The sequence below is a fragment of the Saccharopolyspora mangrovi genome, from assembly GCF_035320975.1.
Lineage (GTDB): Bacteria > Actinomycetota > Actinomycetes > Mycobacteriales > Pseudonocardiaceae > Saccharopolyspora > Saccharopolyspora mangrovi.
This window is the reverse complement of the sequence record NZ_JAWLNX010000021.1, coordinates 1-57671: the sequence shown is the minus strand read 5'-3', so window position 1 is coordinate 57671 and position 57671 is coordinate 1. Positions and strand designations below refer to the sequence as shown.

The 57671-nt window shown below is 69.2% G+C and carries 52 protein-coding genes, 3 tRNA genes and 1 pseudogene (1 of these 56 running past the window's edge); 34 read left to right on the top strand and 22 right to left on the bottom strand.

Translation table 11 applies throughout. The annotated features are described in order from the left end of the window. On the top strand, positions 1–343 hold the 3' portion of the coding sequence (locus tag R4I43_RS25360; protein WP_324268205.1) for an SdpI family protein. 59 nt of this gene lie to the left of the window's left edge; only the last 343 of its 402 coding nucleotides appear in the window; its start codon lies beyond the left edge, outside the window; the stop codon is at positions 341–343. Between the two features lie 62 nt (positions 344–405). On the opposite strand, the gene R4I43_RS25355 is transcribed toward R4I43_RS25360, so the two are convergent. Both R4I43_RS25355 and R4I43_RS25350 read right to left on the bottom strand, forming a co-directional pair. Continuing rightward, positions 406–978: a YqgE/AlgH family protein gene (locus R4I43_RS25355; RefSeq protein ID WP_324268204.1), complete on the bottom strand. Its 573-nt coding sequence runs from the start codon at positions 976–978 to the stop codon at positions 406–408. 151 nt (positions 979–1129) lie between these two features. Next, positions 1130–2614 carry a CCA tRNA nucleotidyltransferase gene (locus R4I43_RS25350; protein WP_324268203.1) on the bottom strand — a complete coding sequence of 495 codons (1485 nt, stop codon included), beginning with the start codon at positions 2612–2614 and terminating at the stop codon, positions 1130–1132. Between the two features lie 122 nt (positions 2615–2736). On the opposite strand from R4I43_RS25350, the gene R4I43_RS25345 reads away from it, so the two are divergent. The 9 genes from R4I43_RS25345 to R4I43_RS25305 all read left to right on the top strand — a co-directional run bounded on the left by R4I43_RS25345 (position 2737) and on the right by R4I43_RS25305 (position 13635). Then, the gene (locus tag R4I43_RS25345) at positions 2737–3309 is read left to right on the top strand and encodes an NUDIX hydrolase (protein ID WP_324268202.1); all 573 of its coding nucleotides are present in this window, start codon (positions 2737–2739) and stop codon (positions 3307–3309) included. After that, positions 3306–5531 carry a DUF6049 family protein gene (locus R4I43_RS25340; protein WP_324268201.1) on the top strand — a complete coding sequence of 742 codons (2226 nt, stop codon included), beginning with the start codon at positions 3306–3308 and terminating at the stop codon, positions 5529–5531. The genes R4I43_RS25345 and R4I43_RS25340 overlap by 4 nt, the downstream gene beginning before the upstream one ends. 61 nt (positions 5532–5592) lie before the next feature. Then, positions 5593–7401 (top strand): murein biosynthesis integral membrane protein MurJ, encoded by a 1809-nt coding sequence (gene murJ, locus R4I43_RS25335; protein WP_324268200.1) that lies wholly within the window; start codon positions 5593–5595, stop codon positions 7399–7401. An 84-nt stretch (positions 7402–7485) separates the two neighbouring features. Next, entirely contained in the window at positions 7486–9048 is a 1563-nt protein-coding gene (locus tag R4I43_RS25330) for a protein kinase family protein (protein ID WP_324268199.1), read from the top strand. Positions 9049–9178: 130 nt separating this feature from the next. Beyond that, a complete protein-coding gene (sigM, locus tag R4I43_RS25325; protein ID WP_324268198.1) occupies positions 9179–9784 on the top strand; it encodes an RNA polymerase sigma factor SigM in 606 nt (201 codons plus the stop codon). Next, positions 9781–10602 carry an anti-sigma factor gene (locus R4I43_RS25320; RefSeq protein ID WP_324268197.1) on the top strand — a complete coding sequence of 274 codons (822 nt, stop codon included), beginning with the start codon at positions 9781–9783 and terminating at the stop codon, positions 10600–10602. Before sigM ends, R4I43_RS25320 begins: the two co-directional genes overlap by 4 nt. Before the next feature lie 169 nt (positions 10603–10771). After that, a complete protein-coding gene (gene trxB, locus R4I43_RS25315) occupies positions 10772–11752 on the top strand; it encodes a thioredoxin-disulfide reductase (RefSeq protein ID WP_324268196.1) in 981 nt (326 codons plus the stop codon). Positions 11753–11811: 59 nt separating this feature from the next. Beyond that, the gene (gene trxA / locus R4I43_RS25310) at positions 11812–12138 is read left to right on the top strand and encodes a thioredoxin (protein WP_324268195.1); all 327 of its coding nucleotides are present in this window, start codon (positions 11812–11814) and stop codon (positions 12136–12138) included. A 348-nt stretch (positions 12139–12486) separates the two neighbouring features. Continuing rightward, complete coding sequence (locus tag R4I43_RS25305) at positions 12487–13635, top strand: N-acetylmuramoyl-L-alanine amidase (protein ID WP_324268194.1); 1149 nt, start codon at positions 12487–12489, stop codon at positions 13633–13635. A gap of 7 nt (positions 13636–13642) precedes the next feature. Here the strand turns inward: R4I43_RS25305 and R4I43_RS25300 are convergent, their stop codons facing one another. Then, positions 13643–14269, bottom strand: coding sequence for a GNAT family N-acetyltransferase (locus R4I43_RS25300; protein WP_324268193.1), 627 nt, complete (start codon positions 14267–14269; stop codon positions 13643–13645). A 347-nt stretch (positions 14270–14616) separates the two neighbouring features. Here R4I43_RS25300 and R4I43_RS25295 point away from each other — a divergent pair, with 347 nt between their 5' ends. Both R4I43_RS25295 and R4I43_RS25290 read left to right on the top strand, forming a co-directional pair. Further along, entirely contained in the window at positions 14617–15954 is a 1338-nt protein-coding gene (locus R4I43_RS25295; protein WP_324268192.1) for an aminotransferase-like domain-containing protein, read from the top strand. Between the two features lie 78 nt (positions 15955–16032). Further along, the gene (locus R4I43_RS25290) at positions 16033–16983 is read left to right on the top strand and encodes a D-alanine--D-alanine ligase family protein (protein ID WP_324268191.1); all 951 of its coding nucleotides are present in this window, start codon (positions 16033–16035) and stop codon (positions 16981–16983) included. Between the two features lie 136 nt (positions 16984–17119). Here the strand turns inward: R4I43_RS25290 and R4I43_RS25285 are convergent, their stop codons facing one another. From R4I43_RS25285 to rpmH, 8 genes are all read right to left on the bottom strand, one after another. After that, positions 17120–18130, bottom strand: coding sequence for a ParB/RepB/Spo0J family partition protein (locus R4I43_RS25285; RefSeq protein WP_324268190.1), 1011 nt, complete (start codon positions 18128–18130; stop codon positions 17120–17122). Continuing rightward, complete coding sequence (locus R4I43_RS25280) at positions 18127–19056, bottom strand: ParA family protein (RefSeq protein WP_407691315.1); 930 nt, start codon at positions 19054–19056, stop codon at positions 18127–18129. Before R4I43_RS25280 ends, R4I43_RS25285 begins: the two co-directional genes overlap by 4 nt. Before the next feature lie 65 nt (positions 19057–19121). Continuing rightward, positions 19122–19796: a 16S rRNA (guanine(527)-N(7))-methyltransferase RsmG gene (gene rsmG, locus R4I43_RS25275; protein ID WP_324268189.1), complete on the bottom strand. Its 675-nt coding sequence runs from the start codon at positions 19794–19796 to the stop codon at positions 19122–19124. Between the two features lie 318 nt (positions 19797–20114). Then, complete coding sequence (locus R4I43_RS25270; RefSeq protein WP_324268188.1) at positions 20115–20681, bottom strand: Jag family protein; 567 nt, start codon at positions 20679–20681, stop codon at positions 20115–20117. 33 nt (positions 20682–20714) lie between these two features. Beyond that, positions 20715–21641: a membrane protein insertase YidC gene (gene yidC / locus R4I43_RS25265; protein WP_324268187.1), complete on the bottom strand. Its 927-nt coding sequence runs from the start codon at positions 21639–21641 to the stop codon at positions 20715–20717. A gap of 5 nt (positions 21642–21646) precedes the next feature. Then, positions 21647–21976 carry a membrane protein insertion efficiency factor YidD gene (gene yidD, locus R4I43_RS25260; RefSeq protein WP_324268186.1) on the bottom strand — a complete coding sequence of 110 codons (330 nt, stop codon included), beginning with the start codon at positions 21974–21976 and terminating at the stop codon, positions 21647–21649. 17 nt (positions 21977–21993) lie between these two features. After that, positions 21994–22425, bottom strand: a complete 432-nt coding sequence (rnpA, locus tag R4I43_RS25255) for a ribonuclease P protein component (RefSeq protein ID WP_324268185.1) — start codon at positions 22423–22425, stop codon at positions 21994–21996. Positions 22426–22437: 12 nt separating this feature from the next. Continuing rightward, positions 22438–22581: a 50S ribosomal protein L34 gene (rpmH, locus tag R4I43_RS25250; protein WP_125092573.1), complete on the bottom strand. Its 144-nt coding sequence runs from the start codon at positions 22579–22581 to the stop codon at positions 22438–22440. 665 nt (positions 22582–23246) lie between these two features. Between rpmH and dnaA the strand changes: the two genes are divergently transcribed. From dnaA to R4I43_RS25195, 11 genes and pseudogenes are all read left to right on the top strand, one after another. Next, positions 23247–25121: a chromosomal replication initiator protein DnaA gene (gene dnaA / locus R4I43_RS25245; RefSeq protein ID WP_324268184.1), complete on the top strand. Its 1875-nt coding sequence runs from the start codon at positions 23247–23249 to the stop codon at positions 25119–25121. 1263 nt (positions 25122–26384) lie between these two features. Continuing rightward, entirely contained in the window at positions 26385–27509 is a 1125-nt protein-coding gene (gene dnaN, locus R4I43_RS25240; protein ID WP_324268183.1) for a DNA polymerase III subunit beta, read from the top strand. 179 nt (positions 27510–27688) lie between these two features. Next, entirely contained in the window at positions 27689–28576 is an 888-nt protein-coding gene (gnd, locus tag R4I43_RS25235; protein ID WP_324268182.1) for a phosphogluconate dehydrogenase (NAD(+)-dependent, decarboxylating), read from the top strand. Between the two features lie 234 nt (positions 28577–28810). Continuing rightward, positions 28811–29998, top strand: coding sequence for a DNA replication/repair protein RecF (gene recF, locus R4I43_RS25230; RefSeq protein WP_324268181.1), 1188 nt, complete (start codon positions 28811–28813; stop codon positions 29996–29998). A gap of 91 nt (positions 29999–30089) precedes the next feature. After that, positions 30090–30680 carry a DciA family protein gene (locus tag R4I43_RS25225; RefSeq protein WP_407691314.1) on the top strand — a complete coding sequence of 197 codons (591 nt, stop codon included), beginning with the start codon at positions 30090–30092 and terminating at the stop codon, positions 30678–30680. A gap of 391 nt (positions 30681–31071) precedes the next feature. Further along, entirely contained in the window at positions 31072–33045 is a 1974-nt protein-coding gene (gene gyrB / locus R4I43_RS25220) for a DNA topoisomerase (ATP-hydrolyzing) subunit B (protein WP_324268180.1), read from the top strand. A 50-nt stretch (positions 33046–33095) separates the two neighbouring features. Continuing rightward, positions 33096–35591 (top strand): DNA gyrase subunit A, encoded by a 2496-nt coding sequence (gene gyrA / locus R4I43_RS25215; RefSeq protein ID WP_324268179.1) that lies wholly within the window; start codon positions 33096–33098, stop codon positions 35589–35591. A gap of 71 nt (positions 35592–35662) precedes the next feature. Beyond that, positions 35663–36517, top strand: a complete 855-nt coding sequence (locus R4I43_RS25210) for a DUF3566 domain-containing protein (protein ID WP_324268178.1) — start codon at positions 35663–35665, stop codon at positions 36515–36517. Positions 36518–36644: 127 nt separating this feature from the next. Next, positions 36645–36718, top strand: a tRNA-Ile gene (locus R4I43_RS25205). Between the two features lie 74 nt (positions 36719–36792). Then, positions 36793–36900: pseudogene (locus R4I43_RS25200) on the top strand (DLW-39 family protein); the annotation flags it as partial. 45 nt (positions 36901–36945) lie between these two features. Further along, positions 36946–37018 (top strand) — tRNA-Ala (locus tag R4I43_RS25195). A gap of 261 nt (positions 37019–37279) precedes the next feature. On the opposite strand, the gene R4I43_RS25190 is transcribed toward R4I43_RS25195, so the two are convergent. Continuing rightward, a complete protein-coding gene (locus R4I43_RS25190) occupies positions 37280–37843 on the bottom strand; it encodes a hypothetical protein (RefSeq protein WP_324268177.1) in 564 nt (187 codons plus the stop codon). 158 nt (positions 37844–38001) lie between these two features. On the opposite strand from R4I43_RS25190, the gene R4I43_RS25185 reads away from it, so the two are divergent. Continuing rightward, positions 38002–38550, top strand: a complete 549-nt coding sequence (locus R4I43_RS25185; RefSeq protein WP_324268176.1) for a peptidylprolyl isomerase — start codon at positions 38002–38004, stop codon at positions 38548–38550. Positions 38551–38577: 27 nt separating this feature from the next. After that, on the top strand, positions 38578–39495 hold the full coding sequence (locus R4I43_RS25180; RefSeq protein WP_324268175.1) for a rhomboid family intramembrane serine protease: 918 nt from the start codon (positions 38578–38580) through the stop codon (positions 39493–39495). Position 39496: 1 nt separating this feature from the next. Here the strand turns inward: R4I43_RS25180 and R4I43_RS25175 are convergent, their stop codons facing one another. Further along, positions 39497–39886 (bottom strand): PH domain-containing protein, encoded by a 390-nt coding sequence (locus R4I43_RS25175; RefSeq protein WP_324268174.1) that lies wholly within the window; start codon positions 39884–39886, stop codon positions 39497–39499. A gap of 241 nt (positions 39887–40127) precedes the next feature. Then, entirely contained in the window at positions 40128–40394 is a 267-nt protein-coding gene (gene crgA / locus R4I43_RS25170) for a cell division protein CrgA (RefSeq protein WP_324268173.1), read from the bottom strand. An 18-nt stretch (positions 40395–40412) separates the two neighbouring features. Here crgA and R4I43_RS25165 point away from each other — a divergent pair, with 18 nt between their 5' ends. The 4 genes from R4I43_RS25165 to R4I43_RS25150 all read left to right on the top strand — a co-directional run bounded on the left by R4I43_RS25165 (position 40413) and on the right by R4I43_RS25150 (position 42008). Next, complete coding sequence (locus R4I43_RS25165) at positions 40413–41003, top strand: sortase domain-containing protein (RefSeq protein WP_324268249.1); 591 nt, start codon at positions 40413–40415, stop codon at positions 41001–41003. Next, complete coding sequence (locus tag R4I43_RS25160) at positions 40970–41143, top strand: hypothetical protein (protein WP_324268172.1); 174 nt, start codon at positions 40970–40972, stop codon at positions 41141–41143. Before R4I43_RS25165 ends, R4I43_RS25160 begins: the two co-directional genes overlap by 34 nt. After that, positions 41143–41304: a hypothetical protein gene (locus R4I43_RS25155; RefSeq protein WP_324268171.1), complete on the top strand. Its 162-nt coding sequence runs from the start codon at positions 41143–41145 to the stop codon at positions 41302–41304. The genes R4I43_RS25160 and R4I43_RS25155 overlap by 1 nt, the downstream gene beginning before the upstream one ends. Before the next feature lie 65 nt (positions 41305–41369). After that, positions 41370–42008 carry an aminodeoxychorismate/anthranilate synthase component II gene (locus tag R4I43_RS25150; protein WP_324268170.1) on the top strand — a complete coding sequence of 213 codons (639 nt, stop codon included), beginning with the start codon at positions 41370–41372 and terminating at the stop codon, positions 42006–42008. 61 nt (positions 42009–42069) lie between these two features. Here R4I43_RS25150 and pknB read toward each other — a convergent pair whose 3' ends face one another. From pknB to R4I43_RS25115, 7 genes are read right to left on the bottom strand one after another with little or no spacing between them, the layout of a single operon-like run. After that, positions 42070–44028 carry a Stk1 family PASTA domain-containing Ser/Thr kinase gene (gene pknB / locus R4I43_RS25145; RefSeq protein WP_324268169.1) on the bottom strand — a complete coding sequence of 653 codons (1959 nt, stop codon included), beginning with the start codon at positions 44026–44028 and terminating at the stop codon, positions 42070–42072. Beyond that, complete coding sequence (locus tag R4I43_RS25140; RefSeq protein WP_324268168.1) at positions 44025–45401, bottom strand: serine/threonine-protein kinase; 1377 nt, start codon at positions 45399–45401, stop codon at positions 44025–44027. The genes pknB and R4I43_RS25140 overlap by 4 nt, the downstream gene beginning before the upstream one ends. Positions 45402–45404: 3 nt before the next feature. Beyond that, complete coding sequence (locus R4I43_RS25135; RefSeq protein ID WP_324268167.1) at positions 45405–46859, bottom strand: peptidoglycan D,D-transpeptidase FtsI family protein; 1455 nt, start codon at positions 46857–46859, stop codon at positions 45405–45407. After that, on the bottom strand, positions 46856–48280 hold the full coding sequence (locus R4I43_RS25130) for an FtsW/RodA/SpoVE family cell cycle protein (RefSeq protein WP_324268166.1): 1425 nt from the start codon (positions 48278–48280) through the stop codon (positions 46856–46858). The genes R4I43_RS25135 and R4I43_RS25130 overlap by 4 nt, the downstream gene beginning before the upstream one ends. Next, complete coding sequence (locus R4I43_RS25125) at positions 48280–49734, bottom strand: PP2C family serine/threonine-protein phosphatase (protein WP_324268165.1); 1455 nt, start codon at positions 49732–49734, stop codon at positions 48280–48282. Before R4I43_RS25125 ends, R4I43_RS25130 begins: the two co-directional genes overlap by 1 nt. Continuing rightward, positions 49731–50192, bottom strand: coding sequence for an FHA domain-containing protein FhaB/FipA (locus R4I43_RS25120; protein ID WP_324268164.1), 462 nt, complete (start codon positions 50190–50192; stop codon positions 49731–49733). Before R4I43_RS25120 ends, R4I43_RS25125 begins: the two co-directional genes overlap by 4 nt. Before the next feature lie 46 nt (positions 50193–50238). Then, positions 50239–51546, bottom strand: coding sequence for an FhaA domain-containing protein (locus R4I43_RS25115; protein WP_324268163.1), 1308 nt, complete (start codon positions 51544–51546; stop codon positions 50239–50241). A 216-nt stretch (positions 51547–51762) separates the two neighbouring features. On the opposite strand from R4I43_RS25115, the gene R4I43_RS25110 reads away from it, so the two are divergent. From R4I43_RS25110 to R4I43_RS25095, 4 genes are all read left to right on the top strand, one after another. Further along, a tRNA-Leu gene (locus R4I43_RS25110) sits at positions 51763–51845 on the top strand. Between the two features lie 369 nt (positions 51846–52214). Further along, positions 52215–53003 (top strand): IclR family transcriptional regulator, encoded by a 789-nt coding sequence (locus R4I43_RS25105; RefSeq protein WP_324268162.1) that lies wholly within the window; start codon positions 52215–52217, stop codon positions 53001–53003. A 355-nt stretch (positions 53004–53358) separates the two neighbouring features. Beyond that, complete coding sequence (locus tag R4I43_RS25100) at positions 53359–53991, top strand: hypothetical protein (RefSeq protein WP_324268248.1); 633 nt, start codon at positions 53359–53361, stop codon at positions 53989–53991. Positions 53992–54273: 282 nt separating this feature from the next. After that, the gene (locus tag R4I43_RS25095; protein WP_324268161.1) at positions 54274–54930 is read left to right on the top strand and encodes an SDR family oxidoreductase; all 657 of its coding nucleotides are present in this window, start codon (positions 54274–54276) and stop codon (positions 54928–54930) included. Here the strand turns inward: R4I43_RS25095 and R4I43_RS25090 are convergent, their stop codons facing one another. Continuing rightward, positions 54931–56265: a D-arabinono-1,4-lactone oxidase gene (locus tag R4I43_RS25090; RefSeq protein WP_324268160.1), complete on the bottom strand. Its 1335-nt coding sequence runs from the start codon at positions 56263–56265 to the stop codon at positions 54931–54933. Positions 56266–56360: 95 nt separating this feature from the next. On the opposite strand from R4I43_RS25090, the gene R4I43_RS25085 reads away from it, so the two are divergent. Continuing rightward, positions 56361–57545, top strand: coding sequence for an amino acid deaminase/aldolase (locus tag R4I43_RS25085; RefSeq protein WP_324268159.1), 1185 nt, complete (start codon positions 56361–56363; stop codon positions 57543–57545). Positions 57546–57671: the final 126 nt, after the last annotated feature.

The following is a 57671-nucleotide window of genomic DNA, read 5'->3' as shown; positions in this document are numbered from 1 at the left end:
GCTGCTCGGGTTCCGGGGCCTTCGGAGTTCGCTGCCCCTCAACACCTACGTCGGCGTGCGGACACCCGCGGCGATGCGCAGCGAGGAGGCCTTCGAGCTCGCCAACCGGGCGGCCGGGCCGGCGATGCTGGCCGCCGGCGGGACCGCCGTGCTGGCCGGGGCGTCGCTGCCGGCGCTGGCGAGCGGGTTCAGCGTCGCGATGGTCGCGGTGCTCGGCCTGGTCGGCGCGTTCGCGCTGATGACCGTCGGCGGGGTTGTGGGCAACCGCGCCGCCGAGACCGTTCCGGACCCCGCTCCCGCGGGTGGTTGTGGGGGCTGCGCAGGCGGCTGCTGCGGCGCCTGACCTGCGCTGACGCACTTCTCCCCAAGTTATCCACAGGGAGTTGTCCACAGGTCTGTGGACAACTAGTTCAGCTTCACGTCGCCCGGGTGGGTCGCCAGGAACGCCAGGGGCGGCCCTTGTCTGCGGAGGACGCGCGACCACAGCTCGGTCTCCGGGTCGGCGATGACGTCGTCCGGCAGCGCCGGGACGACCAGCCAGTCGCCGCGTTCGATCTCCCCGGCCAGCTGCCCCGCGTCCCATCCCGCGTAGCCCGCGAAGAACCGCAGGCCGCGCGCCTTGGGCGCCAGCTCCTCCGGGTCGCCGTCCAGGTCGACCATCCCCACCGGCCCGCGCACCCCGACCATCCCGTCGATCTCCGAGACGTCCTCGCCCGCTCGCAGGGTCGCCAGGCAGATCGCCGTGCGCTGCTCGACGGGCCCGCCGACGAAGAGCGACTGGGGGAGCGTCGCGTGGTCCCCCCACTTCGGGAGCACGTCGTGCACCGCGACCTCGCTGGGCCGGTTCAGCACGACGCCGAGGGTGCCCTCCGCGCGGTGGTGGATGACGTAGACGACGGTTCGCCGGAAGTTCTTGTCCATCAGCTGCGGAGCAGCGACCAGCAACGTCCCCGGCTCCACCTCAGCGTCCGATCCCACTTGCGCATGATCTCACCGGATCGCCGGGGCTGACCCCTTCCTGGCACAACAAGATGAGCGGAAACACGCAGAACAATACGAACGAATGATGAACAGCGAGCGGTAATGCTCGCTGTTCACAACTCAGTATTAATAGTTCAGCGCTGAACGCTCACTGACCTGGGGTTTCGATGCCCTGTTCGCGGGCCCAACGGTGCAGTTCCTCGACGGCTTCCTCGCGGGACATCGGTCCGCGGTCCAGCCGGAGCTCCTTGAGGTGCTTCCACGCCTTGCCCACGACCGGACCCGGCTCCACCCCGAGCAGCCCCATGATCTCGTTGCCGTCGAGGTCCGGGCGGACTTTCGCCAGGCCCTCCTCGGCGGCGATCCGGTCGATCCGCTCCTCGAGGTCGTCGTAGGCCCGCTGCAGGGCGTTGGCCTTGCGCTTGTTGCGGGTCGTGCAGTCGGCGCGCACCAGCTTGTGCAGCCGGGGCAGCAGCGGGCCCGCGTCGTTGACGTAGCGGCGCACCGCCGAGTCGGTCCACTGCCCGTCGCTGTAGCCGTGGAACCGCAGGTGCAGGAAGACCAGGTCGGCGACCTGGTTGATGACGTCCTTCGGGTAGCGCAGCGCGCGCAGCCGCTTGCGGGTCATCTTCGCGCCGACCACCTCGTGGTGGTGGAAGCTCACCCCGCCGCCTGACTCGAAGCGCCTGGTCGCGGGCTTGCCGATGTCGTGCAGCAGGGCCGCCAGCCGCAGCACCAGGTCCGGTTCGGCGTCCGGGTCGGCCGCCCTCTCCAGGTCGATGGCCTGGTCGAGCACCGTCAGCGAGTGGCCGTAGACGTCCTTGTGCTGGTGGTGCTCGTCGATCTCCAGCTTCATCGCCGGGACCTCGGGCAGCACGTGATCGGCCAGCCCCGACTCCACCAGCAGCTCCACCCCGCGACGCGGGAACTCGCCGCACAGCAGCTTCGACAGCTCCACCTGCACCCGCTCGGGGGTGATCCGGGCGATCTCGGCGGACATCTCGGTCATCGCCCGCACCACCCGGTCGCTGGGCGCGAAGCCGAGCTGGGCGACGAAGCGCGCGGCGCGCAGCATCCGCAGCGGGTCGTCGGCGAAGGACTCCTCGGGCGTGGCCGGGGTGTCCAGCCGCTTGTCGACGAGGTCGGTCATGCCGTTGTGCAGGTCGACGAAGGTGCGCTCGGGCAGCTCGATGGCCATCGCGTTGACCGTGAAGTCGCGGCGCACCAGGTCGCCCTCGATGGTCTCGCCGAAGGCCACCTCGGGGTTGCGGCCGACGCGGTCGTAGCTGTCGGCGCGGAAGGTGGTGATCTCCACCGTGGTGCCGTGTCGGAAGGCGCCGAGCGTGCCGAACTGGATCCCGGTGTCCCAGATCGTCTCGGCCCACCCGGTCAGCAGCTCGCGGACCTGCTCGGGCCGCGCGTCGGTGGTGAAGTCCAGATCCGTGCCCAACCGCCCCAGCAGGGCGTCCCGCACGCTGCCGCCCACCAGGTAGAGCCGGTGGCCGGCCTCGGCGAACCGCTTGCCCAGCTCCTCGGCGACCGGTGCGACCTTGATCAGCTCAACGACGGCGTTGCGCTGAGCGTCTCGCTCCAAGGACGGCTGACCGGAACCGGAGTGCTGCTTGTTGGACACGATTAACCAGGGTATCCGCCACGCACCCACCCACGACGCACGCCCGCAGCAGCGCCGAGGTTCCACCTGTCGGGCCGTTGAGCAAAACGACCACGCGATCCCGAAACCTCTACCATCGGGGCATGCCCCCGTCGCCCGGCCGCTCCTCCGGCGGTTCCCAGCCGGGGCGTCGAAACCGGCGCCGGCGGCGACGGCTGCGGACGGTCGACGAGACCTCGGCCGGAGGACTGGTGATCGACGGCGTTCACGGGCTGGCTGCGATCATCGGGAGGTTGGATCGCCGGGGACGGCTGTTGTGGTCGTTGCCCAAGGGACACATCGAGCCTGGTGAGACGCCGGAGCAGACCGCGGTGCGGGAAGTCGCGGAGGAGACCGGCATCATCGGCCGCGTGGTGACCGCGATCGGCACCATCGATTACTGGTTCGTCGCGGGAAATCGGCGGATCCACAAGACGGTTCACCACTTCCTGCTGGATGCGGTGGGCGGAGAGCTGTCCGACGAGGACGTGGAGGTCACCGAGGTGGCATGGGTGCCGCTCGGTGAGCTGGACGAGGTGTTGGCCTACGCCGACGAACGCCGGCTGGTGCGCCGGGCGCTGAGCCTGCGCGACGGCGACGGCCGCGGCGACGGTCTCGCAGGAGGCGAGCGCCTCGGGGCACGACCGACGAGAGGGAGCGGGACGGAGCAGACGTGAGGTTTCTGCTGGCCGCGCTGTGCGCGGTGCTGTTGTTCGCGATGCTGCCGGTCACTCAGGCGACCGCGCAGAGCGGCAGCTCAGCCGACTTCGACGTGACCAAAGTCACACCCTCGGTGGTGGGCGGGGGATCGCCGGGCGAAGTCGTCGTCAGCGGCAGACTGACCAACCACAGCGGCCGCGCGCTCACCGGGATCCAGGCCCAGGTCGAGCGCGGCACCCCGCCGACCAGCGAACCCGCCGTGCAGCGCGCGATGAGCGACGGCTCCACCGGCATCACCCAGCCCGCCGTCGTCCCGGTCGCCAACCGGCTCGAACCCGGCCAGTCGCTGCCCGTGCAGATCCGCGTGCCGCTGACCGGCTCGAACTCCTTGCAGGTCAGCGAGCCGGGCATCTTCCCGGTGATGGTCAGCGTCCAAGCCGGTCGCTCGAACCTCGCCGAAGCCCAGTTCCTGCTGCCGGTCACCTCGCTGCCCGGCCAGCCGCCGCTGCGCCCCGCGCAGGCGACCCCGACCAGCCTGGTCGTGCCGATCGTCGACACCCCGCGCCTGGAGCGCGAGGCGCTGCCCGGCGGACGCGCCGTGCTCGTCGACGACCAGCTGTCCACCTCGCTCGCCCCCGGCGGCAGGCTCTACGACCTCGTGCAGGCCATCAGCGACAGCGCCCCGGCGGGCTCCTCGCTGGGCAACGCGATGTGCTTCGCCATCGATCCGGACCTGCTGATCACCGCCAAGGCGATGCAGGGCGGGTACCAGGTCCGCCAGCCCAACAACACCCTCGTCGAGGGCATCGGCCGGTCCGCCGCCGACCTGTGGCTGACCAAGCTGCGCCAGGCCACCGCCGGCCGCTGCGTGATCTCGCTGCCCTACTCCGACGCCGACGTGGTCGCCCTCGGCCGCGCCGGGCTCTCCGACCTCGTCGACGGCGCGATGGACGGCTCCCAGCTGATCAGCGCCCCGGACGGGCTGGGCGTGGAACCGCGCGACGTGATGTGGCCGATCGAGGGCGCGCTGGCCGACCCGAAGATCGGCGACCTGCCGTCGACGATGCTGCTGGACACCCGGTCGATGAACATCCCGGCCGGCTCGCTGACCCCGGTCAAGCTGCGCGGCCACGACACCACCGCCATCCCGATCGACCCGCTGATGGCGTCCGCGCTGGACCCCAACCGCGACACCCAGCAGGAGGTCACCCAGCCGTCCCCGCCCGGCAGCGGGGCGCTGTCCTCGCAGAACGCGCTCGGCGCGCTGGCCTTCCGGGCCACCGGCGGCTACATCCCGAACGCGACCTCGGTGCTGGTGCCGCCGCGCCGCTGGAACATGCGGGCCGACGACCTGCGCGGTCTGCTCACCGGCCTGTCGAAGCTCGACGCCGACGGGCTGATCCGGCTCACCGCGCTGCCCTCGCCGAACCCCGCGACGCTCGCCGAGGCCGACCTGACCTACCCGGTGCAGGCGGGCGGTTCGGAGATCCCGCGCGAGGTGATCGACAAGCTCGCCGCGCAGAACTTCAAGGTCGGCGACCTGGCCCGGTCCTCCGAATCCGACCGCGCCCAGACGGTCTCGCCCGGCCGGGTCACCACCCCGCTGCGCAACGGCCTGCTGCACGGCGTCTCCAGCTCCTGGCGCGGCAACTCCGGCGCGGCCGACGACTGGGTCCGCCGGGCCACCGGGCCGATCAACGACATGCTCGCCAAGGTCCGCATCGAGGAGTACCCGGGCACCACCAACCGGCTGTCCTCGGACAGCCCGATCCCGGTCACCGTCGTCAACGACCTGCCGTTCACCGTCGGCATCCGGTTCGAGATCCCCAGCGTGCCCGGCGTGGAGGTGCAGCACGAGTTCGGCGGCGGCCTGGCCACCGTGCCCGCCAACGGGCGGCGGCAGTTCATGCTGGAGGCCTCCGCGCAGCGCGCCGGCCGGTTCGTGGTCGACATCAGCGTCACCGCCGGTTCCGGCACCCCGCTGGGCGCCACCAAGCGGCTGCCGATGGAGTCCACCGAGTACGGCGCGCTGATCCCGTGGCTGACCGGCATCGCCGGAGCCGTGCTGGTGCTGATGTCGGTGCGCCGGATCGTGAACAAGGCCAAGGCCCGCCGGGAGCGCAAAGCAGCAGCTCAGCAGACGCCCGACGCAGCGCAGACGCAGCCGTTAGCGCACGCCGCCACCACCGCCTCCGCCACGCACCCGCCCACCACCGAAGGCGACCGCGACCGGGGCTGAGATCCTGGTGCGAACGTCCCGGCACGCCGGGGTAGCGCAGGCGCGGGTAAGGATTGAGGTAGTGAACCGACAAGATCCCAGGCGGTCCGGTGGGCAGCCCGACAGCCCGACCATGCCGATCCACCGCGGCTCCACGCCCGGGCAGAACGGGCGGCAGGGCTGGCACGTCGCCGAGACGCAGCCGATCTCCGCGGTCCCCGCCGAACCCGGCCCGGACCAGGCCTTCGAGCAGGCCGCCGAGCAGACCCAGGTCATCCGCCCGGTCTCACCGAGCAAGCCGTCGCTGCTCAAGGCCAGCGGTTCGATGGCCATCGCGACCCTGATCAGCCGGATCACCGGTTTCTTCTGGAAGTTGCTGCTGGCCTTCGCGGTCGGCTTCGGCGTCATCAACGACTCGTTCAACGTCTCCAACACGCTGCCCAACAGCATCTTCGAGCTGCTCATCGGCGGGGTGCTGACCAGCGTCGTGGTTCCGGTGCTGGTGCGATCGCAGAAGGCCGACGCCGACGGCGGGCAGCGCTTCGTGCAGCAGATGATGACGCTGGCCGTGGTGGTGCTGGGCATCGGCACGGTGATCGCCGTGCTCTGCGCGCCGATCCTGACCTGGATCTTCGTCACCGAGTCGGACAACTCGAACACCGAGCTCGTCAACGTCCTGGCCTACCTGCTGCTGCCGCAGATCTTCTTCTACGGCCTGTCCGCGCTGGCCGGCGCGATCCTGCAGTCCAAGCAGATCTTCAGCCCGCCGGCTTGGGCGCCGGTGGTCAACAACCTGGTCGTGATCGTCACGATCGGCGTCTACATGCTGCTGCCGGGCGAGATGTCGCTCAACCCGGTGTCGATGAGCGACGCGCACGTGCTGGTGCTGGGCATCGGCGTCACGCTCGGCGTGGTCAGCCAGGCCGCCATCCAGGTCCCCGCGCTGCGCGCGACCGGCTTCACCTTCCGCTGGCGCTGGGGCTGGGACTCGCGGCTGTCGGAGTTCGGCGGGCTGGCGCTGTGGATGCTGGCCTACGTCGCGGTCAGCCAGGTCGGCCTGATCGCGCTGAGCCGAGTCGCCTTCACCGGCGACGAGGGCGGCTGGTCGACCTACAACTACGTGTGGATGCTGCTGCAGCTGCCCTACGGCGTCATCGGCTTCTCGATCATGACCGCGATCCTGCCGCGCATGTCGGCGGCCGCCGCCGACGAGGACTACGCGAAGGTGATCGACGACCTGTCGCTGGGCAACCGGCTCTCGACGGTGACGCTGATGCCGGTCAGCGCGGTGATGACCGCGCTCGGCGTGCCGCTGGCGCTGGCGCTGTTCGCGCTGCGCGGGGAGACCGGTTCGGCCACGACGCTCGGTGTGGCGTTGGCGGTTTCGGCCTTCGGCGTGCTGCCGTACGCGCTGACGATGATGCAGATGCGGACGTTCAACGCGCTCAACGACGCCCGCACCCCGACGCTGATCATGGTCGTGATGACGGTGGCGAAGGTGCTGCTGGCGATCCTGGTCGCCGGGTTCCTGCCGTCCGATCAGATCGTGTTCGGCCTGACCTTCGTCAACTCCTTCACGTTCGTCGTCGGCTGGTTGGTCGGCGAGGCCTGGCTGCGGCACCGGCTCGGACCGCTCGGCAGCCGCCGATTCCTGACCACGCTGGGCAAATCGCTCGTCGCGTCGGTCATCGGCGGTCTCGCCGCGTGGGGCGTCGCGATCGGCATCGACGCGCTCGTCCCGGGCTCGGCAGGAGCCGGAACGGGTTGGCTGCAGCTGCTGATCGGCAGCGTGGTGGGTTTCACAGTCATCTTCGGGTTGATGTCGATGCTTCGAGTGGCCGAACTTCAACCCGCGATCGGGCGCCTCACCGGTTTGCTACGTCGTCGCTGACTTTCGCGTCACGTACCCTCATCTAGGAAGTCTCCTTCCGTGAGGGCAACCCGTAGGCGGACCGGAAGGAGCGGGAGAGGGAAGGTGTCCAGCAAACCCACCGAACGGATCGCGGCGGACAGCGAAGAACCCGGAGCCGATGCTCCGGCGGAGCAGCTCACACCGGGCCGGGTCTTGGATCACGGCCGGTACCGGCTGCTCTCCCAAGTCGGGTCGGACGAGCGCTGCAACGCCGAACTGTGGCGTGCCAAGGACGGAGTCCTGGGCCGCGACGTCGCGCTGACGATCCTGGTCGGGGATCGCGCGGACGCCGAGGCCGCCACCAACGCGCGACGCACCCTGGAACGCGCGATGCACGCCAGCACCTTCAACCACGTCGGCGTCGCGCGGGTGCTCGACGTCGTCACCCAGTCCGCAGGTGATCCGCCCGGCGTGCTCGGCCTGGTCATCGCCGAGTGGACGCACGGCACCGACCTGCTCGACCTGGTCGCCGAGGGACCGCTGCCGCCGGGGACCGCCGCTCGGCTGATGCAGCCGCTGGCCGCCGCGGTCGAGTCGGCGCACCACGCCGGGCTGGTCCTGGGCGCCGACCACCCGCAGCGCATCCGGGTCACACCGGAGGGCGAGGTGCGGATGGCGTTCCCCGGACCGCTGTCGCACGCCACCTCCAGCGACGACGTGCAGGGCCTCGGCGCCGCGCTGTACCTGCTGCTCACCGGCCGCTGGGCGCTCGGCGACGCGCCCGAGGGCCTGCCACCGGCACCGACCGGACCGGACGGGAACCTGGTCGCACCGCGCACTCTCCGCCCGACCGTGCCGATGGAGCTGTCCACCGTCGCGGTCCGCGCCCTCGGCAACCCGGACTCGACCGGCACCACCGGGGGAGTCCGCACCGGCGCCGCCGTGCTGCGGGTGCTGGAGCAGTACGCGACCTACGAGCCGACGAACGCGATGTCCAACGGCGCACCGCCCGCCGAGTCCAACGAGGTGTGGCGCCGCGAGGACCCGAAACCGGACAAGGCGCAGAACAAGAAGCTCGCGATCAGCGTCGGCGTGCTCGCGGTCGCGACGATCCTGGTGATCGGCTGGATCGCGGTCGGCGTGATCGGCATCTTCACCGAGTCGAACCAGTCCAGCGGGAGCGGCACGGTGATCAGCGGCAACAACCCGGAAACCGCCCAGCAGAAACCGCCTCAGCCGCAGGCGGCCCCGGTCCGCATCTCCGACGGAACCTCGTTCAGCGCCAACAACGAACCGGACGCACCGGCCAGGATCAAGAACCTCTTCGACGGCGACCCGAGCACCTACTGGTCGACCTTCGGCTACTTCCAGCAGCTCGGGCCCGGCGGCATCAACTCCGCCACCGGCGCCGTGCTGACCCTGGAGCGCCCCGCGGTCGTGCAGGAAGTCGTGATCAACTCGCCGAGCGCCGGTTCGAAGGTGGAGGTCCGCCAGGTCGACGGTTCGCCGAGCATGAACTCGAAGCTGCTCGGCAGCGCGGTGCTCAACTCCGGCGACACGCCGATCAAGCTCGAAGCGGTCGCGCCCAGCAGCAAGATCATGGTGGTGCTCACGCAGCTGTCGCAGAGCGGCGGCGAGTACTCCTCGCGGATCAACGAGATCACGGTCTCGGGGAGCGCGGCCTGACCCCAGCACGACGAAGCGGGTGTGATCGCAGTCACGATCGCATCCGCTTTTTCGTTGCCGACCAGGGCAATTCGGTCACATTTGCGCAGGGGGGCTTCAGCCCTTCTCACGGTCAGTATTGTCTTGAGCCGTGTCTGTCCCTGCCCCCTCTGACGCCGAGCTCATAGCGGCGCACGCCAACGGGGATCCGCGTGCGTTCTCCGAGCTCTTCCGCCGACATCGGGATCGGCTGTGGGCCGTGGCCCTGCGGACCATGCGCGACCCCGACGAAGCGGCGGACGCCTTGCAGGACGCGATGATCTCGGCCTTCCGCAACGCCTCGTCGTTCCGCGCCGAATCGCAGGTCACCACGTGGCTGCACCGGATCGTCGTGAACGCCTGCCTGGACCGGATCCGGCGTCGCCAGGCCCGGCCCACGGTTCCGCTGCCGGAAACCGGCCCGGAGCCCGCGGTCCCGCGCGACGCGATCGCCGACCAGGACACCAGAATGGTCGTGCAGGAGGCGCTGGCCCAGCTCCCCGACGACCAGCGCTCGGCGATCGTCCTGGTCGACGTGGAGGGGTATTCGGTGGCCGAAACCGCCGTGATGCTCGGCATCGCCGACGGCACGGTCAAGAGCCGTTGCGCGCGCGGTCGAGCCAGGCTCGCGAAACTTCTGGGGCACCTGCGGAACCCAAGTGCAGATGCGAACGTCCCAGATGACGCGATGGCAATGCGTCGACGGGAGGGACGATGAGTGGGGAGAGCCGGCGCGCGGGGGCGCCGCAGGGACCACCTTGGTCCCTGGACCTGCTGGCCGATCTGCACGCGGGAGTGCTGGACGGCCCGACCGCCGACGAACTGCGCCGTCAGGTCGAAGCCGACCCGGAGGCCCGGGAGATCATGGCGGCGCTGGACGCCACCAGTTCCGATCTCGCCGACCTGCCCCCGCTGACCATTCCTGACGACGTCTCGGCGCGGATCGAGGCGGCGCTGCAGGACGAGGTCCGCGCGTGGACCGAGGACGCGACGCCGACGCGGCCGGTTCAGCGGATGCCAACGATGTCGGAGCCCGCGGGCGAGAACGCCCAGGTCGTCGACTTCGCCGCGGCCAAGGCCCGCCGACGCCGCCGGATGACCATCGGAGCCGGGCTGGTGGGCGTCGCCGCCGCCGCGGCCGCCGTGGTCTTCGCGGTGCTGCCGGGCACCAGCCAGAACAACACCGCCCAGCCACCGGCCCCGACCGACACCCGGCCGAGCGGGAGCCAGGGCGCACCGCTGGCGCTGACCGGCGACCAGGTCACCCTCGACGGGAAGCAGTTCTCGCAGGTCATGTCCTCGGACCAGTACGTGTCCACGCTCGCCGACCCGCAGCAGCTGATCGGCTGCCTGCAGGCCAACGGCGTCCAGGGCGGCAAGCCGATGGGCGCCCGCGAGATCACCCTCAACGGCAGACCGGCCCAGCTGCTGATCCTCCCAGGAGGCAGCCTCGGCCAGTTCAGGCTTTTAGCGGTGGGCCCCGACTGCAGCAGGGGCAACCCGTCGACCATCTCGAACAGCACGTTCGGCGGCTGAAAGACACCGCCCGCAACGCGCCCGGTTCCCGCATCGTGGGAGGAATCGGGCGCGTTGTGCTGTGCGGCACCGGGTCCCGGTGATCGGGAACATCGCCGAATAGGATCGCGTTGATGCCAATACGGTCGCGCTCCTGCGCGGCGGAGACGCTACGAAGGGAAGGGGCGCGGTGACCAGCGACGTCCGCAACGTGATCATCGTTGGTTCCGGTCCGGCCGGCTACACCGCTGCGGTGTACGCGGCCCGGGCAGAGCTGGAGCCGGTGATCTTCGAGGGAACCCAGTTCGGTGGCGCACTGATGACCACCACCGAGGTGGAGAACTACCCGGGGTTCAAGGACGGGATCATGGGTCCCGACCTGATGGAGCAGATGCGCTCCCAGGCCGAGCGCTTCGGCGCCGAGCTGCGCACCGAGGACGTCGAGCGCATCGACCTCTCCGGTGACGTCAAGACGGTCGTCGCCAACGGGGTCGAGCACAAGGCCCGCGCCGTCATCCTCGCGATGGGTGCTGCGGCGCGCTACCTCGACGTCCCGGGCGAGGAGACCCTGCTCGGCCGCGGCGTGTCCGCCTGCGCCACCTGCGACGGGTTCTTCTTCCGCGACCAGGACATCGCCGTCATCGGCGGCGGTGACTCGGCGATGGAGGAGGCCACCTTCCTGACCCGCTTCGCGAAGTCGGTGACCATCATCCACCGCCGCGAGGAGTTCCGCGCCTCCAAGATCATGCTGGAGCGCGCCCGGGCCAACGAGAAGATCAAGTGGCTGACCAACAAGGCCGTCGACGAGGTCCAGGGCGAGGGAAAGGTCAGCGGCCTGAAGCTGCGCGACACCGTCACCGGTGAGACCTCCGAGCTGGCCGTGAGCGGCATGTTCGTGGCCATCGGGCACGACCCGCGCAGCCAGCTGGTCCGCGGTCAGGTCAGCCTCGACGACGAGGGCTACGTGCAGGTGCAGCAGCCCAGCACGCACACCGGCATCCCCGGCGTGTTCGCCTGCGGCGACCTCGTGGACCACACCTACCGGCAGGCCATCACCGCCGCCGGGTCCGGTTGCTCCGCCGCGATCGACGCCGAGCGCTGGCTCGCCGAGAACGAGACCCCGCAGGCCGAGATCGCCTCCGAGCTGGTCGGCGGCGGCTACGGGGCCTGAGCCCCGACCGGCACCGACACCCAGACCACTCCAACCCGAGCAGAAACAGGGAGATGAACATGGCCGGCAACACCGTGACCGTGGACGCCGATTCCTTCAAGAGCACCGTCCTGGACAGCGACAAGCCCGTGCTGGTCGACTTCTGGGCGACCTGGTGCGGGCCGTGCAAGATGGTCGCCCCGGTGCTGGAGGAGATCGCCGACGAGCACGCCGACAAGATCACCGTCGCCAAGCTCGACATCGACCAGAACCCCAGCATCTCCCGCGACTACCAGGTGATGTCGGTCCCGACGCTGCTGGTCTTCCAGAACGGTCAGCCGGTCAAGCAGATCGTCGGCGCCAAGCCGAAGGCCGCGCTGCTGTCGGACCTGTCCGACTACCTCTGATCGTAAACCTGTGATCTCGCTGTGAAATCAGCCTCGTTTCGAGGCAACCGAATAACGCGAACCCGCCGTCTTGTCGATAGGACAGTGACGGCGGGTTCGTGTTTTCACGATCTCCACGCCCACGGCGGGGCTGTGATCTCGCGGCGGCGCGAGGTCACTCGTGTACGGTCCGTTGTCGCACGTCCGACCCGGTGCTCGTAGGCCGCAGCGCCGGGGTACGGCGCACAAGGCACAATGACCCGACGGGTCCGCCAGCCGCGGGCCCGCTCCGCAAACGCAGAACTCGGGACAACCCCGACCATCCTCCGCGTCGGTGTCGCGCCGACGCCTGAATCGAGCGAGGAGTGCATGCAGCTGCTCCACCGCGGTGACGTCGGTCCGGCCGTTGCCGAGATCAAGAACACCCTTGCCTCGCTGGGACTGCTGTCGGCCAACGGCCGGCCGGGGCCCGCGATCTTCGACGAAGCGGTGGAACAAGCGGTACGCGGCTTCCAGCAGCAGCGCGGCCTGATCACCGACGGGGTCGTCGGTCCGGCCACCTATCGCGCGCTCACCGACGCCCGCTGGCGGCTCGGCGACCGCTCGCTGGCATTCCTGGTGTCCAAGCCGGTCAGCGGCGACGACGTGTTCGCCCTGCAGGAGCGCCTGCTGGAGCTGGGCTACGACGCGGGCCGCCCGGACGGCATCTTCAGCGCCGAGACGGAGCAGGCGCTGCGCAGCTTCCAACGCGACTACGGGCTCACCCCGGACGGCATCTGCGGCCCCGGCACCCTGCGTGCCCTCAAGCAGCTCGCACCCAAGGTCCGCGGTGGCCGTCCGGTGTTCCTGCGCGAGCAGGAGAAGGTCCGCCGGGCCGGTCCGCGGCTGCGCGGCAAGCGGATCGTGATCGACCCGGGCCACGGCGGCGCGGACCGCGGTGTCACCGTCGGCGACGTCTCCGAGGCCGACCTGACCTGGGACCTGGCCCGCAGGCTCGAGGGCCGGATGGTGGCCACCGGGATGGAAGCGCTGATCACGCGCGGCCCGAACGCCTGCCCGCCCGACGCCGACCGCGCCGCGTTCGCCAACGAGGCGGGCGCCGACATGTTCCTGTCGCTGCACGCCGACGCCAACCCGTCGTCGCTGGCCGACGGCGTGGCGAGCTTCCACTTCGGCACCGGCAACGGCACCACCTCCACAGTGGGCGAGGCGCTGGCCGGGTTCCTGCAGCGCGAGATCGTGGCCCGCACGGGCATGCGCGACTGCCGCACCCATCCGAAGACCTGGGACGTCCTCCGACTGACCCGGATGCCCGCCGTCCGGATGGAGATCGGCTACCTGACCAACGAGGGCGACCGCAACCGCCTGCTCGACCCGTCGTTCCGCGACGTGGTCGCCGAGGGCCTGCTGGTCGCGGTGAAGCGCCTCTACCTGCTCGGCAAGGACGACCAGCCGACGGGCACCTTCACCTTCGACGACCTGCTGCGCCACGAGCTGGCGCGCGCTGAAGGCGCCTGAGAGCCTCTCAGGCGCCGCCGACCGCCGGCTCGGCGGTCTTGATGGTTACGGACGTCAGCAGGCGCTCCAGGGCGGCCTCGACGTCCTCCTTCCAGCTGATGGCCGTCCGCAGCTCCAGCCGCATCCGCGGCCACTTGGGATGCTGCCGGACGGTCTTGAAGCCGACCTGCTGGAGGAACCCGGCCGGGATCACGCAGCCGTCGGCCTCACCGGTGAGATCGCCGAAGGCCTCGACCGCCTTCACCCCGCGCCGGGTCAGGTCCTTGGCGACGTTCTGCACCAGGACGCGGCCCAGGCCGCCCTCCTCGAACTCGGGGATCACCTTCAACGCCGTGAGCAGCACGGCGTCCGCGCTGACCGGCGCGGTGGGGAAGGACGCGGCACGCGGCACGGCGGCCGGGGGAGCGTAGATCGCGTACCCCGCGGGCACGCCGTCGACGTAGACGATGCGACCGCAGGAGCCCCACTCCAGCAGCACGCTGGAGACCCAGGCTTCCTTCTCCAGCTCGGTCTCGCCGAACTCCTCCGCCTGCTCCCGGATGTGCGGCGCCAGCTCCCAGTAGACGCACCGGCGGCACTTCGGGGGCAGGTGGTCGAGGTTGTCCAGCGTGACGCCGACCACGCGTCGCGACACCTGACCTCCTGGCAAGCCGCAAGAACCCGCGCACGATACGGCGGGAGTACAGCCAGAATAGGCCGCTCACCTGCCGGACGGGAAGCACCACTACTCACCCGGGCCGCCTCGATGGGGTGAGATCGCTAACCACGGTCGACCAAGATCCACGAGCGAAACACCTAGACCAGCGCCAACCTGATGTTCCACGTGAAACAAGGGCGGGTGGCACCCGCGGGTGGGACGATCGCCGCGGGACAGCTGACCAGTGCCGACGAGAGGCCTGTTACACAGGCGATACTTCGAAACGATAGGGCCTATAGAATCGCCCGAATCGCTGGTGCGCCTAACCGAAACGGGAGCGCGATATGTCGGATCAAGGAAGCCAACCAGACCAGCCTGACCACTCGGTGGACAAGGCCGCCCGGAACCTGGACGCGTACCGGGCGCGCTACGCCGAGCGGACCGCCGGGATGACCGCATCCGAGATCCGAGCTCTCTTCGCCGTCGCCAGCCGCCCCGAGGTGGTCTCGCTGGCGGGCGGCATGCCCAACCTCGCCGCTCTCCCGCTGGACTCGCTGGCCACCGAGGTGGCCCGGCTGGTGTCCGAGGACGGCCAGGTGGCCCTGCAGTACGGCTCCGCGCACGGCGTGCCCGAGCTTCGCGAGCAGATCTGCGAGGTCATGGCGCTGGAGGGGATCAGCGCCCACCCGGACGACGTGGTGGTGACCGCGGGCTCCCAGATGGGCCTGGACATGGTCACCCGCATCTTCTGCGACCCGGGCGACGTGATCCTCGCCGAGGGCCCGTCCTACGTGGGCGCGCTGGGCTCGTTCGGCGCCTACCAGGCCGAGGTCGTCCACGTGGCGATGGACGAGGACGGCCTGCAGCCGGACGCGCTGCGCCAGGCGATCACCGACCTGGAGAAGCAGGGCAAGCGGATCAAGTTCCTCTACACGATCCCGAACTTCCACAACCCGGGCGGCATCACGCTCGCGGTGAACCGGCGGGCGGAGATCTTGGAGATCTGCCGCCAGGCCGACATCCTGGTGGTGGAGGACAACCCGTACGGGCTGCTCGGCTTCGACGGCAAGCCCCACCCGGCCCTGCGCAGCATGGACCCGGACAACGTCGTGTACCTGGGGTCGTTCTCCAAGACGTTCGCGTCGGGCCTGCGGGTCGGCTGGGTGCTGGCCCCGCTGGCGATCCGGGAGAAGCTGGTGCTGACGGCCGAGTCGGCCACGCTGTGCCCGCCCACGCTGAACCAGATGATCGTCTCCCGCTACCTGTCGACGCACGACTGGCAGGGTCAGATCAAGATCTTCCAAGAGCAGTACCGGGAGCGCCGGGACGCGATGATGGCCGCGCTGGAGCAGTACATGCCGGCGGGTTGCACGTGGACGAAGCCCGAGGGCGGCTTCTTCGTCTGGCTGACCGTGCCGGAGGGCGTGGACACCAAGGCGATGCTGCCGCGCGCGGTGACCCAACGGGTCGCCTACGTGTCGGGCACCGGTTTCTACCGGGACGGTTTCGGCAGCCGGCAGATGCGGCTGTCCTACTGCTACCCGACGCCGGAGCGGATCCGCGAGGGCGTGCGCCGGCTCGCCAACACGCTGTCCGAGGAGATGGAGCTGGTCCGCACCTTCGGTACCGTGCCGCCCAGGAGCGTGCCGGGCCCGCAGGCGCCGTCGCCCGACACCGCGTGAGTTTTTCCCATCCACACGACCGGTCCACTGCGCCTCTCGGGGTGCAGTGGACCGCTACTTTTCCGAGGTGCTTGAAGAGTGTCTGATCGCTGGGTTGCCGTGCTCGCCGGTGGGCTTTCGCACGAGCGCGATGTGTCGCTGCGGTCCGGCCGCCGGTTGTCCGCCGCGCTGCGCTCGGTCGGCATGACCGTGGCCGAGTGGGACGCCGATGCCCGTCTGCTGTCCCGCCTCACCGAGGAGCGGCCGGACGCCGTCGTGATCGCGCTGCACGGCGGGGAAGGGGAGAACGGCTCGGTGCAGGCCGTGCTGGACATGCTCGGCATCCCCTACGTCGGCACCGGCCCGCACGCTTCCCGTCGCACCTGGGACAAGCCCACCGCGAAGGCTGAGGTGGCCCGTGCCGGACTCACGACGCCGGACTGGGTGGCGCTGCCGCACGCGACCTTCCGGGAGCTGGGAGCGCAGGCGGTGCTGGACGCGCTCGTCGGAAAGCTCGGTCTGCCGTTGATGCTCAAGCCGGACCAGGGCGGCTCGGGTCTGGGCGCTCAGGTCGTCCGCGACGCGGCCAGGCTGCCGTCGGCGATGGTGGGCGCGCTGTCCTACGGCGACGCCGTCCTCGTGGAGCGCTTCATCGAGGGGACCGAGGTCGCGATCACCGTCGTCGAGGGGCCGGACGGTCCGGAGGCGCTGCCGGCGGTCGAGATCGAGGCGGCCGACGGCGTCTACGACTACACCGCTCGCTACACCGCCGGCCTGACGAACTACCGCGCCCCCGCGGACATCTCCGCGGACACGGCCGCGGCCGCGGGCGAGTTGGCGATCGCCGCGCACAAGCTGCTCGGCCTCCGGGACATCTCCCGGACGGACGCGATCATCGACACCGACGGCGTGCCGCACTTCCTCGACGCGAAGGTGTCGCCCGGACTGACCGAGACCTCGCTGCTGCCGATGGCGGTCGAAGCGGCCGGCCGGTCGCTGGGGGAGACCTACGCCGGACTCGTCGAGCGGGCGATCAAGCGAGCCGAGTGACTCGCACCGGTTTCACGTGAAACAAAAGCGGCGGACTCCGTGGAGTCCGCCGCTTTTTCGTCGGTAGCCGACCGTCACCGCGATCGGCCGATTTCGTCACTCAAGGTCATCGTCACCGTGACGTAAGACCCCGGTGTCATTCCTCGCTGATTCCGCGGGCTTCTTGACCCAAGATCACTTCTGCGATGCGCTCGAGATCGTCGACCGACCCGTACTCGATGACGATCTTGCCCTTCCGGCTTCCACGGGACACCTTCACCTTGGTGTCGAAGTGGTTAGCGAGCCGATCCGCCAGCCGATCGAAGCCAGGGGCCTGGATCGGCTTCTTCGACGCGGCCTTCTCCTTCGCCGGCCCCTCGGACTTCTTCAGGGTCACCTGCTCCTCGGTCGCGCGGACCGACAGTCCCTCCGCCACGATCCGCTTCGCGAGGTCCTCCTGGTGCCCGACGTCCTCCAGGCTCAGCAGTGCGCGGGCGTGGCCGGCGGACAGCACGCCGACGGCGACCCGGCGCTGCACTTCGAGGGGGAGGCGCAGCAGCCGGATCGTGTTGGTGATGACCGGACGGCTCCGCCCGATCCGGTCGGCGAGTTCGTCGTGGGTCACGCCGAACTCGTCGAGCAGCTGCTGGTAGGCCGCCGCCTCTTCCAGCGGGTTGAGCTGCACGCGGTGGATGTTCTCCAGCAGCGCGTCCCGGAGCAGCTCATCGTCCTTGGTCTCCCGGACGATGGCTGGGATGTTCTCCAGACCGGCCAGCTGGGAAGCGCGCCACCGGCGCTCGCCCATGATCAGCTCGTACTGATCGTCCTCGATCTCGCGCACCACGATGGGCTGCATGAGCCCGAACTCGCGGATCGAGTGCTCCAACTCGTTGAGCGCTTCCTCGTCGAAGACCTGACGAGGCTGCTTCGGGTTGGGAGTGATCGATGCGATGGGGATCTCTTTGTACACGGCACCCGCGACGGACCCCTGCACCGCTTCCTCCGTTTCACGTGAAACAGAGGACTCCGGCTGAGAAGCTCCGTACGCGGGTCCGCCGCGGACCCCGGAAGTCGTCCCGCTCAGCGTGGCGCCATCGGCGCCTGCCGGGGGAGCACTCGGGATCAGCGCGGCGATACCGCGGCCCAGACCACCTCGTCGCTCGGTCATGCTGTCTTCCTTTCGGCACCCCGCTCCGCGATCTCTCGCGCCGCGTCCAGGTAGCTCATCGAGCCTCGTGATCCCGGATCGTAGGTCAGCACCGTCTGACCAAAGCCCGGAGCTTCGGAAATCTTCACGCTACGCGGGATCACGGTCCGCAGGGTCAGATCACCGAAATGACCGCGGACCTCGGCGGTGACCTGATCCGCGAGCTTGGTGCGACCGTCGTACATGGTCAGCAGAATCGTCGACACCCACAGCGCGGGGTTCAGGTGGGACTGCACCAGCTCGATGTTGCGGAGCAGCTGCCCCAGACCCTCCAGCGCGTAGTACTCGCACTGGATCGGGATCAGCACCTCGTGAGCCGCGACCAACGCGTTCACCGTGAGCAGGCCGAGCGAGGGCGGGCAGTCCACGAAGACGTAGTCGAAGCCCATCGCCTCGACCGCCTCGGCGTTCAGCGCCTCCTTCAGCCGTCCCTCGCGGGCGACCATCGTGACGAGCTCGATCTCCGAGCCGGCCAGGTCGATCGTCGCGGGAACGCAGTAGAGGTTGTCGGACTGCGTGCTCTTGGCCGCGGCGTCCGCCACGCTGATCTCACCGAGCAGCACCTCGTACACCGACGGAACGCCGCCGCGGTGCTCGACGCCCAGCGCGGTGCTCGCGTTGCCCTGCGGGTCGAGGTCGATCACCAGAACCTTGAGGCCGTGCAGCGCCAGACCGGCCGCGAGGTTCACCGTGCTCGTCGTCTTTCCGACGCCCCCCTTCTGGTTGGCCACGGTGATGATCCGCCGGTTCTTGGGCCGGGGGAGGTCCAGCTCGTCGGGGTGGAGCACGCGCGTCGCGCGCTGCGCCTCCTCCATGATCGGAGTCCAGCCGATGTCGTCCCGGCCGAAACTCATGGGGTTGCTCTCCGGGCCGGAGGGGAATCGCATGGCGCCCATCGCGCGCCCCCTTGTTTCACGTGAAACCCGACCCGCCGCTCCGTTTTCCTCCGGATTCACCGTCCACGTTCCTTTCTCGCTCGACGTGTGTCACGACGCCGACCGGACGAGGTTCGGGCCGCCGCGACCCGCTCCACCACGACAACGGTCGTCGGCACTTCCAGTACGCCGACGCCGCATGATTTGACTTCGCCACGGCCGCCACCGGCCGCGGCGATTGCCGCCGCATCCCGTTCGAGTTCGTCGGCCGCGCTTTCGCCCTTCATCGCGAGTAGTAGGCCGTCCTGTCGCAGCAGCGGGAGTGACCACTTCGCGAGCCGTTCCATCGGCGCCACGGCGCGCGCGGTCACGACGTCCTGATCGGCAAGTCGTTCGCGCACCGGACCCTCCTCGGCACGACCACGCACCACCTCAACGGTGAGTGCCAGCTCGGTGATGACTTCCTGCAACCACGTCACCCGCCGAGCCATCGGCTCCAGCAAGGTGAGGGTGAGATCCGGGCGAGCGATCGCCAACGGGATGCCCGGCAACCCCGCCCCTGAGCCTACGTCCACAACCCGGCTTTGAGGTGGGAGCAACTCCGCAATCACAGCAGAGTTCAGCAGATGTCTTTCCCAGAGCCGGTCCAACTCGCGGGGACCGATCAATCCGCGGCGGATTCCGTGCTCCTGGAGCAACTCGGCGAACCTCTCCGCCAGCTCCACTCGCTCGCCGAAAACGACCCGCGCCACCTCGGGCGCACCTCCGGTCAAGACATTCACCCCGCTGTTTCACGTGAAACCAAAGACTTCGCGTCTAGACTGCCGGATCCGCTTCCGGCGTCGTGCACCAACCCGCTGTTTCACGTGAAACCACGCCGAACGAGTAGCGGCGAGGCCAACTCCCATTCAGCCAGACCAGAGTTTCAGAACGGTTGCAGCCAAGCGGCGAAGCCGCTTTCTCAATACCCACCCCAACAACTGGCAACCACGGAGTCCTGTCCGCGAGCAGAAGAAGGCCCCCTCCGGACCGAACGTCCAGAGGGGGCCAACAAGGGAGTGCCCCTGGCATCAGCTCTTGAAGATGACGACCTTGCGGTTGGGCTCTTCACCTTCCGACTCGCTGTGCACGCCATCGATCGCCGCCACAGCGTCGTGGATGATCTTCCGCTCGAACGGGGTCATCGGGCGCAGCCGGGCAGCCTGCCCGCTCTTGAGGACCTCCTCGGCCGAGGAACGGCCGATCTCCGACAGCTCCTCGCGGCGCCCGGCCCGCCAACCGGCGACGTCGAGCATGAGGCGGCTGCGCACCCCGGTGTCCTGCTGGACGGCGAGGCGGGTCAGCTCCTGCAGCGCTTCGAGCACCTGACCGCGACCGCCGACCAGCTTCTCGAGATCGGACCCGCCGTCGATGCTCACCACGGCACGGCCGGCTTCCACGTCGAGGTCGATGTCCCCGTCGTAGTCGAGCAGGTCCAGCAGGCGCTCCAGGTAGTCACCGGCGATGTCGCCCTCCTGCACCAGCAGGGCCTCGGTGTTGGACACCTCGTTGTTCGCCGCCTCGGGGGAGGACTCGTCGGTGGCGGGGGATTCGGTGGGCTCGGCGACGGCCGGGCTCTCCTGCACAGTTTCAGACACTGGGTGTCTCCTCTCCAGGGGTTCGCGACGCGGTCAGCGGGTCTCGCCCGGCTTGTCCGCATCGCGAGCGCGGTCTTCGATCACCCCGGGGATCTCACCGGGTTGGTCATGGGACGCCTTCTCAGCGGTGGTGGTGCTGTCCACGGCTGCCGAGTCGACGACCGCGGGCGCGTCAGCGGACGCAGCCTCCTCGCGATCGATCCGGCGGTACACCACTCGTTGCTGTCCCAGCGTCCAGAAGTTGTTGGCGAGCCAGTAAATCAAAATGGCCAGCGGGAGGAACGGACCACCGACGATAGCGAACATCGGGAAGATCCACAGCATCAGTTTGTTGGTCATCGCCGCCTGCGGGTTGGCGGCGGCCTCGGGGCTCTGCCGCTGCAGGGAGTGACGCGCGGTGAAGTGGGTGGCAATCGCGGCGGCGATCATCAGCGGCACACCCACGACCATCATGTCCAGCCGGTCGGTGCCGAAGGTGGCCAGCACCTCGGGGGCCTGGCTGATCGTGTTGGACAGCTTCGCGCCGAAGAGGTCGGCCTCGACGAAGGAGTTGACGTCGGCGGCGTTGAAGACGAAGTTGCTGGGGGCACCGGGCTTGAACCCGTTGAGCACGTGGAAGAGGCCGATGAACACCGGGATCTGCACGAGCATGGGCAGGCAGCCGGAGAGCGGGTTGAACCCCTGCTCGGTCTGGAGCTTCTGCATCTCCGCGGCGAGCTTCTGCTTGTCGTCGCCGTGCTTCTCCTGCAGCTCGCGCACCAGGGGAGCGAACTCCTGCATTTTCTTCATCGACCGCACCTGGTGCACGAACGGCTTGAACAGCAGTGCGCGCAGGGTGAAGACGAGGAAGATGACCGAGAGCGCCCAGGCGAACCCGCTCGACGGTTCGAGCACGTATCCGAAGACCTTGTGCCAGAACCAGAGGATGGCCGACACGGGGTAGTAGATGAAGTCCAGCACGCGGGCTACTCCTCGGCGGGTTTGTCGGTGAGGCGAATGCCGGCTCGCCGCTCACGGGGTGGTGGGACCGGGTCCAGTCCTCCGGGGTGCCACGGTCCGCAGCGCAGGAGCCTGCGGATGGTGAGCCATCCGCCTCGAAACAGGCCGTGCACGGTCAACGCTTCGACGGCGTAGGCGCTGCAGCTGGGGTAGAACCGGCACATCGGTGGCAGCAGCGGCGAGATGACCTTGCGGTACGCGTGGACGGGGCCGAGCAGGAGCCAGGCGGACAGGTCGGCTTTCTGACCCGCACGACTTTCGTCATGCGTATCGTCATGCCGCCGATCCGGTGCCATCTCCTACAACCCCGCCATCAACTGCTGTCCGGCCCATCGGGGTAACGGACGCGAAGCCTTTTCAGCGCCGCGTCGATGTCCGCGCCGAGTTCCCGGCTGGACGCGTCCGCTGCCGGAGGCAGCGCCCGAACCACCACCAGTGTGCCAGCGGGCAGGTCTGGGAGGCGGTCACGCATCAGGTGCCGCAGACGGCGGGCGACTCGGTGGCGCACCACCGCGACGCCCACGGCCTTGCTGACGACAAAACCCACCCGGGTCGAAGGAGTCGAGTCCCGGGTGGGTGCCGTATTAGCTTGAGCCTCCGGCTTGGCCTCACCACCTGCTCGAGCCCGGTTCTGGTCCGGGCGCAGGACGTGGACCACCAGTCGGGGACGTCCGGCCCGACGACCACGACGGACCACCAGGCGAAAGTCCTGGTTCTTGGTCAGCCGGGCTGCCGTGGGAAGCACGGCCGGACGCGATCAGGCAGACAGCTGCGCGCGGCCCCGGCGACGGCGCGCGGCCACGATGGCCCGGCCGGCGCGAGTGCGCATGCGCAGCCGGAACCCGTGCTTCCTGGCACGGCGGCGGTTGTTCGGCTGGAAAGTGCGCTTGCCCTTGCTCACGGTCGGATCTCCCGGTTACTACAGGCACCGATGGCCGACTTGCGACCACGGTTCGGTCTTGGTGTCCCCGGTTCTTAAACCCGCAGGTCCGACGGTTACGGACCAGAAGCCGCAAGGCCGGGCGTGATGTCGGCGCGCCGACATGCCCGCTGCACAAGCGGGGGACTGTAGAAGGGTACGCCAGAGCCGACAGCGGGTGCGCAGCCGGGGTGGGATTCCGGCGGTATCGGCGCCGTAACGAAGGCCGCCGGGCGGGGCGACGTGGGTTCACCGGTTCAGAGATGTGTCCGCGCTGGTGATCGGGTCACCGCTCGTCGACGCCGAACAGCCTGCCACATCACGATCTCCCGGAGGCCCCCGGGATCGCCTTGTGGCTGAGGCCGCAGCTTGTTAGCGTGCCTCCCTGCGATGGCGCAGGCCGATGGGTGGGAGCATCGGTCCGCAATCAGGGGGACTGACCTCGATCGCAGTGGGTACTGCGGCCCCAGGGGGAGACGCCGAAGCGGCCTGCCGTACCTTCATACACACGTTGTGGACAACTCTGTGGACACGTGTGCCCATCGAGTCGCCCACCCGTCCCGTGGTACCCGCTACCCGTGCAACCTTGGGGGCTGGGAACCGGGGCCGCAACCGGGGAGCATCAAGCGAGGGGAGGGGAGCAGGCGGTGTCCGACCACCAAGCCGATCTCGGTCGAGTTTGGGAAGAGGTGGTGCAGGAGCTGTCCTCCGGCACTCTCTCGCCGCAGCAACGCGCGTGGATGCGGGTCACCCGCCCCATCGGGCTGCTCGACGGGACCGCGCTGCTGGCCGCTCCGAGCGATTTCGCGAAGGAAGCCATCGAACGCGCGCTGCGCGACCCCATCACCGATGCTCTGTCCCGCCGCCTCGGCCGCGACGTCTCGCTCGCGGTGAAGGTCGACACCGCGGTGCCCGCGCCGACCCGCCCGGTCGCCGCGCCCGCGCCGGAGACCTGGAGCCCGCGCGGCGGCGACGACCAGTCGTCGACCACCTACATCTCGGTTCCCGGGTTCGGCGGGGACGCCTCCTTCGGGCACACCGCGCACACGGGATCGATCGGGCACACGGGGTCCATCCCGGTCGTGCCCAGCACGGGCGGCCCCAGCACCGGAACCGATTCCCGCAGCTCAGAGGGCGGGGGCAAGCACGCCGCGCCCGAGCCGAAGCCGGCCGCGGACATCGATTTCCCGACGGCCGAGTTCAAGTGGCCCAACGGTGAGGTCCCCAAGCCCCCCGCGCAGCCGGCTGGTCCGGAACCCGAACCCGAGGCCGCACCGGAACCCAGCGCGGCCTCGGTCGAGGACGAGCCGGTGTCCGAACCGGAGACCTCCGAGCCCGAGTCCGGCGAGCAGGCCGCTGACGAGGGGGTGTGGCCGACCTTCGGTCGAGGCCAAGGGGCTCAAGGTGGTCAGACCGGGCAGACGATCCCGTCGGCCGAGCCGCAGCAGGGACAGCCCTTCACCGCCCCCAAGCACGCGCCGCCCACCTCGCAGACCAGGCTCAACGCCAAGTACACCTTCGACACCTTCGTGATCGGTTCGTCGAACCGGTTCGCGCACGCAGCCGCGGTCGCCGCGGCCGAGGCCCCCGCCCGGGCGTACAACCCGCTGTTCATCTGGGGCGAATCGGGTCTCGGCAAGACGCACCTGCTGCACGCGGTCGGGCACTACACGCAGCGGCTCTTCCCGGGGATGCGGGTCCGCTACGTCTCGACCGAGGAGTTCACCAACGACTTCATCAACTCGCTGCGCGACGACCGGCAGGTGGCGTTCCAGCGCCGCTACCGGGACGTCGACGTGCTGCTGGTCGACGACATCCAGTTCCTGGAGGGCAAGGAAGGTACTCAGGAGGAGTTCTTCCACACCTTCAACACGCTGCACAACTCGAACAAGCAGATCGTGGTGTCCTCCGACCGGCCGCCGAAGGGGCTGCGCACGCTGGAGGACCGGCTGCGCACCCGCTTCGAGTGGGGTCTGATCACCGACATCCAGCCGCCCGAGCTGGAGACGCGGATCGCGATCCTCCGCAAGAAGGCGGCGCAGGACCGGATGAACGCGCCCGCCGACGTGCTGGAGTTCATCGCCTCGCGCATCGAGCGCAACATCCGCGAGCTGGAGGGCGCGCTGATCCGGGTCACGGCGTTCGCGTCGTTGAACCGGCAGCCGGTCGACCTGCAGCTGGCCGAGATCGTGCTGCGCGACCTGATCCCGGACTCGCAGACGCCGGAGATCACCGCGCCGACGATCATGGCCGTGACCGCGGACTACTTCGGCGTGACCATCGACGACCTGTGCGGTCCGGGCAAGACGAAGGCGCTGGCCCAGGCGCGGCAGATCGCGATGTACCTGTGCCGCGAGCTGACGGACTCGTCGCTGCCGAAGATCGGCCAGTACTTCGGCAGCCGCGACCACACCACGGTCATGTACGCCGACAAGAAGATCCGCAAGGAGATGGCGGAGCGCCGGCGCGTGTACGAGCACGTCCAGGAGCTGACCGCCCGCATCAAGCAGCAGTCCCGCTGATCGAGGGCCCCGGCCGGGCGCAACCGCCGACCGAGTTGTCCTCGACCGCTCGCCCCACACCGACGGTCTGATCCGACCGTTCAATACACCGCTCTGACCTGCACTTTTACAACCTCAGTCGCTCATTTGGCCGCTGACGCGATTTCGCAGGTCCCCCGGTGTGATTCCCTAGGCCGCGCACAGCCCGACTTTCTGGTACCGCGGCCTGCTCGGAGCCACCCCCTCAACCAGAAACCTTCAGCCTCCCCGACCCCGCTTCAACCCCCGCGCACGTCGGTTCGAAGGGCGAAAACCGCAGGGTTCGTCAGGGGCGAGCCTGCGGTTCTCGCCCCTGATGCCTGCGGGCCGGACGGGCGGAGGGGTTTCTGTTGGCGGGGTCGGGCGTGAGCCCGGGGGTTAAGCAGAAAGATGTGGGCGTTCGCGGGGGGGCTCCGGACGGCTGGGCGCAAGGGTTCGGCGCCGGAATCACCACTTTCAGTGTTCGTCCGGGTGCGGTGCGTGCGACCGGGAACATTCACGCCCAGAACTTTTCTGCTGGCGCCCGTGGCCTTCACCTCACCCCGGCGGCAGAAAAGCGCCCGGGTTCGCGAGCTGTCCACAGAAATTCAATCCCCAGGGTTGACCTGCAATTTTCCCCAGTCCATCCACAAGCTGTGCACAGCCTGCCCACATGGTTCCGACGGGTTGCCAACAGAGTTCCCACAACGTTGCCCACAACCCGACCGGTGGAGAACCCGCAATCCACCCGGGGATGGGTACAACCGGGGGTCCGACTGTGGATGGGAGTGTGGACAACTGGGGATGGTTGTGGAAGAACTCAAGGCGGCCAAAAGTTGTCCACCACCCGGCTGTCGCAGTCCCCGGTTACTTCCAGTGCTCATCCACACGGCCTCACACCACCCGACCAGCCCAAACGACGGTTGTCCCCACAACTCACAGGCCTTACTACTACTGCGGACCTTTCTTCTCTTTGAAGAAAAAAGAAAAAGAGAACTAGGGGCGGTGGATAAGTGGACAACTCCCGCCTCGAAGCTCGAACCGGCCCGGAGCAAGTGCCCCGACCCGGATGCGGAGTTCGGTGAGCACGCTCTACGGTGGAACTCCCCGCAACGAGAAGCCCCGCCCGAACTCCCAGCGAAGTTCAGGCTGTTCTCGACGCGGGATCGCTTCGCCCCCGATGCGGAGCACACCGAACCTTCCAGCCGCGCACGGCTCGACACAGTTCTCGGCAGCCGAGCCACGGCTGAAACCGAAAGGACACCCATGAAGATCCGCGTGGAGCGTGACGGTCTTGCCGACGCCGTCGCCTGGGTCGCGCGCAGCCTGCCGTCGCGGCCACCGGTTCCGGTGCTGGGCGGGGTGCTGCTCGATGCGAGTTCCGGGGAAGCGCTGACGATCTCCGGCTTCGACTACGAGGTTTCGGCGCAGGTCACCATCGAGGCCTCGATCGACGCCAGCGGGAAGACCCTGGTCTCCGGGCGCCTGCTGGCCGACATCACCAAGGCGCTGCCGGCCCGGCCGGTCGAGCTGACCGTCGACGGCTCCCGGGTGACCATCACCTGCGGCAGCTCGCGGTTCAGCCTCCCGACCATGCCGGTCGAGGACTACCCGGCGCTGCCGGAGATGCCCGAGCACGTTGGCTCGGTGCCGACCGACCTGTTCAGCGAGGCGGTCGGCCAGGTCGCCATCGCGGCCGGCAAGGACGACACGCTGCCGATGCTCACCGGCATCCGGATGGAGATCAACGCCGACAAGCTGACGATGGTCGCCACCGACCGGTTCCGGCTGGCGATGCGCGAGATCACCTGGGAGCCCGGCTCGACCATCGCGGACACCCAGGTGCTGGTCCCGGCCAAGACGCTGGCGGACTCGGCCAAGACGCTGGGTGCCGGTGCGAGCAAGGTCGAGATCTCGCTGGCCTCCGGCGACGGACTGCTCGGCCTGTCCGGCACGACCCGCCGGAACACCAGCCGCCTGCTGGACGCGGAGTTCCCCAAGTACCGCCAGCTGCTCCCGGCCGAGACCGCGGTGACCGCGAACATCGACGTGTCCCCGCTGGCCGAGGCGATCAAGCGCGTGTCGCTGGTGGCCGAGCGCGGCACGCAGGTCCGGCTGGAGTTCTCCGACCGCCTGCTGCGGCTGTCCGCCGGTGGCGACGACGAGGGCAGCGCCGAGGAAGAGCTCCCGATCGAGCTCGACGGCGAGGACCTGACCATCGCCTTCAACCCGGCGTACCTGCTCGACGGCCTCAGCGCGCTGAAGTCCGAGCGCGCCCAGCTGCAGTTCACCACCGCCAACCGCCCGGCGTTGATCAAGCCGATCGGTGACGATGGCGAGGTCCAGGAGGGTTACCTCTACCTGTTGATGCCGGTCCGCCTGCCCGGCTGACGTCCGGCGCGGCCGAGGTGGTGCGCGGCTCACATCCGGCGCACCACCCGGCCCGTCGTCTCGGTCCGTGGTCGTAGGCTCGCGGCCAGATCGATTCAGCGGGTGCGACGCGCCCGCAGCGCGGCCGGCCACGCGCCGACCTCCACAAGTCGACACACCAGTTCGGATAGGGAGTTCCAGTGCAACTCGGGCTTGTCGGCCTCGGCCGAATGGGTTTCAACATGCGCGAGCGGCTGCGGGCCGCCGGCCTCGAGGTCGTGGGGTACGACCGCAACCCGGACGTCAGCGACGCGGCGTCCGTGGCGGAGATGGTGGAGAAGCTGTCCGGTCCGCGGATCGTGTGGATCATGGTTCCGCACGGTGACCCGACCCGGCAGACCGTCGAGGAGCTGTCCGGACTGCTGTCCGCCGGCGATCTGGTGATCGAGGGCGGCAACTCGAAGTTCACCGATGACCAGGCCAACGCCGCGCTGCTCGCCGAGAACGGCATCAAGTACGTCGACGTCGGTGTGTCCGGCGGTGTCTGGGGTGCCAAGAACGGCTACGGGCTGATGGCCGGTGGCGACGCCGAGGACGTCGAGCGCGCGATGCCGATCTTCGACGCGCTGCGCCCAGAGGGTCCGCGCGACGAGGGCTTCGCGCACGCCGGTCCGGTCGGTGCCGGTCACTACGCGAAGATGGTGCACAACGGCATCGAGTACGGCCTGATGCAGGCGTACGCCGAGGGCTTCGAGCTGCTCGCCGCTTCCGACGTGGTCACCGACGTGCCGGCCACGATCAAGGCCTGGAGCAAGGGCACCGTCGTGCGCTCCTGGCTGCTGGACCTGCTGGTTCGCGCGCTCGACGAGGACCCGGAGCTGTCTGAGCTGCGCGGCTACGTGCAGGACTCCGGCGAGGGTCGCTGGACCATCGAGGAAGCGATCAACAACGCGGTCCCGGCCCCGGTCATGACCGCCGCGCTGTACGCGCGCTTCGCCTCCCGCCAGGAGGACTCGCCCGCGATGAAGGCGGTCGCGGCGCTGCGCAACCAGTTCGGCGGCCACGCGGTCCAGAAGTCCGAAGGCTGACGTCGCGACCTGCGGTGGTGGGCAGGTTCAGCTGAACCCTCCCACCACCGAGCGGGGAGGTCGGCTTGGAGACTTGTCGACAAATCTCCCCGTCGTTCCGCGGACGTCCGCGCTGGTCGCGGCACGCGGACGGGCGGTCCGGCACGGTCCGGACACCCCACTTCGGACGGTGCGGACATCGCGGCCGGGACGTCCGGCGAACCTGCCCGGCAAGAACAACTAAGTTGGATCGTCGTGTACGTGCGCCACTTGCAGGTCAACGACTTCCGGTCGTGGCCGCTCGCCGACCTCGAACTCGAACCCGGGGTCACCGTGCTGGTCGGGTCGAACGGTCAGGGCAAGACCAACCTGGTCGAGGCGATCGGTTACGTCGCCACGCTCGGCTCGCACCGGGTCTCCAACGACGCGCCGCTGGTCCGCTACGGCGCCGGCCGCGCGGTGGTGCGGGCCGCGGTGGTCAACAACGGCCGGGAGCTGCTGGTCGAACTGGAGATCACCCCGGGCAAGGCGAACCGCGCGCGGATCAACCGCGGCGCTGCGGGCAAGCCCCGCGACGTGCTGGGAATCCTGCGAACCGTGCTGTTCGCGCCGGAGGACTTGGCGATCGTGCGGGGCGACCCGGGCGAACGCCGCCGGTTCATGGACGACCTGCTGGTCGCGCGGGCGCCGCGCTACGCCGGGATCCGCTCCGACTACGAGCGGGTGCTCAAGCAGCGCAGCGCGCTGCTGAAGTCGGCGGGCGCCGCTCGCCGGGGTGGTGGCAAGGCGGATCTGAGCACGCTGGCGGTCTGGGACGGCCACCTCGCGCGCTACGGCGCTGAGCTGCTGGCCGGTCGGCTGTCCCTGGTGTCGGCCCTCGCCCCGCACGTGACCAGCGCGTACGCCAACGTCGCCGCGACCGAGGACGCCAGCACGCCCTCGGGACGAGTCGCTGACCTGCGGTATCGCAGCAGCCTCGGCGAGTCGCTGCCGGAGCGCTACGGGGTGCCCGGGGGTCCGGAGGTCCCGTGGGACGACGCTCTGCCCGAACTGGAGGCCGCCCTGCTCGCGGAGCTGGAGCGGGTGCGACCGCAGGAGATCGAGCGCGGCGTGTCGCTGGTCGGCCCGCACCGCGACGACCTGGACCTGCTGCTCGGCGAGCTGCCGGCGAAGGGTTACGCCAGTCATGGCGAATCGTGGTCGTTCGTGCTGGCGTTGCGGCTGGCTTCTTACCACTTGCTCACCGAGGATGGCGCGGAACCGGTGTTGATCCTGGACGACGTGTTCGCCGAGCTCGACCGCCGCAGGCGCGCCCGGCTGGCGGAGCTGGTCTCCGGTGCCGAGCAGGTGCTGGTGACGGCCGCGGTCGGCGAGGACGTCCCGCCGGAGCTCGCCGGGGCCCGATTCGACGTCCGGGAAGGTGAGGTGCACCGTGCCGCCTAACGGAAACGGACGAAAAACTGCACGCAGAGTGACCGCAGCCACGGATCGATCCGTGGAACTACCCACATCTGGGGATAACCCTGTGGATGGTGTGGATAACTCGGCGCCCGCTCGCGGCTTCGACGGTGCCGCCCTGCCCGATGGCGAAACACCAGGTCAGGAGTTCGACGGCAGCGGACTGGCGGGACCGGACCTGGCCCGCGCGGCGCTGCAGGCGGCGCGCGAGCAGTCCGCGGCCAAGCGCAAGGAGCGGGGCAAGACCGGCAAACCGGGCAAGCTCCGCACCGCGCGGCGGCGTCGCGGCTGGACCGGTGCGGGACCCGATGAGCGGGACCCGCAGCCGCTGGGCAGGCTCGCCGCCCGGATCGCCAAGGACCACGGCTGGACCGAGCACCTCTCCGGAGGTCAGGTCTTCGCCCGGTGGAACTCGCTGGTCGGCGAGGAGATCGCCGAGCACACCAAGCCGGTGCAGCTCAAGGACGGCGAGCTCACCGTGCAGGCGCAGTCCACGGCCTGGGCCACCCAGTTGCGGCTGCTGCAGCGGCAGATCCTCAAGCGCATCAGCGACGGGGTGGGACGCGATGTGGTCAAGCGGATCAAGGTGCAGGGGCCGGCGGCGCCGAGCTGGCGACACGGACCGCGGCACATCTCCGGTCGCGGCCCGAGGGACACCTACGGCTAGTGATCCGCGCGCTGCGCACCGTCGAGTCCCGAACACCCGGGGCACCGGATCGCAGGTGGGGATCCCCGGGCGGCCGATCGCCGCAGAGAATTCCGAGCGGGTGTTCGCGGCTCTCCGATGGTGGATTGATCCGAGTTCTCAAGTCTGTGAGCAAGCTAGGGGCGTCCTTGCCCCACTTCTGCGGCGGGGGACCAGTAGAATCAATGCGGGTGTGACCCGACGCGCTCCCCGGTCGTCAGCGGCGAGGGGTCCGGACCGGGCCGCGCCGGGGTGCGGCGCCGGCAGCCGAGTCGCCCCGAAGTGGTCGTAGAGGTGCGCCGGAGCCGGTAACGAGGCCGGCATCGACCGATCACCGTGACAGCACAGTCGGCTCAAGGAGAAATCGAGGCCCGTGGCACCGAAGAAGAGCGAATACAACGCTTCATCCATCACCGTTCTTGAGGGCCTTGAGGCCGTCCGCAAGCGTCCCGGCATGTACATCGGTTCCACCGGTGAGCGCGGCCTGCACCACCTCGTGTGGGAGGTCGTGGACAACTCGGTCGACGAAGCGATGGCCGGGTACGCCTCCACGGTCGAGGTCACCCTGCTCGCCGACGGCGGCGTGCGGGTCCGCGACGACGGCCGGGGCATCCCCGTCGACATGCACCCGGTCGAGAAGAAGCCGACCCTCGAGGTCGTGCTGACCGTGCTGCACGCGGGCGGCAAGTTCGGCGGCGACTCCTACGCCGTCTCCGGTGGTCTGCACGGCGTCGGCGTGTCGGTGGTCAACGCGCTGTCCACCGCGCTCGAGGCCGAGATCCACGTCAACGGGTACGTGTGGCGGCAGCGCTACGAGGACTCCAAGCCGGTCGCCGAGATCGAGCGCGGCGAGAAGACCGACAAGACCGGCACCACCATCACGTTCTGGGCCGACCCGACGATCTTCGAGACCACCCGCTACAACGCCGAGACGGTCTCCCGCCGGTTGCAGGAGATGGCCTTCCTGAACAAGGGCCTGACCATCATCCTCCGCGACGAGCGCACGGCCGAGGAGGACGAGGGCGGCGAGGACGCCCAGGGCGCCACGGCCAAGAGCACCGAGCGGACCTACCACTACCCGGGCGGGCTCGAGGACTTCGTCAAGCACATCAACGCGACGAAGGAACCGATCCACAAGAAGGTCGTCGCCTTCAGCGCCTCCGGCAGCGGGCACGAGCTGGAGGTCGCGCTGCAGTGGAACTCCGGCTTCAACCAGTCGGTGTACACCTTCGCGAACACGATCAACACGCACGAGGGCGGTACCCACGAGGAGGGCTTCCGGTCCGCGCTGACCCGCGTGGTCAACGCCTACGCCAAGGACAAGAAGCTGCTCAAGGACAAGGACGGCAGCCTCACCGGTGACGACGTCCGCGAAGGTCTCGCCGCGATCGTGTCGGTGAAGGTCTCCGAGCCGCAGTTCGAGGGCCAGACCAAGACCAAGCTGGGCAACACCGAGGTCAAGTCGTTCGTCCAGACCACGGCGTTCGAGTGGCTGACCGACTGGTTCGAGCGCAACCCGGCCGACGCGAAGACGATCGTGAACAAGGCGGTGTCCTCGGCGCAGGCCCGCGTCGCCGCGCGCAAGGCCAAGGAGCTGGTCCGCCGCAAGAGCGCGATGGACATCGGTGGCCTGCCGGGCAAGCTCAAGGACTGCCAGTCCAACCAGCCCGACGAGTGCGAGCTCTACATCGTGGAGGGTGACTCCGCGGGTGGCTCGGCCAAGGAAGGCCGCGAATCGCGCTTCCAGGCGATCCTGCCGCTGCGAGGCAAGATCATCAACGTCGAGAAGTCCCGGATCGACAAGGTCCTCAAGAACAACGAGGTCCAGGCGATCATCACGGCGTTGGGCACGGGCATCCACGACGAGTTCGACCTGGCCAAGCTGCGGTACCACAAGATCGTGCTGATGGCCGACGCCGACGTCGACGGCCAGCACATCCGGACCCTGCTGCTGACCCTGCTGTTCCGCTTCATGCGCCCGCTGATCGAGAACGGCCACGTGTTCCTCGCACAGCCGCCGCTGTACAAGATCAAGTGGCCGCGCGCCGAGGCCGAGTACGCCTACAGCGACAAGGAGCGCGACGCGCTGCTCGCGCAGGGCGCGGCCGACGGCCGGAAGCTGCCCAAGGACGACGGCATCCAGCGCTACAAGGGTCTCGGCGAGATGAACGCCGACGAGCTCTGGGAAACCACGATGAACCCCGAGTCGCGACTGCTGCTGCAGGTGTCGCTGGACGACGCGGCGACCGCGGACGAGCTGTTCAGCGTGCTGATGGGCGAGGACGTCGAAGCCCGCCGCTCGTTCATCACCCGCAACGCCAAGGACGCCGGAATGCTGGACGTCTGAGGCCGGTGCGCAGGTAAGAGACCAGTTCTCGAAGGAAGCAAAGGACCAGCATGACTGAAATCCTGCCGCCGGAACACGGCCGGGTTGAACCGGTCGACATCCAGCAGGAGATGCAGAACTCCTACATCAACTACGCGATGAGCGTCATCGTCGCGCGAGCGCTGCCGGACGTGCGCGACGGCCTCAAGCCGGTGCACCGCCGCGTGCTCTACGCGATGTACGACTCGGGCTTCCGTCCGGACCGCGGTTACGTGAAGTGCTCCCGCGTCGTCGGCGACGTGATGGGCAACTACCACCCGCACGGCGACTCGGCGATCTACGACACCCTCGTGCGCCTGGCCCAGCCCTGGTCGATGCGCCACCCGCTGATCGACGGGCAGGGCAACTTCGGCTCGCCGGGCAACGACCCGGCCGCCGCCATGCGGTACACCGAGTCGCGGCTGGCCCCGTTGGCGATGCACATGCTCGCCGACATCGAAGAGGACACCGTCGACTTCTCCGACAACTACGACGGGCGCACCCAGGAGCCCGACGTGCTGCCGGCGCGGTTCCCGAACCTGCTGGTCAACGGCGGTGGCGGCATCGCGGTCGGGATGGCGACCAACATCCCGCCGCACAACCTGCGCGAGGTCGCCGACGGCGTCGTGTGGGCGCTGGAGAATCCCGAGGCCGACGACGACGAGCTGCTCGAAGCGCTGATGCAGCGGATCAAGGGCCCGGACTTCCCGACCCACGCCCTGATCCTCGGCAACAACGCGATCGCCGACGCCTACCGGACCGGTCGCGGCTCCATCAAGATGCGTGCCGTCGTCACCATCGAAGAGGACAGCAAGGGCCGCACCACGCTGGTCATCACCGAGCTGCCGTACCAGGTCAACCCGGACAACCTCATCGAGAACATCGCCTCGATGCACCGCGAGGGCAAGATCTCCGGCATCTCCGACATCGCCGACGAGACCAACAGCCGGCGCGGCATGCGGATCGTGATCACCCTCAAGCGGGACGCGATCCCGAAGGTGGTGCTCAACAACCTCTACAAGCACACCCAGCTGCAGACGACCTTCGGCGTCAACATGCTGGCGCTGGTCGACGGCGTGCCGCGCACGCTGCGGCTCGACCAGACGATCCGGTACTACGTCAAGCACCAGATCGAGGTCATCGTCCGCCGGACCAGGTACCGGCTGCGCAAGGCCGAGGAGCGCGCCCACATCCTGCGCGGTCTGGTCAAGGCGCTGGACATGCTCGACGAGGTCATCGCGCTGATCCGGCGCTCGCCGACGGTCGACGACGCGCGCACCGGCCTGATCGAGCTGCTCGACGTCGACGAGATCCAGGCCAACGCCATCCTCGAGATGCAGCTGCGCCGCCTGGCCGCCCTGGAGCGGCAGAAGATCGTCGACCAGCTGGCCGAGATCGAGCGCGAGATCGAGGACTTGAAGGACATCCTCGACAAGCCCGAGCGGCAGCGGCAGATCATCCGCGACGAGCTGATGGAGATCGTCGACAAGTACGGCGACGACCGCCGCACGAAGATCGTCCCGTTCGAGGGCGAGGTCTCGATGGAAGACCTCATCGCCGACGAGGACGTGGTCGTCACGATCACCCGAACCGGTTACGCCAAGCGGACCCGGACCGACCTGTACCGGGCGCAGAAGCGCGGCGGCAAGGGCGTGCAGGGCGCGGCGCTGAAGCAGGACGACATCGTGTCGCACTTCTTCGTGTGCTCCACGCACGACTGGATCCTGTTCTTCACCAACAAGGGCCGGGTCTACCGCGCGAAGGCCTACGAGCTGCCCGAGGCCAACCGGACCGCTCGCGGTCAGCACGTGGCCAACCTGCTGGCGTTCCAGCCGGACGAGCAGATCGCCCAGGTCATGCAGATCAAGGACTACACCGCGGCGCCGTACCTGGTGCTGGCGACCAAGAACGGTCTGGTCAAGAAGTCCCGTTTGACGGACTTCGATTCCAACCGATCGGGTGGTCTTATCGGCGTGAACCTGAAGGACGAGGACGAACTCGTCGGCGCCGTGCTGTGCTCGGCCGACGACGACCTGCTGCTGGTGTCGGCGGAGGGCCAGTCGATCCGGTTCCACGCGTCCGACGAGGCGCTCCGGCCGATGGGCCGGGCGACCTCGGGCGTGCTGGGCATGCGCTTCAACGACGGTGACGAGCTGCTCGCGATGGGCGTGTGCCGCGAGGACCGGTACGTGCTGGTCGCCACGGCGGGCGGTTACGCCAAGCGAACCCCGATCGAGGACTACCCGGTCCAGGGCCGCGGCGGGAAGGGCGTGCTGACTCTCCAGTACGACCGCAAACGTGGCAGGCTGGTGGGGGCGCAGATTGTCGAGCTGGAGGACGAGCTCTACGCCATCACCTCCTCCGGCGGGGTCATCCGCACCACCGCCAAGGAGGTGCGCAAGGCCGGTCGGCAGACCAAGGGCGTCCGCCTGATGAACCTCGACGAGGGTTCGACGCTGCTGGCCGTGGCGCGCAACGCCGACGAGGCAGCGGACCCGGACGCCGCACCGGAGCCCAAGCAGGCGTGAGCGCCCAGAACTGAACATGCCGTGGTACGCCACGGGGCACACCGACGCCGACGATCACCGAAGGATCGCTCGTGACTAGTTCCGAGAAGCCGGAGTCCTCGGACCCGCAAAAGGATGCGGGCCGGGGCTCGGCCAGCACCCAGACAGTCGACGACAAGGTCTCCAAGACCGGTTCTGAGGCTGCTGCCTCTGCGAACGGGACCGAGGAGTCCGGCTCGACGGCCGAGCCGACCGCCGCCGACAGCGGCGAGGAGGCCCTCGACGGCACCGACTCGCCGCCTCCGTGGCAGCGCGCCTCGGCCACCACCTCGGAGAGCGGTTCCGAGAGCGGGGAGGCGGAGTCGAGCAGTCTTTCGGGATCGCTGACGGCGGGCGCCCTCGGTGGTACCGCGGCCGGCGGCTCGTCCGACGTCGAGGACACCCAGACGATCCCGAAGACGGTCACCGATCAGGAGACCGTCCGCACGCAGATCCCGCAGGCCTCGCGCACGCAGGTGTCCTACACCGGTGCGGGAGCGCAGCGCAGCAGCGCGGCGGGCACGTCCGCGCGGCGTCCCAGCCGGGGACCGCGGCGGGCGAGCCTGCAGGTCAAGCGGCTCGACCCCTGGTCGGTGCTCAAGCTCGCCCTGGTGCTCAGCGTCGCGCTGTTCTTCGTGTGGATGATCGCCGTCGCGGTGCTCTACGGCGTGCTCGACGGCATGGGCGTGTGGGAGCAGCTCAACGGCACCTTCACCGAGCTCACCCAGCCCGACGACGCGGTGAACGAGCCGCTGATCAGCGCTGGTCGGGTGTTCGGCGTGGCCTCGATCATCGGTGCGATCAACATCGTCCTGATCACCGCGCTGGCGACGGTGGCCGCGTTCATCTACAACGTGGCGGCCGACTTCGCCGGCGGTATCGAGATCACGCTGTCCGAGCGCGAGTGAGTCGTGGACCGCGTTGCGGCGGCGTCTTCCGAGGTCGGAGAGCGTCGCCGCAGCACGGTCGGGGCGAGGTGACCCCCCGTTACGACGGCGGGAAGTCGTCCTGTAATGTTTGCAGCACAACGAACGAGGGCCTATAGCTCAGGCGGTTAGAGCGCTTCGCTGATAACGAAGAGGTCGAAGGTTCAAGTCCTTCTAGGCCCACTCGGGAAATCTTCCCGCTTCTCTCTCAAGACCCGAACATCGCTGGCATGGATGCCACGTAGGAGGCGACCGGAATGAAGAAGCTGCTCGCACTCGCCGCAGTTGCCGGAGTCGTGCTGTTCGTGGTCCGCCGCAACAAGGCAGCCAAGGCCGAGGCCGACCTCTGGCGCGAGGCCACCGCGGAGGCCTGATCCTCAGGCCGGGGGCCCTGACCTCCGCCGCCGTTGGGGGACGTAGCTCAATTGGCAGAGCACCGCCTTTGCAAGGCGGGGGTTAGGGGTTCGATTCCCCTCGTCTCCACTCCGCGACCACCAACGCCCTGCTCAACGCGGGGCGTTTTCGCTTGTGTCGCCCCGCCCTCCTTTTGGGGAGCGAGTCCTCAAGCCCTGCGGCGTTCGGGTTTCGTCGGCTGGTTCTCGTTCTGCTCACTGACCAGCGGTTTCGGCGTCCAAGATGCTGAGCAGCAGTTGAAGTGACTGTTCAATGCTGAGTGGTTGCACTCGTTACTAATACTGAGCATGAAAAAGCCGGGCCTCTCAGGGCCCGGCTCTTCGCCTTCCTTCACGTGGTTGGTGGGTTTGACCTGGGGGTTTCGACCTTGTGGGGCTCCTGGTGGCCGTCGGTCTCGGCCGGGGCGCGGTGGCGGGGCTGGCTGGTTCCCGGGGTGTGCGAGTCCCAGGGCTCGTCGTCGGCCGCGGCCAGGGGGAGCTCCTCCGGTCGGCGGGTCAGGGCGACCGCCGCCGCAGCCGCGCCCAGCAACATCAGCACCAGCAGCAGCCAGGGCCAGCGGCGCCGCTTCTTCGCCGGGGTCGGGTCGATCTTGGCCGCCAGCCGCTTGCGGGACTCCGTCGTCCGCTTCTCCCACTCCTTGCGGGCCTGCTTGGCCTGCTTGGCGAGCTCCTTGCGGGACTTGCCCGTGGCGCGCTGGGCGATCAGCTCCTGCAGCTCCTCCGCCGAGTAGCCGCGGTTGGCCAGCTCCTGCTCGGCGCGCGCCGCTGCCTGCTTGGACAGCACCGCACCTGTCTCACCTGCGCGTTTCGCGCCGTGGCGGGCCTGCTTGATACCGGTGCCGACCGCCTTGCCCACGCTCTCGCCGGCCCTGGCCATCGCCTTCACTTCATCCATCGCCTGTTGACCTCCTTGGCCTGGCTAGCTTCACCAGCCCGGTTTCCCCGGATGCGCTCACGCCAACCGCGCCTCACCGGGAACGCCGGTGAGGGAGCGGACCCGCCCATATTGCACCCAGACACCGCATTCGGCCCGCTCGATGGCAGGATGGTCGGGTGGCTGAAGACAACGGATCGCTCGTTGGGACGAAGTTGACCGCGACTCTGCACACCTCGCAGGGCGACATCCGGATCAACCTGTTCCCCGACCAGGCGCCCAAGACCGTGAAAAACTTCGTGGGCCTCGCCGAGGGCACCCAGGAATACACGGAGCCGAACGCCAAGGGCGAACGCTCCGGGCCCTTCTACGACGGTGTGATCTTCCACCGCGTCATCGAAGGCTTCATGATCCAGACCGGTGACCCGACCGGCACCGGCCGCGGTGGCCCCGGCTACCAGTTCGCGGACGAGTTCCACCCGGAGCTGCAGTTCACCAAGCCGTACCTGCTGGCGATGGCCAACGCCGGCCCGAACACCAACGGCTCGCAGTTCTTCGTGACCGTGGCGGCGACGTCGTGGCTGAACTACAAGCACACCATCTTCGGTGAGGTCGCCGACAAGGAGTCGCGCGAGGTGGTCGACACGATCGCCGGCACCGCGACCGGTCGCAACGACCGCCCGGTGAACGACATCGTCATCGAGAAGGTTTCGATCGAGCGCGGCTGACACCGCCCGGGAAAGCAGGTCTCACCAGTGACTGTGCCACCCGGATCGACGCCCGGCCCGGACGGGGCGCCGCAGCCGTCACCGACGTGCGTGCGGCACCCCGACCGGCCGACCGGGCTGCGCTGTTCCAGGTGCGAACGCCCCGCCTGCCCGGAGTGCCTCCGGGACGCCTCCGTCGGCCAGCAGTGCGTGGACTGTGTCCGCGAAGGCGGTGCGACCGCGCGGCGGCCGGTGACGGTCGCGGGCGCGCGGCTGCGCGACAAGCCGATCCTGGTCCCGCTGCTGATCGCGGCCAACGTGGCCGCCTACGTGTTCACCGCGGTTCAGGCCGGCAACTTCGGCGAGAACTACCACTCGGACCTGTTCATCGAGTACGCGCTGGTGCCGCTGACGGTGGCGGGCGGGCAGTGGTGGCGGCTGGTCACCTCGGGCTTCCTGCACATCGGTGTGCTGCACCTGGTGATGAACATGCTCGCCCTGTGGGTGATCGGCCGGGACCTGGAGCTGCTGCTCGGTCGCGCGCGGTTCGCCGCGGTCTACGGGTTGTCGCTGCTCGGCGGCAGCACCGCGGTCTTCCTGCTGGGTGAGGGCCTCAGCCCGGTGGCCGGTGCCTCGGGCGCGGTGTACGGCCTGATGGGCGGTATCGCGGTCGCCGCGCTGCGGCTGAAGGTGAGCCTGCGGCCGGTGATCACCGTGATCGCGCTGAACATCGTCGCGAGCGTGCTGATCCCGGGGATCTCGCTGCTCGGGCACGTCGGCGGGCTGGTCCTCGGCGCCGCCTCCACCGCCGCCCTGGTGTACGCGCCGCGCGAGCGCCGCAACCTGGTCCAGGCCGGTGCGCTGGTCGGGTTGCTCGTGGTGCTGCTGGTGGTGCTGTTCGTCCGGGACACCGGGTACGGCGACCTGACCTGCTTCGGATCCGGTTGGGAAACCCGCTGCGGCTGACTCACCTGCGCAGCGCGTGCAGGGCGTCGGCCGCGGCGTAGGGGTCTTGGCCCAGGTCGAGGCGGGTGAGGACGGTCAGGTCCGGATTCGCGTCGAGCTCCAGGCTGGTGCCGGTCAGGCCCAGCCGGCGGGTCTCCCGGACGCGGATGGTGATCTCGTCCCACGAGTGGTGCTTGCGCCCGGTGAGCGTGCGCACGGTGACGCCGGTGGCGTCGGCCTCCAGCCGGGGACGGCAGAGCGTGCCGAAGGCGGACGCGGCCAGCAGCGCCAGCGCGAGGACGCCCACGAAGACCTTGTCCGTCGGGCTGTCGGCGAGCAGCGCCCAGGTCGCGGCGCCGGCGGTGAGCACCCAGCCGCAGCCGACCAGCGCCGCCGGGGGTGCCCAGCGCATCGCGTCCACCGTTATCCACCCGCTATCGACGAGTTATCCACAGGACTTATCCCCACTGGGGACTAGTTACACAGGTGTGTTTCGCTGACCGTCTGTCAAGACAACGATGGGATGAGTGAGCTCCGAAGGAATTGGTCCCTCCGGAGCTCGTGCACGAAGCGTCGTCGTGCTGCCGGCCCGAGTTGCGAGCTCGACCGACCGCCTTTACGGGTAGGACGTCATCGCAGGTCAGCGCGCTGGATCAGCGCCACCGCATGGTCATCAGCAGGCCGATGATCATGAACGAGAAGCCGACGGCGAAATTCCACCCGCCCAGGTCGCTCATGAATCCGATCTTGTCGCCCGCGATGTAGTTGGTCACGAGCCAGAGCAGCCCGATGAGCATCAGGCCGAGCATGACGGCGACGTAGATCGGGTGCGACGGGCCGACCGCCTTCGCCTTGACCGGCGTGCGGCGATCGACAGCCGGGTTGGAGTCGTCCTTCTTGCGGACCTTGGACTTCGGCATAGGTGTCCTCGCCAGGTGATGCGGCACAGCGTCCCGCGCCCTGGCGGGCTTCACGCGCGTCCGGGGCGGCGGAACGGTTCCATTTCCACCTACCACGTTAACGTAATCACAGCGCTGATCGAGCACCCCTCGCAAAGCCGTGACCGGAGAGGAACGTCCGCGCACGGGACCGGGTTCGCGCAGCTCCACCTGCCGACGTTCGGACCGGACTTCGACTTCACGGTCCTGGAGGGCACCGACCTCGAGACCCTCGCCGGCGGCCCCGGGCACTACACCGGCACCGCGTGGCCGGGGGAGCAGGGCAACTTCGCCGTCGCCGGGCACCGGATCGGGCGGGGTGCGCCGTTCAACGACCTGGACGCGCTGCCGTCCTGCGCGCCGATCGTGGTGGAGACGGCCACCCACTGGTACGTCTACCGCGTGCTGCCGATGGCCGACGAGGTCGCGACCTGGGACGGCCACGGCGGTGACCCGCGCTGCCAGGGCGTCGCGCCGATCCCCGCTCCTACGACCAGGTCGTGGGCAGGCGCATCGTGCAGCCCTCGCAGGGCGAGGCGATCTTCCCGGTGCCCGGCGTGCCGCCGGAGGCGTTCGCGCGCGACCAGCTGACCAGGCTCATCACGCTGACCACCTGCAACCCGGAGTTCTCCGCGCGCGAGCGGCTCATCGTCCACGGCGTGCTCACCACGCAGTACCCCAAGATCGCCGAGCACCCCGAGCTGCGGCCGCCGGAACTGGAGGAGCGCTGATGTACGCGTGGATCTGGCGACACCTGCCCGGCCCCTTCCCCGCCAAGGCCCTCATCGCCCTCGTCCTGGTCGCCGCGGTGGTGGCGCTGCTGCTGTTCGTGGTGTTCCCGTGGGTGGAACCCGCGCTGCCCTTCAACGACATCACCACCAGTTCCGGTTGATGCCTCCCGCTTCCCGGTGGGTTGTCCGGGGAAAACGCCTTGTGGCGGGCGCGTAGGCTGGGCGCGTGCGTGTTCTGGTGGTCGACAACTACGACAGCTTCGTCTACAACCTCGTCCAGTACCTCGCGCAGCTCGGAGCCGAGTGCGAGGTGCGCCGCAACGACGTGGTCACCGATGACGACGTGGCCGCAGCCGACGGCGTGCTGCTCAGCCCCGGTCCGGGAACACCGGATCGCGCGGGCCGGACGATGGAGCTCATCCAGCGCTGCGCCGCCGAGCGCAAGCCCGCCTTCGGCGTGTGCCTCGGGCACCAGGCGATCGGTGCGGTGTGGGGCGGCACCGTCGAGCGCGCGCCCGAGCTGCTGCACGGCAAGGTCAGCGAGATCGAGCACTCCGGCGCGGGCGTGTTCGCCGGGCTGCCGCAGCCGTTCATCGCGACCCGCTACCACTCGCTGATCGTCCGCGCGGACACCGTCCCGGACGACTTCGAGATCACCGCGCGCACCGAGTCCGGCATCGTGATGGGCATGCGCCACCGCGAGCTGCCGATCGAGGGCGTCCAGTTCCACCCCGAGTCGGTGCTCACCGACGGCGGCCACCGGATGCTCGCCAACTGGATGGCCTCGGCGGGCCACCCGGTCGCCGATCAGGTCGTCGACCAGCTCGAAGCCGAGATGCGCGCGGTCGCCGCGGCGGCTCGCTGACCCCCGGACGCGAAGCGGGGCGGTGGCCACCCGGCCACCGCCCCGCTGTCGTCGGATCAGGTCACGGGAACGGGAAGAACCCGCCACCGCTGCCCGGAGGCGTGCTCGTGCTGGAGCTGTCGTAGTCGCCGACGTAGAGCGTGATCGACTGGTCCTTGCTGATCTTCTGACCGGCCTGCGGCGAGCTGTTGACGACCTTGCCGTCCTTGGAGGGGTCACCGGTCGGCTGCTTCGACTCGTTGATCGAGCCGTTCCAGCCCACGGCCTTCAGCGCGGCCTCGGCCTCTTCCTTCGACATGTTCTGCACCTGCGGCATGGTGATCTGGTTGCCCTTGGAGACCACCAGCGTCACCGTCGAACCGTTGCGCGCCTTGGTGCCGCCGGACGGCGACTGGTCGAGGACCGTGTTGGCCGGCTGCTCGGAGTCGCGCGATTCCACGCTCACCTTGAAGCCCGCGCCGACCAGGAACGCCCGCGCGGTCTCGACCGACTGGCCGCGCAGGTCCGGGACCTCGGTCTGCGGGATCGCCTGGCCGACCACGACGTTGACGGTGGAGCCCTTCGGGACCTGGGTGCCCTTGCCCTCCCAGTCCATGATCTTGTCGATCATCGACGAGTCGGACGTCTCCTCCTTCTCCGGAGTCAGCCCGATCTTCAGCCCGGCCTGCTCGAGCGCCTTCTGCGCCTGGCTCATGGTCATCCCGGTCAGGTCCGGGATGTCGACCCGCTCCTCGCCCTGGCCGGTGCACAGCTCGAGCTTGACGTCGGCCTTCACCGCCATCGTGCCCGCGGTCGGGGTCTGCTTGACGATCCTGCCGCGCTCCTCCTCCTTGGAGAAGCAGGAGCTCGGGCGGATCAACCACCCCTCGGCCTTGGCCTTGTCGTGCGCGGCCTGGGTCGTCTGCCCGACGAGGCTCGGGACCGCCACGCGGTCCGGCTCACCGGCGCCGACCAGCATCGTCACCAGCCACGCGGCCAGTGCGAACACCGCGACGCAGGCGAGGGTGACCAGCGCGACGACCGCGTTCTTGTTGCGCCGCCGCTCCGGCTGCTCCGGCGGGTAGTCGGCGAGGTCCTCGGAGCGGTGCCTTCCGGAACCGATCATCTCGGTGGCCCCGGTGCCCTGGCCGAGCATCGCGGTGTGCTCTTCCTCCGACATGATCATCGGAGCCTTCGGGCGCTGACCGGACAGCACCCGCACCAGGTCGGCGCGCATCTCGGCCGCCGACTGGTACCGGTTGGCCGGGTTCTTGCTCAGCGCCTTGAGCACCACGGCGTCCAGCGAGGCCGGGGTCGCCGGGACGACGTCGGACGGCTTGCGGGGTTCCTCCCGGACGTGCTGGTAGGCCACCGCGACCGGCGAATCACCGGTGAACGGCGGCTCCCCGGTGAGCAGCTCGAAGAGCACGCAGCCCGAGGCGTAGACGTCGCTCCGCGCGTCCACCGCCTCGCCGCGCGCCTGCTCCGGCGAGAGGTACTGGGCGGTGCCGATGACCGCCGCGGTCTGGGTCACCGCGGCCTGGCCGTCGGCCAGCGCGCGGGCGATGCCGAAGTCCATCACCTTCACCGCGCCGGAGCGGGTGATCATGATGTTGGCCGGCTTCACGTCGCGGTGCACGATCCCGTGCCGGTGGCTGAAGTCCAGGGCTGCCGAGGCGTCCGCCATGACCTCCATCGCCCGCCGGGGCGAGAGCGGCCCCTCGGTCTTGACGATGTCGCGCAGCGTCCGACCGTCGACGTACTCCATGACGATGTAGGGCAGCGGCCCGTTCTCGGAGTCCGTCTCGCCGGTGTCGTAGACCGCGACGATCGCCGGGTGGTTCAACGCGGCGGCGTTCTGCGCCTCGCGGCGGAAGCGCAGCTGGAAGGTGGGGTCCCGGGCGAGGTCGGCACGCAGGATCTTGACCGCGACGTCTCGGCTCAGACGGGTGTCGCGGCCCTTGTGCACCTCCGACATACCGCCGTAGCCGAGAGTCTCGCCGAGCTCGTAGCGGTCGGATAGAAGTCGAGGTGAACTCATCGAATCGTCGTTCCGATCCTTGTCAACGATCGTCCCATCTCGCCCGCGGGAGGCTTTCCGATCATGGGTTCCTGCCGATGCGAAGTTTGTCCCAAAGCGTTCGTGGAATCCAGGCTCAGGGCGGCCACCGGACCACTCCCGGCCATGCCCAGCTCGGAGCGGTTCACCGCCCAGTAGGTCAGCAGACCGATGGCGACCAGCAAGACTACCGCCAGGAACGCGACCAGAACCCACACGACGACCCTGGTGTTGCCGGTTCCCCGGTGAGCATTGCCACGCATGGCCCCGACCACGCCGGCGCCGCTCGCGGGCATCGGCATCGGTGCCTGTTGTTGCTGTGAGACCTGCTGCTGCTGAACCGCCTGCTGTCCGGGCTGGTGCGGTTGCCCGGGTTGTTGGGGCGGGATGACGCCGGGCGGGTAGGTGTTGCCCATCGGCGGCGAGCCCGGCACGACCGGGTGCACACCGGTGCCCGGCCCGGGCACGTTCACCGGCCGCTGCTGTTGCGCGACCAGCGAGGACGGCGTCGGCAGCGGTCGACCCGCGCGCACCGCCGCGACCGCTGCGGCGAACTCCCCGCCGTCGGCGTAGCGCCGCCGCGGGTCCTTCACCAGGGTCGCCTCCACCAGCGCCCGCACTCCCGGCGGGACGTCCGGCGGCAGCGGCGGGGCGATCTCGCGGATGTGCATCATGGCGACCGTCACCGCGTTCTCGGAGAGAAACGGGCGGTGCCCCATCAAGCACTCGTAGCCGACCACCGCCAGCGAGTACACGTCGCTGGCCGGCGTCGCGTCGGTGCCGAGCGCTTGCTCCGGCGCGATGTAGTGCGCCGTTCCCATCACCATCCCGTTGCGGGTGACCGGTGCCGCGTCGGCCGCCTTCGCGATGCCGAAGTCGGTCAGCTTCACCTTGCCCTCGGGGGTGATCAGGATGTTGCCGGGCTTGACGTCCCGGTGCACCAGGCCGCGCTCGTGCGCGGCCTGCAGCGCCTGTCCCGCCTGCTCCAGCATGTCCATCACGTGATCGGTGTTGATCCGTCGTTCCCGAGCCAGGATCGCCGCGAGCGGCTCTCCCTCGACCAGCTCCATCACCAGGTAGGCGGTGTCCTCAGGACCGTCCGGGACGGCGGCGGTCTCACCGTAGTCGTGGACCGCCGCGATGCCCGGGTGGTTCAGCGACGCGGTGGTGCGGGCCTCGGTGCGGAAGCGGTGCAGGAACTCGGCGTCCCCGCACAGCTCGGCCTTGAGCACCTTGACCGCCACCGTCCGGTCCAGCCGGACGTCCACCGCCTCCCACACCTCGCCCATGCCGCCGACCGCGATGCGGCGGCCGAGGCGATAGCGCTCGGCGAGTAACTGGCCGGTGGTCAGCACGGATCAGCCACCTCCCCGCAGACCGGCCCGGATGACCTCCCGGCCGATCGGGGCGGCGAGCGAACCGCCGGTGGCCTCCTCGCCCTCGTCGCCGCCGTTCTCCACGATCACCGCGACGGCGATCGTCGGATTGGCGGCGGGAGCGAACGCCACGTACCAGCCGTGGGGCTTGTCGCCCGGATCGCCGTGCTGCGCGGTACCGGTCTTCGAGGCGATCTCGACACCGGTGATCTTGCCGGAGCCCTTGGTGTTCTTCTCCGACTGGATCATCATGTCGCGGATCTGGCCCGCGACGTCCGACGAGACGGCCTGGCTGATCTCCTCCGGGCGGAAGCTGTCCAGCTCCTCCATGTCCGGAGCGCGGGTGGCCTTGACCAGCTGCGGGCGCATCACCTTGCCGCCGTTGGCGATCGTCGCGGCCATCATCGCGTTCTGCATCGGCGTGACGCGCACGTCGCGCTGGCCGATGCCGCTCTGGTACAGCGCCGCCGGGTCCGACATCGGGCCCAGGTCCGACTTGGCCACGCTCATCGGCATCTGCACCTCTTGGCCGAAGCCGAACGACGCGGCGGTCTCCCGCAGCTTGTCCGCGCCGACCTTGCCCGCGATCTCGGCGAACGCCGTGTTGCAGGAGTGCGCGAGCGCGTCGGTCAGGGTGTTGCCGGAGCACTTCTTGCCGCCGTAGTTCGGCAGCGGCGTCGACGACTGCGGCAGCGTGATCGACGCGGCGTCCTGCACCTTGCTGTTCGGGTTGTACCCGTTCTCCAGCGCAGCCGCCGTCGTGATCAGCTTGAACGTCGACCCGGGCGGGTAGATCTCGGAGACCGCCCGGTTGGCCATCGGGTTGCCCTCGGCGTTGTTCAGGGCGTTCCACTGCTCGGCGACCTGGTTGTTGTCCGGGCCGGTGAGCTGGTTCGGGTCGTAGGACGGCGCGTTGACCATCGCCAGGATCTCGCCCGTCGACGGGTTCAGCGCCACCACCGAGCCCTGGTAGCCCTTCTTCGTCAGCTGGTCGTAGGCGACCTGCTGCATCTCCGGGTTGATGGTCAGTTCGACGCTGCCGCCGCGCGGCGTGTTGCCGGTGACCATGTCCGAGAACCGGCCGAACGCCATGCTGTCGTCGGTGCCGTTGAGGATCTTGTCGTCGGCGCGCTCGATCCCGTTCGACCCGTAGAAGAACGAGTAGAACCCGGTGACCGGTGCGTACAGCGGACCGTTCGGGTAGGTCCGCTGGTACTTGTAGCGGTCGTGCTCGATCGGCTTGGAGGTCGCCAGCGACTGGCCGGCCGCGATGATCTGCCCGCGCTCCCGGGAGAACTCCTCCAGCTGGGTGCGCGTGTTGCGGGCGTCGTCGCGGTACTCGTCGGCCTTGATGACCTGGACGTAGGTCATGTTGCCCATGAGCAGCAGGACCATCGCCATCATTGCCAGCGCCACCCGGCGCAGCGGCTTGTTCATCGAGGACGCTCCACCAGTTCCGTATGCGCTTCGGCGATCGGCGCCTGCTTCGGCTTCGGCTTCGACGGGGCCTGCGGGCGGCGAGCCGCGTCGGAGACCCGCAGCAGCAGCGCGATCAGCACGTAGTTGGCCAGCATCGACGAACCACCGGCCGCCAGGAACGGGGCCGTCAGACCCGTCATCGGGATCAGGCCCGTCGAACCGCCGGCCACGACGAACAGCTGCAGCGCGATGGTGAACGACAGACCGCCGGCGAACAGCTTGCCGAACGAGTCGCGCACCGCCAGCGCGCTGCGCAGACCGCGCATCATCAGCAGCACGTAGACCAGCAGCAACGCCATCAGCCCGATCAGGCCGAGCTCCTCGCCCAGCGCCGGGATGATGAAGTCGCTGAACGACAGCGGGGTGATGTTGGGCATCCCGCTGCCCAGACCCGAACCCGGGATGCCGCCGTGCGCCATGCCGAACAGGCCGGTCCGCAGCTGGTATCCCGGGTCGGACTCGCCGTCGGGCACCTGCATCATCGGGTCCAGCCAGGTGTTCACCCGGACCTGGACGTGCGAGAACAGGTTGAAGGCGATCACCGCGCCCGCCGCGAACAGCGTCAGGCCCAGGCCGACCCACACCGCGCGCTCGGTGGCGATGTAGATCATCACCAGCACGATGCCGAAGAACAGCAGCGAGGTGCCCAGGTCCTTCTCCAGCACCACGATGCCGATCGACAGGACCCAGGCGACCAGCACCGGGCCCAGGTCGCGAGGGCGCGGCCAGTCCACGCCGAGGAACCGCTTGCCCGCCGTGGTGAACAGCTCGCGCTTGCCCACCAGGAACGAGGCGAAGAAGATCAGCAGCAGGATCTTGGCGAACTCGCTGGGCTGGATCGAGATGAAGCCCAGGTTGACCCACAGCTTCGCGCCGTTGGCCTCCGAGATGCTCGCCGGCAGCACACCGGGCAGCGCCAGCAGCGCCAGCCCGACGAAACCGCACGTGTAGCCGTACTGCGCGAGCGTTCGGTGGTCCTTCACCAGCCACAGGACGAGGATGAACATCGCCACGCCCGCTGTGGTGTAGAGGATCTGCTTCGGCGTGTACGGCGCCCCGACCACCGGGGCCAGGTCCAGCCGGTGCAGCATCACCAGACCGAGACCGTTGATCAACGCCACCAGCGGCAGGATCAGCGGGTCGGCGTACGGCGCGAAGTAGCGCACGCCGAAGTGCGCCGCGCCGTAGAGGACCAGGAAAGCCAGCCCGTAGAACAGCAGCTCACGGGTGAGGGTCTGCTCCTGCGAAACCTCGACCACGATCAGCGCCGCGGTCACGATGATCGCGGAGAAAACGAGCATGAACAGTTCGGTGCCCCGCCGAGTGTTCACTCGGGGGGCCCCGTTGACTGCTCCGGTCGTAGCGGCCGGTTCGGACATCAACTCACCGTCCGGCAGTTCACGCCAGGCTTCGGCTCCTCCGGTAGCAGCGGCGTGGCGTCCGCCGCGGAAGACTCCGGCGGAAGGGCCTGACCAGGTACCGGCGCACCCGGCGTGGGCTGCACCGGCGGCTGGCCGGGAGGAGGCGGTGCCGGTGCGCCCGGAGGAACGGGCTGGCCCGGCACGGACGGCGGAACCGTCGGCACCGAAGGCTCGGGCGTGGCGCACTCCGGCAGCAGCGCGGTCATCCGCAGCCGCCGCATCGCTTCCCGCGCCTCGGTGAGGCCGTTGACCTCGGTGATGCCGTTGCGCACGTCCGGACGCTGCGCTTCCTGCAGGTCGCTCAGCTTGATCGGCTGGCAGTCCTTGGCCGAGTCCGGCGGGCAGGAGGTCTCGACCTGCCAGTTCAGCGCCACGCCCAGCGTGGCGCCCTGAACGCCCTGGTAGATCACGACCTCATCGGCGCGGTTCACGCCGATGTAGTACTGGTTGAGCACCCACCAACGCCCAACCAGCGCGACAGCCGCCAACACGATGAGCACGCCGCAGGCCACCACCAGCGAGGTCAGCCAGCGCCGTTTGCGCGGCTGCTCCGCCGGAGGTGAGGTGGGCTCGAAACGCTTGGGCTGCGGCCGCGGCATGGTCACCGCGGAAGCGCGCGCCGCCGACGAATCGGGTTGCGGATGCTCATCGCCATTTCCCGCCGCACCCCCCACTATGGGGGCGTCGTCGCCGAACTCGACGTCGACGACATCGGCGATGATCACGGTCACGTTGTCCGGACCGCCACCTTTGAGCGCCAGCTCGATCATCCGGTCCGCGCACTGCTGCGGATCCGGGATGCGCAAGGCCTCCGCCATCGTCTCCGTGCTCACCGGGCCGGTCAGGCCGTCGGAGCAGAGCAGGTAGCGGTCGCCCGCGCGAGCCTCGCGGATCGCCAGGCTCGGTTCCACCTCGTGGCCGGTCAACGCGTGCAGCAGCAACGAGCGCTGCGGGTGGTTGGCGGCCTCCTCCTCGGTGATCCGGCCTTCGTCGATCAGCGACTGCACGAAGGTGTCGTCGTGGGTTATCTGGGTCAGCTCGCCGTCGCGGACCAAGTAGGCGCGGGAGTCACCGATGTGCACCAAACCCAGCTTGCTGCCTGCGAACAGCACAGCCGTGAGCGTGGTGCCCATTCCGTCCAGTTCCGGGTCGTTGGCCACCAGCTCGGCGATCGCACTGTTGCCGTCCAGCACCGCGCCGCGGAGCTGTCCGAGCAGGTCGTCACCCGGTTCGTCGTCGTCCAGCGGCGCCAACGCCGCGATGACGACCTTGCTGGCGACCTCACCGGCGGCATGTCCACCCATGCCGTCCGCGAGGGCGAGTAGTCGTGGGCCGGCATAGACCGAGTCCTGGTTGTTGGAGCGCACCAGGCCGCGGTCGCTGCGGGCTGCGTAGTGAAGGACGAGGGTCATGAGCGCAGCTCGATCACCGTCTTGCCGATTCTGATCGGAACGCCGAGCGGGACCTTGGTCGGCCCCGTGACCTTCGCCCGATCGAGGTATGTGCCGTTAGTGGAGCCTAGATCCTCCACGTACCAATCGGAGCCGCGGAGCGACAACCGAGCGTGCCGGGTCGACGCGTAGTCGTCGTCCAGCACCAACGTGGAGTCATCGGCTCGGCCGATCAGGATCGGCCGGCCGTCCAGGGAAATGCGCGTGCCGGCGAGAGCGCCGTGCGTCACCACCATCTGGCGGGGCGCCTTGCTCTTGCCCCGGGACTTGCCCGGGGCCCGACTCGCACCTGGCATCGGGACTCGCATCCCCGACGCGGAGTAGAGATCTGAACGAACCACGCGAAGCGCAGCCAGCACGAACAACCAGAGCAGGGCGAGAAACCCTGCTCTGGTCAGCTGAATTACCAGCTCCGGCACTTGTTGTGAACGCTCCTACTCGTATTCGGGGACCGGCGATCCGCGCTCAGCCCTGCTGGGCGCGGAAGACCAGGGACGAATGCCCGACCCTGATCACGTCGCCATCTGCCAACTGCCAAGTCTGCACCGGAGTGCCGTTCACCGTGGTGCCGTTTGTCGAACCGAGATCAGCCAGCATCGCGCTCTGACCATCCCAGGTGATCTCGATGTGCTTGCGCGAGACCCCCGTGTCGGGAAGTCGGAACTGGCCTTCCTGGCCGCGGCCGATGATGTTCGAGCCGTGCTGCAGCGTGTACGAGCGGTTCGAACCGTCGTCCAGGTGCAGCGTGGCGGTCATCTGACCACGCGGGCCGCCGGCCGGGTAACCGCCGGGTGCGCTCTGCGGGTAGCCACCGCCGGGCTGGCCGTAGCCGCCCTGGTCCGGGAATCCGCCCGGAGCGCTCTGCGGGTAGGCGCCGCCCGGCTGGCCGTAGCCCTGGTCGAACCCGGGCTGCTGCGGGTAGCCCTGGTCGAAGCCCTGCTGCGGCTGGCCGTAGCCCTGGTCGAAACCAGGCGGCTGCGCGTAGCCCTGGTCATAACCCTGCTGCGGCTGGCCGTAACCCTGGTCGTAACCGGGCTGCTGCGGCGGCTGGCCGTAGCCGGGCTGCGGCTGACCGTAACCCTGGTCGAACCCGGGCTGCTGCGGCGGCTGGCCGTAGCCCTGGTCGTAGCCGGGCTGCGGCTGGCCGTAACCCTGGTCGTAACCGGGCTGCTGCGGCTGGGCGTAGCCGCCCTGCTGGTCGTAACCCGGCTGCTGGCCGTAGCCCTGGTCGTAACCGGGCTGCTGGCCGTAGCCGTAGTTGGGGTCCTGGCCTTGGCCGTAACCCTGGTCGTAGCCGTACTGCCCCTGCTGGTTGTACGGATCTCCCTGGGGGTAGTGGCCTGGTGGCTGGCTCATGGGTCGGTCTCCTGCGGTACGCGGTTGTGTCGGCCGTCGTGTTACGTCGGGGTCGACGGTCGAACTGATTCGAAACTGTCCCGTGTGCAGCGTCTCAGAGCGCTCCAGGGAGACTACGACGTCACCATATGTGTCCCACCCCTGCTCGGTGAGATGCTCCTGAACGCAGTCAGCGAGAAGGTCCGTCACCCGGGCCTCATCGCCGGTGAGCCGATCATGGTCCGACGGGCTCAGTTGCACAACGTAGTGGTTACAAGCGAGCAACCGTCCACCGGCAAGCTCCCTGACCTTCAGCTCGGCATCTCGCTGCAAGGCCTGGGCGACTTCCTGCGGGACTACGTTCCCGCCGAACACGCGCGCAAAGCCATTACCGACGATGCCTTCGATCCGGCGCTCAAAGCGCTGCACGAGGCCCACGGCAATATCCCTCCACGCGTACGACTCCTGCTGACCATCGTATCTGGGCCAACGGCCCGAGACACCGCCCAGTTCCCAACTTCCTGACCCCCCTGCGCAGACCCCTCTCGGAGCCGTGCTAATGTTCTTCTCGCCAACAGGGCAGCAGGGAAAAGCGAAAGCCGACCCCGGTGCCCAGCGGTGAAAAGCGGCAAGCTAAGCTTCTCATCGTGCCACGGGCGAGTGGCGGAATGGCAGACGCGCACGGTTCAGGTCCGTGTGTCCGAAAGGACGTGAGGGTTCAACTCCCTCCTCGCCCACTCGAAGGCCCCCACCGGCTCATGCTTCGCCGGTGGGGGCCTTCTCGATTTGGTTGGGGGGTCGACCCCCCCATGCCCCCCACGGTGCGGCTGGGCTCGTCTTTCCCGTTCGTCGCCTTGGGTTTCGCCGGACCTGCTCACGTAAAGCTCTGTGCTCGGCCTTCGGCCTCGGGGCTTCTTGGGTCTCTTCCTCCCTCTCCCCTTCCTTCTCCTTCGTCCTTCTTGTCTTTGGGTTTGTGTGCTGTTTGTCATGGGCGGGTGGGGGTTCAGCGTTGAGCGAAATCTTTTCGTGATCTTTCTTGGTGTTCCGTGGGTGTTGTGCTGTGGTGGGGGAGTCCGGCTGGGGGGTTTGGGCTCGGAGGTGGCCTGGTGGCGGGAAACAGTCGGGATCCTGGGCGGTCGGTGACCGCTCGTGCGTTGAGCGTGCTGACCGCGTTCGACGCCGAGCACCCTCGGTTGACCCTCACGGCGATCGCGCAGCGGGCGGACATCCCGCTGGCGACCGCGCACCGGTTGGTGCGCGAGCTGGAGCTGTGGGGTGCGCTGCAGCGCGACTCCGATGGGCGGTACGTCATCGGGTTGCGGTTGTGGGAGATCGGGTTGCTGGCGCCGGTCAACGGACGCCTGCGCGAGGCCGCGCTGCCCTACATGCAGGAGTTGTGCGAAACCACTCACGACAACGTGCACCTGGCCGTGCGGGACGGGCTCGACGCGGTGTACGTGGAGAAGCTCACCACTCCCCGGGCCGTGCCCATCATCTCCCGGACCGGCGGGCGGCTGCCGCTGCACGCGACCGGGGTCGGCAAGGTGCTGCTCGCGCACGCGCCCGCGACGGTGCTGCACTCCTGCTGCGAGCACGGGCTCAGCCGGCACACCGCTTACACGATCACCGAACCCGGTCGGCTCGGCCGCGAGCTCCAGGGCGTGCGCAGCCGCGGCTACGCCTCCGCCAACGAGGAGATGACCCTCGGGAACTGCTCGGTGGCCGTGCCCGTCCAAGACGGCTCCGGAATCGTCGTCGCGGCGCTCGGCGTCGTCGCCCACAGCGTCCGCGCCGACGTCACCCGGCTCGCCCGCGCACTGCTGCCCGCCGCCGACGGCATCCGGCAGCGGCTCGCTGACGGCGAACGGGTCAACCTCGACGTGCTTCACCGGTGAATAATCTTGGGCTCACCGGCCGAATAATCGGGCAACTGTACATTTGTGCAGGTAGCGTGACCGGCGGCGATATCATGCGGCGATTCCCCAAGCCATGAATGATGGGCGGGTGCCGTTGTCGTGCGGGTGTCGGGCACCGATCACCTGTTTGGCCGCATCGCTGGGCTGAAGCCCCCATGTCATTCGTCGACCGGTCACCGACAGCTGCCCGCCGCCGATCGCAGCGACCCCGGATGAGCAGCGCAGAACCGCCTCGGAGCTGTTTTAGTCGACATCGGCCCCCGCACCGGTGGCCGGGGGAAGTTGAAAGACGCGGAGTGCACGTAGCCGAGGGAGGCGGAACGCTGTGACCGGAATGCCGGGACAAGCCTGGTCCGAAGACGAGCTCCGAGCCTGCTCGACCACGCAGGTCCGGTCGCCGCTGGGGTTGGCCGCCTCGATGGGCCGGCTCGCCCAGCGATCGGTGGACGCCCTGGGCTGGACCGGCAGCACGCTGCCGCCGGTCAAACTGCTCGGGCGCCAGATCATCGCCACCGCCGAGCTGGTGCCGGACGCCCACGCCGAACGCCTCGTCTTCGGCAGCGGGCCCGTGCTCGACCGCGCGGAGATCGCCACCTGGGTGTGGCCGGAGATGGACGGCCGGGTGCCACCGCCCGCCGCCCGCATCACCGGAGTCCTCGCCCCGGCGCGCCACTGGCGCACCGCGCTGACCGCCGCCGTGCCGTTCGCCCGGTTCGCCAACGCTGCCATCGTCGTGCCGCGCACCGTGGCGGTCGCCCCGGACTTCGCCGAGACCTGCCTGATCCGCGCCCGCCAGTTCGGCATCGCGGTGCTCAGCGCTGACGGCGACGACGTCCAGGAAGAGCTCCCGGGGCACAGCTTCGACGATGCGCCGCCGGTGGAGCACACCGCGGTCTCGCGGTGGGTGAACGAGGTCGTCTACCAGCAGCTGCTGTCGGCCGAAGCGCCGGCGCCGTCGCGCAGCTGAAGGCCCCTGGGGGCCGGCAGTTCCAGTTGGACCGGGGGGCTTCAACTGGAACTGCACCTACCAACCGGCGGGCGGGGGGCCAAGCCTGCTGGAGGGGGAAGGGAAGCGGACGGAGGCCCGCCCGATCGCGCACTGCGCAAGCGGGGGCGGGACTCCGTCCGCTGACGCCTGCCACGAGTTGTCCACAGGTGTGTCCACAGGTGGGTTATCCCCAGAAATCGGGAGTTGTCCACAGGGTGTGCTTGAACGGTTGAGGAGCGTCGCCGGGCCTACCGTGAAGGCATGCGAATCGTCATCGCCGGAGCCCACGGGAAGATCGCCCGGCCGCTCGGCCGGCTGCTGTCCGAACGGGGCGATCAAGTCCTCGGAATCATCCGCAAGCCCGACCACGCGGCCGACCTCGAAGCCGACGGGGTCGAGCCGCTCGTGCTCGACATGGAGAGCACCTCGGCGTCCGATCTGGCCGGTCGGCTGTCCGGAGTGGACGCCGCCGTCTTCCTCGCCGGGGCGGGCCCGGGCAGCGGTGCCGCGCGCAAGGACACAGTGGACCGAGGGGCCTCCGTGCTGCTCGCGGATTCCTGTCAACAGGCCGGAATTCGGCGCTTCGTGCAGGTGAGCTCGATGGGCACCCGGACCCCCAACCCGCCGGACGTGGACCCGGTGTTCGGGGCCTACTTGGACGCCAAGCGCGCCGCCGAGGAGGACCTGCGCGGGCGCGATCTGGAGTGGACGATCCTGCGGCCGGGTCGGCTCACCGACGACGAGCCGACCGGCCGGGTGACGCTGGCCGAGGAGGTCGGCCGGGACGCCGTCACCCGCCGCGACGTGGCCGCCGTGCTGGCCGCCCTGCTGCGCGAACCGGGGACCACCGGACGGGCCCTGGAGCTCGTCAACGGTGACGTTGCGATCACCGATGCGGTGCGTGCCGCGGCGGGGTAATCAGTTCGGGTTATCCACAGGCCCCAGGACGCGTTCCAGGTACGAGTTGTGGAATATCCCGCCCGGGTCGACCGAGGCCCGGACCTGCCGAAACTCGTTGAACATGGGGTAAATGCCGGACAACGCCGCCGCGTCCAGGCGGTGCATCTTCCCCCAGTGCGGTCGCCCGCCCGCGTCCCGGGCGATCGCCTCGAAGGCGTCGAAGTAGTGCCGGTGCGGCATGCCGAGGTACTGGTGCACCGCGACGTAGCCGGTGTCGCGGCCGTGCGCGGTCGACAGCCACACGTCGTCGGCCCGCGCGACCCGCACCTCCACCGGGAACACCACCGGGTCGGCCAGCCGGTCGGCGACGGCCCGCAACTCGCGCAGCACGTCCGGGACCGCCTCGCGGGGGAACGCGTACTCGGTCTCCACGAAGCGGATCCGGCGCGGTGTGGTGAACACCCGGTAGGAGCGGTCCCGGTAGGTGCGGGCCGACCAGGTCGCCGCGCACAGCCGGTTCAGCGGCCGGACCAGCCGGGGAACCGCCCGCCCGACGCCGCAGACCGCGCCGAACAGGCGGTTCTCCATCACCTCGTACTCCAGGAAGTGCCGCGCCGGGTGCAGCGGCCGCGGTGGTCCCGGGTGCCGGTTGTTGCGCTTGACCATCGTGCGGCGGCTGTGCGGGAACCAGTGGAACTCGAAGTGGTCGTTGGCCTCCGCCAGCCCGTGGAAGTCCGCGAGCACGTCCTCCAGCGGCGCCGGGTGCTCCTCGGCCGACAGCGTGAAGGCCGGGACGCAGCGCAAGGTGACCGTGGTGATCACCCCGAGCGCACCGAGACCGAGGCGGGCGGCGGCGAACAGCTCGGGGTTCTCGGTCGCCGAGCAGCGCACCTCGGACCCGTCGGCGAGCAGCAGTTCCAGCGCCTCGACCTGCGTGGCCAGGCCGCCGAGAGCGGCTCCGGTGCCGTGGGTCCCGGTGGAGATGGCGCCGGCGATGGTCTGCTGGTCGATGTCGCCGAGGTTGGCCATCGCCAGGCCCAGCGAGTCGAGCTCGGCGTTGAGCACGTGCAGGGGAGTGCCGCCGTGCACCGCGACCAGCCCGGTCGCCGGGTCGGCGTGGATGATCCCCGACCAGTGCCGCAGGTCCAGCGCCACACCGGATTCCGGGGAGGCCACGGCCGAGAACGAGTGCCCGGAGCCGATCGGCCGGACCCGCAGGCCGTCCCGGTTCGCGGCGTTGAGCGCCTCGGCCGCTTCGGCGGTGTCTCGCGGGGTCACGACGCGCGCGGGGTGCGCGGTGGCCGTGCGGCCCCAGTTCGTCCACGGCCGTGCGGTGGCCGGATCACGCTGCATGCCGGGCCTCCAATGGGTGAGGTGGTCGGCGCGATGGGCTGAAGTTATGTGAAACCGATTCACATAACAAGGCCCCACGGCCTACGGTTGTCGGCGTGCGCCGGATCGACGAGATCACCAGCGAGATCGAGCCACCGTTCGCCGCGGTGGACTTGGCAGCCTTCGACCACAACGCCGATGACATGGTGCGCCGCGCGGCCGGTGTGCCGATCCGGATCGCCACGAAATCCGTCCGCTGCCGGGAACTCATCGCCCGCGCGTTGCGGGTCGACGGCTACCGGGGCCTGATGTGCTACTCCCTCGCCGAAGCCCTCTGGCTGCACGGCGAAGGGCTCAGCGACGACATCCTGGTCGCCTACCCGACCGCGGACCGCTCGGCGCTGCGGGAACTCGCCGCGAACCCGGAGGCAGCGGCGGCCATCAGCGTCATGGTCGACTCGACCGAGCACCTGGACCTCATCGACGCCGCCGTCGGCCGCGACCGGCCCGACATCCGGCTCTGCGTCGAGGTCGACGCGTCCTGGAGACCGCTGCCCGGTGTGCACATCGGCACCCGCCGCTCACCGCTGCACACCCCCGAGCAGGTCCGGCGGTTCGCCGAAATCGCCCAGCGCCGCGCGGGATTCGCGCTGGTCGGGCTGATGGCATACGAGGGCCAGATCGCCGGGCTCGGCGACGCCCCGCCGGGCAGGCCGTTGCGCGCGGCGCTGCTGCGCGCCGTCCAGCGCCGCTCGGCGGCCGAGCTGGCGCAGCGGCGCGCGGCGGTGGTGCGCCAGGTGCGCGAGGTCGCGGATCTGGAGTTCGTCAACGGTGGCGGCACCGGCAGCCTGGAGCGGACAGCGGTGGAGGAGGGGGTCATCACCGAGGTCGCGGCGGGTTCCGGCCTGATCGGCCCGACGCTGTTCGACGCCTACCGCGGTTTTCAACCTCGTCCGGCGGTGCTCTACGCGCTGCCGGTGGTGCACCGCCCGGCGCGGAGCGTCGCGACGCTGTTCGGCGGTGGTTACATCGCTTCGGGACCCCCCGGGGCGGACCGGGTTCCGGCCCCGCACTGGCCGGAGGGTCTGGGATTGCTGGGCACAGAGGGTGCCGGTGAGGTGCAGACGCCGGTGACCGGTGCGCCTGCGCGCGGCCTGCGGATCGGGGACCGGGTCTGGTTCCGGCACGCCAAGGCCGGGGAGCTCGCGGAGCGGTTCGACCGGTACCACCTGATCGACGGCGGGGTCTGGACCGTCGAGGAGGTGCCGACCTACCGCGGGGAGGGCAGGTCGTTCGGGTAGTTCGCCCTGATCGTCTGCCCGACCACGGTCGACTTCACCCGTTCTTCTCCGGTGATCCTCTTGGACAGGTACCCGCGGACGAGGTCCTTGGCCTCGGCCAGCATCGCCGGATCGCCGTGGGGGTCG

What these genes read in the sequence shown, in the direction of transcription:
- R4I43_RS25095 (WP_324268161.1), top strand. Translation starts at nt 54,274, where the DNA reads ATGCGAATCGTCATCGCCGGAGCCCACGGGAAGATCGCCCGGCCGCTC.
- R4I43_RS25280 (WP_407691315.1), bottom strand. Translation starts at nt 19,056, where the DNA reads ATGCGATTCCCCTCCGGCCCGGAGAGCAACCCCATGAGTTTCGGCCGG.
- dnaN (WP_324268183.1), top strand. Translation starts at nt 26,385, where the DNA reads ATGAAGATCCGCGTGGAGCGTGACGGTCTTGCCGACGCCGTCGCCTGG.
- R4I43_RS25155 (WP_324268171.1), top strand. Translation starts at nt 41,143, where the DNA reads ATGTACGCGTGGATCTGGCGACACCTGCCCGGCCCCTTCCCCGCCAAG.
- R4I43_RS25320 (WP_324268197.1), top strand. Translation starts at nt 9,781, where the DNA reads ATGAGTGGGGAGAGCCGGCGCGCGGGGGCGCCGCAGGGACCACCTTGG.
- trxA (WP_324268195.1), top strand. Translation starts at nt 11,812, where the DNA reads ATGGCCGGCAACACCGTGACCGTGGACGCCGATTCCTTCAAGAGCACC.
- R4I43_RS25190 (WP_324268177.1), bottom strand. Translation starts at nt 37,843, where the DNA reads ATGGATGAAGTGAAGGCGATGGCCAGGGCCGGCGAGAGCGTGGGCAAG.
- R4I43_RS25135 (WP_324268167.1), bottom strand. Translation starts at nt 46,859, where the DNA reads ATGAACAAGCCGCTGCGCCGGGTGGCGCTGGCAATGATGGCGATGGTC.
- gyrA (WP_324268179.1), top strand. Translation starts at nt 33,096, where the DNA reads ATGACTGAAATCCTGCCGCCGGAACACGGCCGGGTTGAACCGGTCGAC.
- crgA (WP_324268173.1), bottom strand. Translation starts at nt 40,394, where the DNA reads ATGCCGAAGTCCAAGGTCCGCAAGAAGGACGACTCCAACCCGGCTGTC.
- R4I43_RS25130 (WP_324268166.1), bottom strand. Translation starts at nt 48,280, where the DNA reads ATGTCCGAACCGGCCGCTACGACCGGAGCAGTCAACGGGGCCCCCCGA.
- R4I43_RS25125 (WP_324268165.1), bottom strand. Translation starts at nt 49,734, where the DNA reads ATGACCCTCGTCCTTCACTACGCAGCCCGCAGCGACCGCGGCCTGGTG.
- R4I43_RS25175 (WP_324268174.1), bottom strand. Translation starts at nt 39,886, where the DNA reads ATGCGCTGGGCACCCCCGGCGGCGCTGGTCGGCTGCGGCTGGGTGCTC.
- R4I43_RS25345 (WP_324268202.1), top strand. Translation starts at nt 2,737, where the DNA reads ATGCCCCCGTCGCCCGGCCGCTCCTCCGGCGGTTCCCAGCCGGGGCGT.
- R4I43_RS25090 (WP_324268160.1), bottom strand. Translation starts at nt 56,265, where the DNA reads ATGCAGCGTGATCCGGCCACCGCACGGCCGTGGACGAACTGGGGCCGC.
- R4I43_RS25305 (WP_324268194.1), top strand. Translation starts at nt 12,487, where the DNA reads ATGCAGCTGCTCCACCGCGGTGACGTCGGTCCGGCCGTTGCCGAGATC.
- yidD (WP_324268186.1), bottom strand. Translation starts at nt 21,976, where the DNA reads ATGGCACCGGATCGGCGGCATGACGATACGCATGACGAAAGTCGTGCG.
- R4I43_RS25165 (WP_324268249.1), top strand. Translation starts at nt 40,413, where the DNA reads ATGCGGCACAGCGTCCCGCGCCCTGGCGGGCTTCACGCGCGTCCGGGG.
- pknB (WP_324268169.1), bottom strand. Translation starts at nt 44,028, where the DNA reads ATGAGTTCACCTCGACTTCTATCCGACCGCTACGAGCTCGGCGAGACT.
- R4I43_RS25285 (WP_324268190.1), bottom strand. Translation starts at nt 18,130, where the DNA reads ATGACCGAGCGACGAGGTGGTCTGGGCCGCGGTATCGCCGCGCTGATC.
- R4I43_RS25100 (WP_324268248.1), top strand. Translation starts at nt 53,359, where the DNA reads ATGCCGGGACAAGCCTGGTCCGAAGACGAGCTCCGAGCCTGCTCGACC.
- R4I43_RS25295 (WP_324268192.1), top strand. Translation starts at nt 14,617, where the DNA reads ATGTCGGATCAAGGAAGCCAACCAGACCAGCCTGACCACTCGGTGGAC.